Raw genomic sequence first — 56460 nt, 5'->3', positions numbered from 1 at the left:
TGGTGGAACCCGCGAAGGAATCATAAGTTCCATGGACATCCTGCCTACGGTGCTGGCAGCGGCCGGCGTTGAACCGGCGGTGCACGACGGCGTGGACGGCGTCGATCAGTTGGCATTCCTTCGTGGCGATGAGAAAAGTGCCCGCACCACTTTGCATTGGGATTGTGGCCGGCAGTGGGCAGTGCGTAAGGGGCCTTGGAAGGCCCGCTGGGCAGACGGTGAGTCGGGCTTCCGCGAGGCGCTGCGCGCGACCGAGAAAGCCGACATAGGAGAAGGGCTTTCCCTCATCAATCTTGCGGACGACTTGACGGAGTCGGATGATCTGTCCGAGCGGCATCCGGAAGTACTCCGGGACCTGGTCCAACTACACGAGGCGTGGCGCCTGGAAGTCGGCCTCGATAAGGAAGGCCGTTGAACACGAAACCGCAAGTCGTCCTGAGAGTGATCAGATTTGCGCGGAAACGTTCAAATACGGCCAAAGAGTTGCAGACGTGTTCCAAATCACTTATTCTGATTTGACTAATTAATCGTTTAACAAAGTCGACCGAGGAACAGGAGGCCGCCACATGCTCGGCTATACCGTTCGGCGAATACTCCAGATGATTCCGGTACTGCTCGGGGCCACGTTCATCATCTACGCGCTCTCATTCGCCATGCCAGGGGACCCTGTGTCAGCGCTCACGGGCGATCGGCCGCTACCGGAATCGACAGTCATTCAGATTCGTCAGGCTTACAACCTCGACGAGCCGTTCCTTGTGCAATATGGCACCTACATGGCCAATCTGCTTCAAGGCAACTTTGGAATCGACTTCTTCGGCAGGCCGGTATTGGGGCTGATCCTTCAAGCGGCGCCCGCCACCATCCAACTTGCCCTGACCGCGTGGGTTCTGAAACTCATCATCGGCATTTCGATCGGTGTTTACGCCGGCCTTCGCCACAATCGGGCGGCCGATCACTTCGCATTCGCCTTCACGGTTATCTTCCTCGGGATCCCCGGGTTTGTGCTTGCACTCGGTGCCCAACTTCTCTTCGGTGTCCAGCTCGGCTGGGTGCCACCCGCAGGGATCAGTGCGGGTTGGCCAATCGCCTTCATCCTCCCTGCACTGGTGATGGCCATTGAAGGGGCAGCAGGGCTTGCACGACTGACCCGCACCAGCCTCGTTGACGTTCTTCGTTCGGAATTCCTCGTTACAGCAAGGGCGAAAGGGCTTTCGCCCAAAAGAGTTGTCTGGGGCCACGCACTGCGCAACGCGATGATCCCGGTGGTTACCTACCTTGGGCTGAGCCTCGCGGGGATGCTGGGCGGGGCGATCATCATTGAAGCCATCTTCAACATCCCCGGAATTGGTGGACTGATGGTCACGGCAATCAACAATAAGGAGGGCACAGTAGTGGTCGGAATCGCTACCCTGTTGGTCCTTGCCTATCTCGCCTTCAACCTGATCGTCGACCTGCTGTACGGCGTGATAGATCCGAGGGTGCGGGTATGAGCCAGGTGATCGAAAGACCAGACCTTCATGCTGTGACAGGACCGGGAGAACGCAAAGTTTCTCACCGCTTCCGCAGTCTACTGCGACGTCCGAGATTCATGATCTCAGCTGTCCTCGTCCTGTTCTTCCTGCTCATGGCAGCCTTCCCGCAGCTCTTCGCAGGCTTCGGCAATGATCCGCAGGGCAACTGCGACATACTGCGGACCAACCAGGCACCCTCAGCAGACAATATCTTCGGCTTTGACCCACAGGGTTGCGATTACTATACGAATGTCATTCACGGCGCGCGTGCTTCCATCACAGTTGGTCTCGTAGTGACGGCCATCTCCTTCGTCATCTCTGCTGTTCTCGGGGCGTATGCCGGATACTTCGGACGCTTCGTCGACGCAGGTATTTCACGTCTGTGCGACATCGCCTTCGGGTTGCCATTTATTCTCGCGGCGATCGTAGTGTTGCAGCTCTTCGAACAGCGCACAGTCTGGACCGTTTGTCTCGCGTTGGCATTGTTCCATTGGCCCGGCGGTGTTCGATTCATGCGGTCGTCAGTGCTCAAGGTTTCCAACATGGAGTACGTGCAAGCAGCGCGGGTGCTCGGCGCCAGCGACACCCGGATCATCTTCCGGCATGTCATTCCGAACTCGTTGACTCCGTTGCTCGTCCTCAAGACTTTGGGCGTGGGAGGCCTGATTGCTGCTGAGGCGGGGCTGACCTTCATTGGAGTAGGCCTGTCGCCGCCCTCCGTCTCCTGGGGACTTCAGCTTGCCGCGGCCAAGGAATACATCTACGCCGCCCCACACCTACTGATTTTCCCCGCAGTCTTCCTGGGACTGACTGTCCTGGCCTTCGTGATGTTCGGCGAAGCGCTGCGAGACGAGTTCGATCCGAAGGACGGGTAACTGAGATGACATACACAAAATTGGCCTCAGGACTCCCCACCGAGTCCACCTCCGGCCCCCTGCTCACAATCAGTGACCTCAGTGTCGAGTTCGCAACGCCGGGAGGAAAGCTTCCCGCTGTCTCCGAGGTCAGTTTCAGCGTCGCACAGGGAACGGCGTTGGGAATACTCGGGGAATCGGGATCCGGCAAGTCGGTCACAGCGAAAGCAATCATGGGCATACTGCCCACGCCTCCGGCCCGCATAAAGTCCGGGTCGATCAACCTGTTGGGCGACGAGTTGGTCAATGCGGGCGGAGCGAAGCTGCGGACCGTTCTCGGCAGCAGGATGAGCATGGTCTTTCAGGACGCGTTGACAGCACTGAATCCTGTACACACGGTAGGCAAGCAAATCGGCGAGCTGTATCGGGTCCATCGAGGTCTGTCACGCAGGGAGTCCCGCCAGGCTGCTGTCCGGATGATGGAGCAGGTGAGCATTCCGGACCCAGCGGACCGGGCACAGAGCTATCCACACCAGTTCTCGGGCGGTATGCGTCAACGGATCGTCATTGCCATGGCTCTTGCTCTTGACCCAGCCCTGTTGATTGCGGACGAGCCGACCACGGCGCTGGACGTCACTGTGCAGGCACAAGTGCTGGCTTTGCTGAAGGAGCAGCAGAGGGCGCGCAACATGGGCATCATCCTGATCACGCATGACGTCAGCGTTGTACGCGAGACCACAGACCGGGTAATCGTGATGTACGCGGGACGGGTTGTCGAGACCGGGGCCACTGTTGATGTTCTGGGCAGCCCCGCCCACCCCTACAGCAAAGGTCTCGTTGAGTCCGTCGCAGATCCTGCATTGAAGGGCAAACGGCTCCCCGCCATCCCGGGTGCGCCACCGGACCTGCTGCACGCTACAACGGGTTGTGCCTTTGCACCACGTTGTCGGTTTGCCCGGGACAGGTGCAGGGAAGAACTTCCGCCGCTGATGGAGATCGCACCCGGCCGGAGAAGTGCATGTTTCTTCGCGGAGGAGGTAATGAGCAAATGACGCAGACCACGACGGACATTGGCAGACAGAATTCTTCAACGGAGCCTCCGCTCCTCGAATTGCGCGATGTAGTCCGCCACTATGCAGTCCCGCGGCATTTGCCCATCGGTCCGCGCCGACTTGTGCGGGCCGTTGATGGGGTAAGCCTGACAGTCGCAAAAGGCGAAACCCTCGGCGTGATCGGTGAGTCCGGCTGTGGCAAGTCGACTCTTGCCAGGGTCATCACCGGCCTTGAGAAGCCAACATCCGGAGCAGTTTTCTTCAGGGGGCAGGACGTGAGCTCCCTGAAGGGCGCCGAACGGAAGGAAATGCGGCGCAACATCCAGATGGTGTTCCAGGATCCGGTCAGTTCACTTAATCCGCGCAAGACTGTGCGGCAGTTGGTCGCCGAGCCTTACCTGATTCACCGGGGTGTTGTGTCCGGCGCGGCGATCAAGGGCAAGGTCGGGGAGCTGCTCGAACTTGTCGGGCTCAATCCCGATCATGCAGGCCGGTTTCCCCACCAATTCTCCGGTGGCCAGCAGCAGCGCATTGGCATAGCCCGCGCAATCGCCCTAAACCCGGCGCTCCTGGTGTGCGACGAGCCGGTATCTGCACTCGACGTTTCTGTCCGCGCCCAGGTGGTGAACCTACTGGATGGGCTCAAGCAGGAACTCGGATTGAGCTATCTCTTTGTGGCACACGATCTACAGATTGTTCGCCACATCTCGGATCGGGTCCTCACCATGTATCTCGGACGGGTAGTCGAACAGGGACCATATGGTCGCGTCTACGATCACACCGGTCACCCATATACCAAGGCGTTGCTCGCCGCTGCCCCCGAACTTCGGGGAGCCGACGGGTCGGGGCGGGCCCCGATTGTGCTGGTCGGAGATCCACCTTCGCCGATCAATCCCCCCAGCGGCTGCAGGTTTCGAACCAGGTGCTGGATGGCAGAGGACATCTGTTCGCAAGAAGAACCACCTCTATTCAACATCGGCGAGTACCACGAAGCGAGGTGCCACTTCGCTGAAGTTGTAACCCGCTCACCCGACGTTTTTTCCTCGGCGAAGAATTCACCAGTCCCAACGCGAACGAATCAGGAGTAAATAGAATGACGCATCGACAATTAGGCACAACGGGCGCAGCTGCTTTGGTGGCTGCGCTGGTGGTGAGCGGTTGCTCAGGCGGTGGAGCGCCGGCAGGTGGAGGCGGAGACGAGAACGCAGAGACAACTCTGTCGTTCTTCACCACCGAACCGACCTCGCTGCTGCCGCAGAAGAATGCCGGCAGTCAGGCGTCGATGGCGATGTGCGCGAATCTCATGGAGATGAATGTCGATTCCCAGGAATTCGAGCCGCTTGTCGCGGAATCCGTTGAGAGCGAAGATGCTCAGAACTGGACAATCAAGCTACGTGAAGGTTGGACGTTTCACGATGGGTCTCCTCTGAACGCTTCCGCATACGTCGACGCCTGGAACTACACGGCAACAGGTGCCAACGCCTGGCAGGGAAACGGGAACTTCGCTTCATTTGAGGGTTACAACGAGCTGAATCCCACTGACGGATCGATCCCCACTGTCGAAGGCCTGTCCGGCGTCGAGGCGGTTGACGGCCTGACAATCGAAGTTGCCCTGACTGCACCAAACTCCGATTTTCCGAAACTCCTGGCGACCAACCCGCTCTGTCCACTGCCGCCGCAGGCCCTTGAGGACCCGGACGCTTTTGAGGAGGCCTTCGTGGGAAGTGGTCCCTACAAATTTGTTCAGTGGGACCATAACCAGCAGATCGTCATGGAAAAGTGGGACGAATTCAAAGGTGATGAAGGCTTCACCGGCGGAGCGGACAAACTGGTCGCGAAGGTTTATACAGCCGTTGATGCCGCATATACAGACATGACCGCGGGAAACCTCGACATGATCAGGAACGTGCCGGCCGCCATGGTCACGCGTGCCAAGTCACAGTTGGGCGGGGAATCCCTGTATGAAGTCAAAACTCAGAGCAAGCAGTACACCCTGCAGTTCCCTGAGTACATCTCGGAGCTGAAGGATCCGACTCTCCGGAAAGCCATCTCGATGTCCATTGATCGGGAGGCCATCGCAACCTCGCTGCTCGAAGGCAACGCAGATCCTTCGGACTCGCTCGTGCCGCCGTCCCTCAACTCCTACCGTGAAGGTGCGTGCGAGGCTTGTACTTTCGACCCTGACGAGGCCAAGGCGCTCCTCGAAGAAGCCGGCGGCTTTGACGGCACCTTCAACATCGACTACTCGGGCGACAGTGATGCGCAACTGGTTCAGGCGATCGCCAAGCAGATTCAGGACAATTTGGGTATCAAGGTTCAGCTCAATCCCATGCTTAACACGGAGCTGCAGGAGAAGCGGAACAACCAAGGATTGAGTGGCGCCATTTTCGGTTTGTGGGGCTGGGCCTACAAGAGCCCAGATCAGTACCTGAGCCAGTACGAGACCAACGGTGATGGAAATTCTGCCACGGGCTACAGCAACCCTGAGGTGGACAAGGTACTCGTTGCAGCCCGAGGTAGCCAGGACGAGCAGGAGCGTGCAGATTTGTACGCTGAAGCCGAGGCGCTGATTCTCGAGGATCAGCCGGCTATTCCGCTGTTTATCCCCAAGGACTATGGGCTTCGCACAGAATGTGCTGGGATGAACGATGTACTCGGCGATCTTCAGTTCTACCGAGCTGATTACGTCTGCTAGCGGCACGGAATTAGCAAAGGAAGCCGACCGCGCGAGCGGTCGGCTTCCTGCTTACCGTGGAGGGGTGCACGGTAGGGCTTTAAAAAAGCCTTGACAGCCGACTCGCTGCAGCCCCTTGCGGGAAACTGGTTTGAGGGCCCCGTACAAGCTCGGTTCCGCCTTGATGATCAGCAACCTGGTTCAACTTCGCGCTGCCGCACGCGTTGGACGGCATTGAGCGGTTGATCGACCACGTATAACTGCTCGATGCAGCGAGCGCAGGCACGGTCTGGGTGCAACGGTGGTCACGTTCGATCACAGCGCGCATCCAGGTGACTTCCTCCTAATTCCCCGGAAACGGTGCCAACGGCGGTCTCCCACGGCACCAACAACACAATTTGATGAAGTTTCACCGCCGTACGGTAGACTAGAAATGATTGATACGGCAGACTAATAACCAGTTTCGATCACCCGATACGTTTCTTCAGGAGAACTTATGACTCAGCAGACTGCTCCACTCTCTGCAGTGCAGCCCGGCGCACACATGGAAGCTGAACTTCTATCTCAGCCGGATGTCTGGACGATCGCTGCCCGGCAGTCAGCCGAGGAGAACCTGCTGCCTGCTGACGGCGCACGCATCGCGGTCATTGGCTGCGGGACCTCCTGGTTCATGGCGCAGGCCTACGCCGTGGCGCGTGAGGCTGCGGGCAAGGGCGTGACTGATGCCTTTGCAGCGTCCGAAGCGCCGGACCTCGCAGCGCGCGGCTATGACGCGATAGTGGCGATCACCCGTTCGGGAACAACAACCGAGGTTCTGCACCTGCTTGAAAAGTATCGCGGCGCGATCCCGAGCGTTGCGATGATCGGCGACATCACCTCGCCCATCAACGAGCTTGCGGACCGCGTGATCGGCCTTCCCTACGCAGATGAGCAATCGGTGGTGCAGACACGCTTCGCAACCTCGGCACTGGTCTACCTGCTCGCCTCCCTCGGTGAGGACATCGATCGTGCGATCGTTGACGCCCAGGCCGTGCTCGCGGAAGAGACATCCAGTGAACTCCTGAACGCCGAGCAGTTCACCTTCCTCGGCACCGGCTGGACTGTGGGGCTGGCACATGAAGCCGGCCTGAAGATGCGGGAAGCCGTCCAGGGCTGGACCGAATCGTATCCGGCAATGGAGTACCGCCACGGGCCCATTTCCATTGCTTCGCCGGGACGGGTTGTCTGGTTGTTCGGCTCCGCCGTGGATGGCCTGGCGGCAGATGTGGTGGCCACCGGAGCGCAGTTCATCTCCTCCGCACGCCACCCGCTGGCCGAGCTCGCCCGCGTCCACAAGGTCACCCTTGACCGTGCGCTGGCCCGGGGCCTTGATCCCGACCAGCCCCGCAACCTCACCCGCTCGGTCATCCTGGATGGCTAAACTTGCCTGGGTGATCCCTTCTGAACCGACGAGTCCTGTTGAGGGGCCGGTGCTGGCACCAGACGAAGTCATTCTGGCCATCGATGTCGGGGGTACTGATACGAAGTCAGCCCTGCTTGATTCGGCCGATCAGCTCCAGGGCATCAAGCGCCGGCCAACGGTCCTGCGCTCCGGGGAAGCCGGTGACACCGTGGTGGAGAACGTCGTCGCGATCCTCGCCGAGTATCGTGCAGCCTGGCCACACAAGAGAGTCCGCGCTATTGGCCTCATTGCTCCGGGACTTGTCGATGAACGCAAGGGTGTCGGTATCTTCTCGGCGAACCTGGGCTGGCGCGACTACCCCTTCACGGAGCGCGTAGAAGCTGCCACGGGCCTGCCTGTGACCTTCGGGCACGACGTCGGTGCCGCCGGTGATGCCGAGATCAGGATCGGCGCGGCACAGGGGCTGGCCGACGTCGTTGTCATGATCATCGGTACAGGAGTCGCAGGCGCGGTCTTCTGCGGCGGTCAGCGGATCCTCGGAGGGGGATATGCCGGGGAGATCGGGCACGCGGAGGTGCCGGGCGGTGAACCATGCCGCTGCGGTGCGCATGGGTGCCTGGAAACCGTCGGTGCAGCAGGTGCGATAGCCCGCAGATACACGGAACGATCCGGGAGACAGGTCAATGGCGCGCGCGAGGTACTGCAGTTGCAGGCTGCCGGAGATGCGCACGCCCAGGCGATTGTTGACGACGCTGTGAATGCCCTCGCCTTCAGCATCTGCCAGCTTGCCGCGACACTGGGCACGGAGGCCGTGGTGATCGGCGGCGGACTGGCGCAGGCCGGTGAACAACTGTTCACCCCACTGCGGGCTGCCGTGGATGAGCGGCTCTCGTTCCATCGCCGGCCGCGCCTGTTGGCGGCGAGCATGGGTCAGGATGCCGGGTTGATCGGCGCAGGATTGCAGGCGCAGGACCTCCTCGGAGCGCGCCCATGAGCGAGGCCGTCAACCTCCGCCGGCCGGTAGTCACTGTTACACCCAATCCCGCGGTTGACCTCACCTATGGGGTAAATGGCATCAGCGCGGGCGCCTCACACCGCGTCAGCCGCCCCCTCAGCCGAGCCGGCGGTAAGGGCATCAACGTTGCGAGGGTCATCCATCAGGCCGGTCACCCCACCCTTGCCATTACGACGGCGGGCGGCAGCTCGGGTGCCGAATTCGCGGCCGAACTGGACGGCAGCGGCGTCCCGCACCGGCTGGTGCCGGTGAACGGGCCAACCCGGCGCTCGATGGCCTTCGTGGACTCCGCGGACGGCGAAACGAGTATCTTCAACGAGCAGGGTGCACCGCTCACGGAACCTGAGTGGAGCGCACTGCGCGCCGCTATCGAGGACGCGCTTCCCGCGGCCGGATGTATCGTCGGTTCCGGCAGCCTGCCGGAAGAGGCACCTGAGGACTTCTATCCGTGGCTGACCGCGCGCGCGGCGTCGTACTCCGTGCCCTGCATCATCGATACCTCCGGCAGTGCGGTTTTGGCAGCGGCGGACGCCGGGGCCGATGTGCTGAAGCCCAACAACCACGAACTGCTGGAAGCCACGGGGGTCGCGGATCTCGACACCGCCGCCGGCATGCTGCTGGGCCGCGGAGTGAAGATGCTCTTCGTCAGTTGCGGGGCCGACGGACTCCGGCTCTACACCGCGGAAGACCGCCGCACCATGTGGCACGCGAAGTTGCCGGAGCGACTGGCGGGCAACCCCACCGGAGCGGGCGATGCCGCGGTCGCCGCCATCGCCGTTCTCCTGGCTGCAAACATCACAGACCCGGAGGCCATGTTGAGGTACGCCACCTCCTGGTCCGCTGCGGCAGTCCTCATGCCTGCAGCCGGAGAAATCCACCCAAGCCACCCACAGCTTGCCGACCAGGTGGAGATCAGCAGGATCTCCGTCGCGAACGTCAGCGCGCAGGAAGAGACGGAGCACGCTACGTGACACTCACACCTACATTCGACCTCATGAAGGCGTCAAGCGCGGCCGGGACCGGCATCGGCGCGTTCAACGTCCTTCATCTGGAAACCGCTGAGGCAATTGTGGCCGGTGCCGAAGCCGCCGGCCTGCCGGTGATCCTGCAGGTCTCGGAAAACTGCGTGAAGTACCACGGCGGTCTTGAACCGGTGGGACTCGCCACGCTGGCAGTGGCACGCGCCGCCGTCGTGCCCGTGGCAGTACACCTTGACCACGCCGAAGATCCTGACCTGGCGATGGCCGCCGTGGATCTGGGATTCGGCTCGATCATGTACGACGGCGCCCACCTTGAGTTCGCGGAGAACGTCGCCACCACGGCGCGGGTGGCGGAGTACGCGCGGCAGAATTCGGTCTACGTCGAGGCTGAGCTCGGCAAGGTGGGCGGCAAGGACGGCGCGCACGCGCCCGGGGTCCGGACTGACCCGCGGGAAGCCGTGGATTTCGTGAGCGAGACGGGCGTGGATGCGCTGGCGGTCGCTGTCGGTTCCTCGCACGCCATGACGGAGCGCAGCGCTGAACTGGATCTTGAACTGATCGGCCGTCTCCGCGACGCACTGTCGGTGCCCCTGGTACTCCATGGCTCATCCGGAGTGGCGGATGCCAACATCGCTGCGGCTATCCGCGCGGGCATGACCAAGATCAACGTCTCGACCCATCTCAATGGATTTTTTACGCGGGCGGTTCGCGAAGCGCTCGCAAATGACCCGGGCATGGTTGACTCTAGGAAGTACCTCGGGGCGGGCCGTGCAGCCATGGTCTCCGAAGTATCTCGCTTACTGACCCTGTTCGCCGAGCCCGCACGGTGAATATTTGATGAAAGGCCCCGTCGATGAAGAGAGCCGAACGGCTCAGCGCCATTCTGGACCTGCTCGCTGAGTCGAACCAGGTTGAGGTTGAGGACATTGTGGAGAAGCTCGCTGTCTCTCCGGCCACGGCGCGGCGCGACCTCGACAGCCTTGCATCCCAACGCCTGCTGACGCGTACCCGAGGGGGCGCGACCATCGAGACGGTGGCCTATGATCTGCCGGTCCGTTACAACAAGGACAACCAGACCGAGCACAAGCGGGCCATCGCCCTGGCAGCCAGCGAACTGATCCCGCGCGGGGCGGTCATCGGGCTGTGCGGGGGAACCACCAGCACGGCGATCGCGTCGGTTCTCAGCACGCGCCGCGACCTCATGGAGCCCTCCAACAAGCCCACGCTCACCGTAGTCACGAACGCCATCAACATCGCCGCCCAGTTGGCCGTGCGTCCCAACATCAAGATCATGGTGACCGGGGGAATTGTCAACCCGAGATCCTACGAACTGGTGGGCCCGTACACGGACATCATCCTGCAGAATGTAGCCCTTGACTTCGCTTTCGTGGGCGTGAACGGCCTGGATCCGGAAGTGGGTCCGACGGTCAGCGACGAGGGTGAGGCTGCGGTGAACGCACTCGTGGCACGTCGCGCATTCGCTGCTTACGTGGTTGCGGACTCCTCGAAGATCGGCATCCGATCCTTTGCCACCATGAACGGGTATGTGTTCAGCAACCTGATCACCGACAGCGGCATCACCCAGGAGCAGATCAGCGCCTTCGAGGAGCGCGGAACGAACGTCATCGTGGCCCCGCCCGTCGAGGCCGAGTAAGCCGTTCCCGTCAAAACCCCTTGCCACTCGGCAAGGGTTTTTGGTTTAACCGCGGCCCTCGAGCGGAACGTCCTTGAATAAGTCTCTTGACCCCCACCTCAATGTAAGTGATTATTAATGAATCAATCGATTCCATATCGATCAGTAGTAATCATCATCATCCGTCCGCACTGAGAGTGAAAACTATGATCACCAGCACCAAAAGGGTCGCGACGAAGCGATCCCGTTGTGCCGGCGTCGTCGGACTGACAGCCTTGCTTGCCTTTGGCAGCATTCCTGCAGTCGGCATCGCGCCAGCCCTGGCCGAAGAACCACAACCGACGACGACGTCGGTCACCACCCCAATTGCCGTCAAGCCAGTCGTGCCGGAAGTAGTGGTCGACGACGGCGGCACCCCGATCGGCGCCATCACCGAGGTTGTGCACGAAGGCCCGGTTGTCACACTGACCGCCGAAAACGGCGCCATGCGTGTGACCTTCCTGGATAACCGGAACTTCCGCCTCGAAGCGGATCCCAGCGGTGAATTCACCGATCCGGCGAACACCCCGCAGAATGACCCGGCCCGCACGGCGAACATTGTGGTCGGCGCCGAGACGTTCGACGGCGCCGCGGTCAGCGTTGCCGACGGTGATGTCATCACGCTCAAGACCGCGGACATCACGCTGACCATCGAGAAGGCGACCGGCAAGGCCACGCTGAAGCGGGCAGACGGTTCGGTGGTCTGGGCCGAGGCAGCCCCCATCACCTTCGGCGGAAACTCCGCCACCCAGCACCTGGCCGACAGCGAGGGTGAGCAGTTCATCGGCGGCGGCATGCAGAACGGCCGCTCCGTCCACACGGATGCCACCATCAACATCGCGAAGAACTTCGACTGGGACGACGACGGCTACCCCAACGCGGTGCCGTACTACATGTCCTCCAACGGTTACGGCGTTCTCCGCAACACCTTTGCCCGCGGCAGCTACGACTTCAAGAACCACACCACCACCCACGAAGAGAAGCGCTTCGACGCGTACTACTTCGTAGGCGACTACAAGGAATCCCTCGAGTCCTACACCCAGCTGACCGGCCGCCCGGCTCTGCCTCCGATCTACGGCCTCGAGTACGGAGATGCTGACTGCTACAACCGAAGCAGCAGCACCTACACCGCGTCCAAGGACCCGGCCAAGCTGCGCACCCCGCAGGCGCTGAACTTCGCGAAGGAATTCGTGGAGCACGACATGCCTGCAGGTTGGATGCTCGTCAATGACGGCTACGGCTGCGAGTACGTCGAGCTGCCGGAGACTGTTGACGCCATCAAGGAAGAAACTGGTTTGGTAACCGGTCTGTGGACACAGCGTTCGCTGACCAACCAAGAGTTTGAGGTTGGCGAGGCGGGTATCCGCATGCGCAAGCTCGACGTCGCCTGGGTTGGTCAGGGCTACCGTCAGGCCCTCACCGGCTGTGAGTCCGCCTACAACGGGATCGAGCAGTACTCTGACGCCCGTGGCTACTCGCTGATGGTCGAAGGCTGGGCAGGGTCGCAGCGCTGCGGCATGCAGTGGACCGGTGACCACACCGGCAACCTCGACGCCGTCCGCTGGCAGATCTCTGCACTGACCGGCGCCGGTAACTCCGGCCTCGCTTTCACTACCGGCGATGTTGACGGCATCTTCGGAGGCTCCGCTGAGAGCTATGTCCGCGACCTGCAGTGGAAGGCCTTCGCGCCGGCCCTTTACTCGATGAGCGGCTGGGCCTCGACGGACAAGCGGCCGTACCTGTACGGCGAGGAAGCAACGGAGATCAACCGGAACTACCTGCAACTGCGTCAGCGCCTGATGCCGTACATCTACACCCTGGCGCAGGATTCCCACGCCACCGGTGTGCCGATGATGCGCTCCATGGCACTTGAGTATCCGCTGGATCCGAACTCCTACAGCGCCGAAGCCAACAACCAGTTCCTCCTTGGCGAGAACTACCTGGTGGCACCCGTGTTCAAGGATTCGGACGTCCGCAACGGTATTTACCTGCCTGCCGGGGAACAGTGGGTGGATTACTGGACCGGGAAGATCTACGAGGGCGGCCAGGTACTCAACGGTGTTGCTGCTCCGCTGGAGCAGCTGCCAATCTTTGTCCGCTCCGGCGCACTGGTTCCGCAGGGCATCACCGCCCGGAACTCGTCTTTGGTGCCAGAGGATTCCCCGATCACCCTTGCGGTGTACCCGGAGGGCGAGAGCAACTTCACCCTGTACGAGGATGAGAAGATCACCCGTGAGCACCGCGACGGCGAGTTTAGCAACCAGCAGTTCGATGTTAAAGCACCGAATGCGGGCAAACGCGGCACCGTGAGGATCACCATCGGTGAGCGCGAAGGCACCTACGACGGCATGGCCGAAGCCCGCCCATACCTGGTCAAGGCCCACACCGGGTCCGAGCCGCGTGGCGTTCAGGTAGGCAAGGGCAAGCTGGCGAAGGTCGCTTCCCAGGCCGAGTTGGATGCCGTCGAGTCCGGTTGGTTCTACGACGCCGAGACTGCCGGTGGGGTTGTCACCGTCAAGACTGCGCCGGTCGCCAACGGAGCAAGCGAGGTTATCAGCCTCCACAACGTCAGTGCAGTTGGCGGAGAGGACGCGGACTCCTTCGCAGCCCAGGTGAAAGTCGAGCTTGAGGAGCAGGTCTTCCAGGGCAACAACACCGAGATGACCGCGACGTTCGTCAACGCGGGCACCAAGCCCAAGTTCGACGTCGTAATCACTCCGGAGCTGCCCGAAGGCTGGGAAGTTATCGAGAGCTCCGGTACGGAAGCACGCAAGGTCGATCCCGGGAAGTCCGTGACCGCGGAGTTCGTGGTGCGGCCGACGCCAGAGGCTCCAGCCGGGCTGCAGACCCTTCGGGCGAACGCAGACTACAAGGACGTCAGCAAGACAGCGCGTTCCGTCTCGGGAGCCAACCAGCTCGACGTTGCGTACGGTTCACTGCAGGGTGCATTCAACGCGGTGTCCATCACCGATCTAAACACTGCGGCGAACGGCAATTTCGACGGCGGCGGGGCTACCTTCTCCGCTGATGCGCTCGCCGATGCGGGAGCCACTCCCGGCGCCACCATCACCGTTGGTGAGGGCGAATCCGCTGTCAACTACACGTGGCCGACGCCCGTCGGCGAACCGAACGCGGTGGAGCCTGCCGGTCAGACCATCGCGCTGCAGGGGAAGGGTACGCACCTTGCGATCCTCGGTACGGCTGCCAGCGGCTCGGGTGTGAACCCCGAACTGACCTTGACCTACACCGACGGCACGGTCCAGCAGGCCAACGTGTTCTTCCCGAACTGGCTTCCGCAGGGATCCCTTGGTGGAGCGCAGGTTGCCATCACGTCGATGGGCCGGAACAACTCGAACAACCCCGATGTGTACGAGTACCCGACGTACGGCTATCAGGTGTACTCGAACCTGGTCCGGCTCAACCCGGGCAAGGAGCTCGCGTCGGTGGATCTCCCGACCGAGAGCAGGGTGAAGTTCTTCGACTGGCAGGTTGTTGAGCAGCCCCTGCCGCCGGCACCGGAAGCCACGGCGTTCATCTCTGACCTGAACTGGATCAGCGCATCGAACGGCTACGGCGTCATCGGCAAGGATGTGGTGAACAAGGATTCGGCATCTTCACCTGACAAGCCGCTGAAGATCAACTACACCGATCCGGCAACGGGCACGCAGCCCACCTACGAGAAGGGCCTGGGCGTGCACGCACTGTCCAAGATCACCTACTACGTTGGCGGCAAGTGCTCCTCCTTCACCTCCGAGGTTGGCCTTGAAGCAGGATTCAACGGAAACGTGATCTTCAAGGTGGACACCGACGGTGCGAACCAGTACCAGTCACGGACCTTCACCCCGGGCTTTGCACCGGAATCCGTGAACGTTGACCTGACCGGCGTGCAGTACGTGGACCTGATCGTCCAGGCACCGGGCAGCATCAACGGAGCCCACGGCGTGTGGGGCGACGCGAAGTTCAACTGCGGATAACGCCCAACCCATAGACTCAGCGGCCGGTTGCCCGAAGAGGGTGGCCGGCCGCTGCAGTTAACGTATGGGCGCCCGTTGCACCCGAGGAACGGTTCCGTTGACTCTGCTCCGCGGAAGGTGCTTCGAAGCGGCGTCATTCGAGGTAAGGCAACGGATCCGTTGGTTAGGTGCACCGCCGCCAAGCGCGCCCCGGTCAGATGATGCGTTCGCGTATCCACGCCGAAAGCCAATCGACGAGGAAGACAATGGCGAAGATGATGAGGATGATGGCGCCGGCAACGTCGAAATTCAGTGTCCGGATGGATTCCGTGAGGAGGAAACCAACGCCGCCGGCCCCGACGATGCCGAGCACGGTCGACGTGCGGATATTCACGTCCAGCATGTACATCCACTGCCCTGCGAGCTGAGGGAGCGTCTGCGGGATCACCGCGGAGAAGAGCTGGTCCCACCAGCTGCCGCCCGTCGCGCGCACCGCTTCGAGCGGCCCCGGCGGGATCTCCTCGACGGCGTCGGCCACAAGTTTGCCGAGGAAACCGACGGTTCCCACCGCCAGGGCGAGTGCGCCTGCCATCGGTCCCAGGCCGATCGCTGACACGAAAACGACGGCGAGAATCAGCTCCGGAATGGCGCGCACCGCCAGCACCACGCTCCGCGCCGCGACGTAGACCGGCCGCGATGGCGACACGTTCTCCGCAGCGAGGATCCCGACCGGCACGGCGAGCAGTGCTCCGACCACGGTGGAGACCAGACCGATCGCGAGGGTCTCCAGCACAGCGGTGAAGAGGATCTCCTCAACGCCCTCGACCGATGGCGGCAGCAGTCCGCCGAATGCCGCGGCGAGTTCGCCCGCCGAGGTGAAGGGCGCAAGGGGGTCAATGCGCAGGTGGACCACAGACCAGACGACGGCGACCGCCGTCGTAATCGCCGCCACCCCGCGGATGGTGCGGCCGGGCGTCCAGGGCGGCCGGAGCGCCGAGGTGGGGGATGGCGCACCAGGTGCCCTGCCGCCGTCGGCCGCTGGGTTCAGGAGGGTACGGCGCAGGAAGATCGCGAGGAGCTCCATGGCGGCGATCGTCGCGAGGATGATCAGCACAATGCCCATGGCGCTTTCGTACAGAAGACCGCGGAGGGCGTCCTGCAGTGCGAAGCCGATGCCGCCTGCGCCCACGAATCCGAGCACCACGGAGGTGCGGAGGTTGATGTCGACGCGGTAGATGAACGTGCCGATCCATGCGGGCACAACCTGGGGGAGTACGCCGCTGACGAGCTCGGCGAGCCGTCCGGCGCCGGTGGCGCGCACAGCTTCGCGCGGGCCTTCGTCGATCTGTTCGATGGCGTCGGCGAAGAGCTTGCCCATCATGCCGATCGAGTGCAGGCCCAGGGCGAGGATGCCGGGCAGCACACCGATGCCCAGGCCGCGGACAAACAACACAGCGAACACCAGGTCCGGCATGGCGCGGCAGAACGTGATGATTCCGCGGGCTGCGCGGTGTACCAGCGGGTGCGGGGTGGTGTTCGCGGCGGCGAGGAAGGCCAGGGGGATGGAGAGGACGGTCGCGAGGACCGTGCCGAGCAGTGCCATCATGAGGGTTTCGAGGAGCAGTTCGAAGACCCTGGGCGGGTCATTCAGCTCGGGCGGCAGCATTCGTGCGATCAGGTTCGCGACATCCTCGAAGCCGCCGCCGAGGGCACGCAGGTCGAACTCGATGTACCGCGCACTCAGGGCCGTGAGGAGCACGATCGCGGCGAACGTGATCGAAAGCGCGAACTTTTCCCTGGTGAATGGCGGGCGGATCTCCCTTTGCGTTGGCGGAGGCGCGGTGGTCTTGCTGAGGGTCACTGGGCTGCACCGGTTTCGCCCGGTGCCGTGGGTGATCCCAGCTGGCGGTAGACATCCAGCACCCTGTCCCGGTCCAGGTTCGCGGTCAGCTCGTCCAGCACCTTCTCGCCGTTGCGGAGGCCGACTATCCGGTGGGCCCAGCCGAGCGCGAGATCCACCTGGTGCAGCGTGCAGACGACGGTGATTCGGTTCTCCAGGCACACCCGGAAGAGAAGGTCCATCACGTTGGCGGCGTTCTCCGGGTCCAGTGAGGCCACCGGCTCATCCGCGAGGATCAGTTCCGGCTTCTGCATCAGCGCACGGGCAATGGCCACTCGCTGCTGCTGACCGCCCGAGAGCGAGTCGGCGCGCTGGAAGGCCAGGTCGCCGAGGCCAACCCGTTCGAGGTGACTCAACGCTTCGCGGCGCTGCGCCTTGCTGTAGCTGAGGACACCGTAGCGGGGGCCGCGTAGCCGTCCGCTTGCGCCGATCAGCACGTTCTCGAGACAACTCAGCCGCCCAATGAGGTTGAACTGCTGGAAAATGAAGCCCACGCGTGTGCGCAGAACCCGCAGCTGCCGCCGTCGTGCCCTATGTACTGGTTCACCCAGGACGTCGGCAACGCCCGCGGTGAGCGGGTGGAGACCATTCAGGCACCGCAGCAGGGTGGATTTCCCAGAACCGGACAGGCCGAGCAGTACCACCAGCTCTCCAGCGCGGACTTCCAGGTCCACGCCTTTGAGCGCGGCGGTGTTGCCGAAGTTCTTTCGCAGTCCTTTCACGCTCACGACGGCGCTGCCCTGCGTTTGGGTATGCTGCTCCTTGCTCTCTGCGCTCACTGTCACTGTTCGCACTTCTCGGACTTCGTGGAGGAGCAGACGTTGCGGATGCCGTCGTAGTCCGCGTCCGTGGCAGGCCCTACACCCCAGGCGTACTCACCGGTGACCAGGCAGTCCTCACCCGAGCAGAAGCCCTGCGACTCGAAGTAGTCCGCGTTGGCCTTCTCCGTGAACAATTCGGTGAGCTTGGCGAGTGTCTCCTCGCCCAGACCGTTCCGGGCGGCGAAGACGGAGCCGGGGATCATCTCAGAGGTCCAGACCGACTTGAGGTCGCCGTCGGCCAGCTCACCCTTGCCCGGCAGGGTTTCCTCCACCATGGACTGCATTGCGAACCCGACCTCGCAGTCACCGCTCTTCACGGACAGCGCGGAGGCATCGTGGCTGCCGGCGTAGATGGGGTTCAGGGCTGCGCTGATGTCGGATTCCTTGCCGCTGGTTGCGACACCGGCTTCGATCATGCCCGCCGACGGGTAGAGGAAGCCCGAGGTGGACCCCGGATCCACAAAGCAGGTGTCCTTGCCGGCGAAATCTTCAATGCCGTCAACGTCGGTGTTGTCCCCCTGCGTGATGCCCAGGGAGTAGTAGCCGGACGGTTCACCCTTTGTCGCGACAAGGGACCCCAGCGGTGTGATGTCCGCTTCGTTCGTTGTCGCGATGACGTACGCGAAGGGGCCGAGGAATGCGATGTCCACGCGGTCCGCGATCATGCCTTCGACAACACCCGCGTAGTCGCTGGCCTGCTGCAGCTCAACCGTGGCTCCGGTCTCCTCCTCCAGCATCTGGATGAGCGGTTCATAGCTGCCGGTCAGGTCCGTGGAATTCTCATTGGGAATGACTCCCAGAACGATCTCCGCGGGGAACCCGGAATCTGTCTGTTCCGCTTCGGCCGGTGAGCAGGCGGAGAGGGCGAGGAGCCCCGCCGCAGCGAGTGCGGAGGTTCGGAGTGTGCGTGTCATGAAGGGGCGCCTTTCGGGCGAATTGGACTGCGACGTCGTCCAGCATGGCGGCTCGCTGAAGGATCTGTCTAGACAAATTCGGCCAGTTTGCCAGCTGTTCACCGAAGGTTCCGCCGCTCGTTTTCCGAAACGTTTTTCCCGGAACGGGCGCTACTATTGCGCCATGCGCCCGGAGCCTACTTACCTGAAGTTGTCCCATCAGATCCTGCAGGAATACGCGGATACACCCCTTTACCGGCCCCTGCCTTCCGAGCATGATCTTGGTGCTTCCTTCGGAGTGAACCGCCAAACCGTCCGTGCGGCGTTGGATGAGCTTGAACGGCGCTGGCTGATCCGGCGGGTCAAAGGTAGCGGGACCTTCCTGACGCAGCGGTACGAGTACCGGATCGGGCCGCACATCGCGCCGTCGTTCACGCGAACGGTCCAGGCCTCGGGCGGGAACCCGCGCACTGAGAACAAGCGCCCGGTCACCCGGCCCGCGTCCGCCCAGGAGCGGGAAATCCTCAGCCTCCCAACCGGAGCGCAGGTTACCGTCCTGGACAGGGTGCGTTTCATCGAAGGGATGCCGGTGAGTACCGCGACGTCGGTGCTGCCGTCCGCGCGCGTACCGCGGCTCGCGAGCGTGCTGCTTGCCGACAGCTCGCTCGATCAAGTGCTTCGGAAGCATTACTCCTACACACCGCACCGGCAGTGGAGCCAGAGCAGGCTCGTCTCGCCTCCTCCGGAAATCGCGGAGATTCTCGGGCTGCGCGGGCTGCCCCCGCAGATTCTGCTGCGTGGCCTGGTCTCCTGCTCTGACTCCGCGCAAAAGCTCGAGTATGTGGAGAGTTACCTGCGGCCGGACGTGTTCGACGTCGTCACCGAGGTGGGTGCGTGGTAGCCGGCTTCACACTGGGGCACGTTCGGGCGGTCACCCCTCGCGGTGTCCTGGAGGACCAGCTGATTTCGATCGCGGACGGGATCATCGAATCTGTCTCTTCGCATCCGGCGGGGGTGAGGGCCGACGACGACGGCGGCGGTGCGCTGTGCCTTCCCGGCTTGGTGGACCTGCACAGCGATGCGCTGGCGCGGGAATACCGACCGCGTCCCGGGGCGTCGCTGCCGGTGGACCTGGCCGTTCAATCCGCAGAGGGAAACCTGCTGGCCGCCGGGGTGACCACGGTGTTCCATGCGGTGGCCTTTCAGGCCAAGTCTGCGGTGGGGGTGCCCATCGGTTCGCCCTGGGCGCCAGCGGTGCATGCCGCCGTCGTCGATTATCAGGACCCGCGGATTGACCATCGGGTGCTGCACCGTCTCGACGTCCGTTGCGAAGACGGTGTCCGGATGTTCCGGGAGCAGCTTTCCGGGGTGCCGCTGGTTTCGTATGAGGATCACACGCCGGGCCAGGGCCAGTACCGCGACCGTCAGGTTATGGAGCGCTGGCTGCAGGAGGCTCACCACATGAGCCCGAGGCAGGCGGTGACGCACGTGGATGAGCTGATCGACTCGCGGGATTCGAGTCTGCCGTTCCGGGACGAGGTGCTGGGCTGGCTCGGCTCGTTGGCTGGGGCGGGCGCGATTCGGCTCATGGCGCACGACGCCGTCACGCCGGCTGAGATTGACGAGCTCATCTCCCGGAACGCCACCATCGCTGAGTTCCCGACGACGCTTGAGGCTGCGCGGTACGCCGTTGACCGCGGCATTGCGACGGTAGCGGGGGCGCCGAACGTACTGCTTGGCGGTTCGCATTCAGGCAACGTTTCGGCGCTTGAGCTGGCACGGGCCGGGGCTTTGACTGTGCTTGCGTCCGATTACCTGCCGTCCACGCTGCTCGCTGGTGCGTTCGAAGTGGCATCGTTGGGTCATGCCACACTGCCCGAGGCTGTGGCGATGGTGTCCGCGAATCCGGCTGCCGCCGTCGGGCTTTCCGACCGCGGTTCCCTTGAAGCCGGGCAGCGGGCGGATCTGGTGTTGTGTTCGGATGCCGGGGCTCGGCCGAGGGTGCTGCGGACGTTTACCGCGCTTGGGTAGCCTGCCGCCTGCGCCCCCTGCCGCCCTGCACCCGCCTGCCTGCCTGCTGCCCCGCCTGCCTCGCCTCCGACCGGCCGCCGATTCCGTGCAGGTCTGGGCGGCTTCAGCGGCGTGTCCGTCGCGACACGCCGCTGAATGTGCCCCTCCGGCCGGCAGACCTGCACGGAATCATCTCGGCCGCTACCGGATCACACGCCCCGACAACACCGTTCGGACTCGTTCAACCACGTAATCCCGGTTGAACATGACATCCTCATAGCTGAAGCGGAGGGGCAGGTAGCCGCGTGCGATCAGCTCATTGTTCCGCCGCCGGTCCCGGTTTCGAGCCTTCCGATCGGAGTGGAATTCATCGCCGTCGACCTCCACGACCAGGAACCCTTCAAGCAGGAAGTCCACCCTGCCGACGCCGTCGATCCGGATCTGCGTCTCCACATGGAAGCCCGCCTGTCGGAATAGAATGCGCGCGACGACTTCGATCGCAGATTCCGCGCATCCCGTAACCAGACCGAGTGAGGCCCGGGCTTTGCCGTTCCGATTGCCTTGCAGGCGCTGTTCGATGAAGGACTTCACCGTATCGCCGCGCCTGAGCGAACTTTCGACGACGACGGCGGCATTGATCGGGGGCAGGCATTGCAGGGCGTGGACCAGGGTATCGACGACACCCAGCAAGGGAAGGAATGGGTGCGTTTTGACTGTGCGGAACTGGTGGTTCACGTTGCCGCCCGAGCTTCGTCCGATTCCGCTTATGTGCAACTTTGGAGGTGGTGTGAGTAGCCACAGACCGTGGTGTTTCGCTGCTGAAGCGCACGTAAGGAGGGCATTCATCTTCAAGGCTGTGATGAATTCCGGTGGAGCGTCGGGCAGCGCATAGAGTCCCTTCCGGATGCGCAGCAGGCCGCCGGAGTCAACTGCAGCCCGAAGCTGCGCGGGTGTAACACCCCAGCCGAGGAAGTCCCTGGTGCGTGCAACCGAGCCCGAATGGCGTAGCTGGTTAAGTACATGCATGCAGCCATTTCATCGAGTGGTTGGTCTCCGCGATGCCCGTTGCGGCGTTTTGTGGATAAGTTCAACGATGTGCAGGAGTGGTGCCGGGTCTCGATCAGCCGATTACGGAACCCATTCCGTGCAGGTCTGAGCCCGCCCAACAGCGTGTCTGCCGAGACGCGCCGAGTAGAGCGGTGTTCCGAGCGGCATACCTGCACGGAATGAGAGCGCAACCGTACTTGTCATATAACTTTGCTAGCTATACGATAAGTTATCCGTTCCGTCCTCTTGAAGGTGCCTGTGATGACTTACTCGCCCGATGCGATCCGCCACGTCAAACTCTCCACGGCAACGCTGCCGCTCGCGACCCCGATCTCCGACGCCAAGGTTTTTACCGGCCGGCAGAAGCCCATGACCGAGGTGGTTTTCCTCTTTGCCGAGATCACCACCGAGCAGGGTCACTCCGGCCTCGGGTTCTCCTACTCGAAGCGTGCCGGCGGACCCGCACAGTACGCCCATGCCCGTGAAGTGGCCGACGGCATGATCGGCGAGGACCCCAACGACATCGCGAAGCTGTATAACAAGTTGCTCTGGGCCGGTGCTTCGGTGGGCCGTTCCGGGGTTGCGACACAGGCGCTCGCGGCTCTCGACGTCTCGCTCTATGACCTCAAGTCCAAGCGGGCCGGGCTGCCGCTCGCGAAGTTCCTCGGTGCCTACCGGGATTCGGTGCGTACCTACAACACTTCCGGCGGCTTCCTCAATGCCTCCGTTGACGAGGTCAAAGCACGTGCCACGCAATCGATTGAGGAGGGGATCGGCGGCATCAAGATCAAGGTCGGGCTGCCGGATTCCGCCGAGGACCTGCGCCGCGTCGCCGCGGTCCGCGAGCACATTGGCCCGGATGTCCCGCTGATGGTGGACGCGAACCAGCAGTGGGACCGTGCCACGGCACTGCGGATGGGCCGCAAGCTTGAGCAGTTTGACCTCGTCTGGATTGAGGAGCCATTGGACGCTTACGACGCTGAGGGTCACGCCGCGCTCGCAGCCGCACTTGATACGCCCATTGCGACGGGTGAAATGCTGGCCTCCGTGGCTGAGCATGAGCGACTGATCGCAACCCGCGCGTGCGACATCATCCAGCCAGATGCACCGCGCGTCGGGGGGATCACTCAGTTCCTGCGGCTGGCGACCTTGGCTGACCAGGCCGGCCTGGACCTGGCGCCGCACTTCGCGATGGAGATCCATCTGCACCTCGCAGCGGCCTACCCGCGTGAGCCGTGGGTGGAGCACTTCGACTGGTTGGACCCGCTGTTCAATGAGCGACTGGAGACCCGCGACGGCCGGATGGTTGTGCCGGACCGTCCGGGCCTGGGCATCACGTTCAGCGACCAGGCTCGTGCCTGGACCACCGATACCGTTGAGTTCGGCGTGCGCTGAGCCGTGCCAGCATTGAGACCATGAAACAGACCCTGGCCGCCTCCCTGGTGGAAAGCCTGCGCCGTCGCATCGTCGACGGAACCATTCCTTCGGGCGAGAAGCTGCCGAGCGAAAGTTCGCTGATCGCCGAGTTTGGGGTGAGCCGGACGGTCGCGCGTGAGGCGATCTCCCGGCTGCACGCTGAGGGGCTGGTCTATACGCGGCGGGGCAGCGGCAGTTTTGCGCTGACACCGCCGGCGTCCGACGAGTCGGCCGGCGGCATGCGGCGTCCGCGCACGCTGGAGGAGCGCCGGGCTTTGCTGGCGTTCCGGATCGGGTTCGAGTCTGAAGCGGCTGCGCTTGCCGCGGTGCATTGCACGCCGGAGCGCATTGCCGCCATGGATGACGCACTTGCTGCGTTCAATGCCGCGGGCAATCATGCGGCTACGGCGGTGTCCTGCGATTTCGCGTTCCACCGGGCGGTGGCGGAGGCGAGTTCGAACGCGTACTTCGTTGACGCCGTCGTCTCCCTTGGCCCGGCGATGATTGCCATGCCGCCGCAACGGCTCGAGGCAGCGCCCGACGGCGGGCAGTCCGAACGGCTGCAGCGGGTTGCCGCGGAGCATGGCGCCGTCCGGAATGCGATTGCCGCAGGGGATGCGCTGGCTGCCGCCGCTGCCATGCGCCTGCACCTCACTCAGTCGCGGCACCGGTTGGACGCGGAGTCCGGGCAGGGAGTGTAGCCCGCTTCCCCTTGTCGATTCCGTGCAGGTACGAGCCGCGTCTCCGGCGTGTCCACGGCGACACGCCGCGGTTTCGCCTCTTTCACCCGGCAGACCTGCACCGAATCGACGACGACGGCGGTTCCCTCCTCGAGCGGTAGGCTCGGCATCATGGCTGATTACGACGAACGGCTCATCGAACTGTACGACGTCGACAATCCGGATGGACCGGATCACGAGCTCTATCGGGCCCTGGCTGACGAAGTCGATGCTCGCTCGATCGTTGACCTCGGCTGTGGGACCGGCCTGCTGACTGTGAGCCTGGCTGGACGGGAGCGACACGTACTCGGGGTGGATCCTTCGGTGACAATGCTCAATTACGCCCGATCCCGTGCGGGAGCTGCTTCTATTCGCTGGGTACAGGGTGATTCCGGCGGAATCGACGTACGGGACGCTGACTACGCCGTCATGACCGGGAACGTGGCGCAGCATATCCTCGGCGACGCCTGGCCGCGCACCTTGGCGGACCTGCATCAGGCACTGCGCCCCGGAGGTGTTCTCGCTTTCGAGAGTCGCAACCCGGAGGCACGCGCGTGGGAGTCTTGGAAGTCGGACGATCGCACGGTCAGGGACACCCCTCACGGTCCGCTCACTGAGTGGGCGGAGGTTTCCGACCTCAACGGGAACGGCGAAGTCACGTTTGCGTTCCATAATGTCTTTGAAGACACCGGCGATCATGTGGTCGAGAACCTGACTCTCGCCTTCCGGGACAGAGAATCCCTTACGAAAGATCTGGTCGCCGCCGGTTTCGACGTCGAAATTGTGTGGGGGAGCTGCTCCAGGAAGCCATTTCAGGAGGATGACCCGGTGATGATCTTCAAAGCCCGGCGGCAATAAGTGAAGTCTCGTAGGTTGGCCGTCACGCACACAGCTCTTCCAGCGATCGGGGTGTTTGATTCATGATTCTTCCGAGTGTCCGGGACCCGCGATTCGTCACGATCCGCCGCGGCGGGAGCCTTACGGATGCAGATCACCGGCTGCTTGCTCTGTGGGCTGCGACGTGTGCGGAGCATGTTCTCCATCTTTTTGAGTCCGCGCAGCCCGGGGATCCACGGCCACGCGAAGCCATTGAGCACGTTCGGGCTTGGACGCGTGGCGAGGTTGGCATGATGCAATCGCGTGCGGCGGGTGGTCATGCAATGGGGGCAGCCAGAGACTTGCGTGGCCGGGCACGTCACGCCGCATATGCGGCTGGTCAGGCTGGTGCGGTTGCCCACGTTGCCGCGCATGAGTTGGGCGCCGCTGCCTACGCGATCAAGGCTGTACGCGCTGATGTGCCGGAAAAGTTCAGCACGGCAGCGGGCGAACGTGAGTGCCAATGGCAGCGGCGCCAGCTTCCGGATGAGATACGGGAGCTGGTTCTGGATGATCAGAGGTTGCGCAACGATATCTGCTGGTCGGTGTTCAACTAAGGCGATGTCTACGGAGCTGGGCTACAGTCGGCATCGTGGCGCGCTTATTGCTAACTGGGATGTCAGGAACCGGCAAGAGCACAGTCCTGGAGGAACTTCGTCAGCGAGGTCATTTCACGGTGGACACGGATTACGACGGTTGGGAGCTGCCCAATGGCACGTGGGACGAAGCCCGGATGGACCAGTTGCTCGCCGAATACGCGAACGTCGTCGTCAGCGGCACCGTCGACAATCAAGGGCAATTTTATGACCGTTTCGATCACATCGTCCTGCTGAGCGCACCGCTGGAAGTATTGCTCGAGCGGGTGAAGAACCGCACCAACAATCCCTATGGCAAGACCGTTGAACAGCAGGCGGAAATCGCTGCCTACCTCGAAACGGTCGAACCACTGCTACGACGAGGAGCCACCGTTGAGCTGGACGGCAGGCGGCCGGTCGGTCAACTCGCAGATGTGATTGAGGAACTGATCGACGGCGGTTCCTGACCTCTCGCTCTCGATTCTTATACCGTGTCTGGGCTTATAGCACCGACCGCGACACGCGCTTGGGACGATGTTCAGCCCTCCGGCTAGAACGCCCACCGTTTCAGGCAGGAACGGAGCGGTTCGGAGTGCGGATCCGAAGCCAAGGCATAGCGTTAATGCATGAACTTTTCGATGCGCGCCGTGCGGCGTGTGGGTGCGATTCTCCTTGGTGCGATGTTCTTCTTGGTGTGGTGTTCGGGAGCAATTCCCACCTACACCGGGTTTGGACAGGGAGTGCCGGGCGTCCTGTCAGCCCTGCTCCTCGCCGCCGCGATTGCGCTTTCTGAACGGTTCCCCTTGCAGGCCCTAATGGCCGCCGGGCTGCTCTTGGTGTCACAGTTCTTTTGGCCGTTCATTTTCACAGCGGCAGATGACACGTACACCTACGGTGGATTCGGTCTCGTGTTCTTCTTTATGGGAAACAGTTCGTGCTCCCGCGTGCGGATGATCGGGCTTGCGGGAGCCACCCTCTTTGCTGGCCTGGCATCCGGCCTGTATATCTCGCGCTAGGTCATCAATCTCTGGTGGAGTCCCACATTCCTGGAACTCTTGGATGGGTGGCTCGCGGGTTTCATCCAGTGCTCGATCGTGATGCTGGGTATCTGGCTCGCGGGTTTTCTGCTGCGGATGCTGGCCGACCGAAAGCGCTTTCTCGCCGACCGGGTCAGGGCGGACCAGGAACTTCGGGCAGCTGAGGTAGAACTGAGTCTTGAAAGGGAACGCGGCCGTATTTCCCAGGAACTGCACGACGTGCTGGCACACTCGCTCGCTGTCATTTCCATGCAGGCGGATGGTGCGCGGTACGCCAGCGAGGGACTGACCTCGCCGGTGGGGGTGTCCCTGGAGGAGATCGCCAAGGCAGCGAGACATGCGCTGGTCGAAGCACAGTTTGTCATCGATGGAGTCGGTGATGATCTCCCGCGGCGTAAGCAACAAGGAGTGGCCGATATTTCTGACCTTGTGGAAAGGATGTGCGCTGGTGGGCTCAGGGTGGACTTCACCGACGACGGTCCACATCGCGAACTCACGGGTACGCAGGAACTGTCGATCTACCGCATCATCCAGGAGAGCCTTACCAACACCATCAGGCATGCTCCTGGAGCAGATGTCACGATAGGCATGGACTGGAGCGGGCCGGGCCTGTCGGTTCAAATCATCACCGCGGGCACATCCAATCGCGAAACCGGAACAATCGCGCCGCTTGGCGAAGGACGCGGCATAGCGGGAATGAAGGACCGGGCACGCACGGCAGGTGGCTGGCTCACTGCCGAACCCGACTCCACTGGCTTCCGCGTCACCGTGTTCATTCCGTACAGAGGTATGAGCGATGCCGCCCCTGAGCTGATGGCATCTTCGGTGGATCACGCATGACGGGGGAAGCAGAGCCAATCCGGGTAGCCGTCGTTGATGATCAGCCGGTGTTCCTTGCCGGCCTGCAGATGCTCATCGATTCACAGCAAGACATGGTCGTGTGCGCAACCGCGGGTGACGGTGAGGCAGCTGTTGCCCTTGCTGCTACACGCAGCCCGGACATCATTCTGATGGACCTGCGAATGCCATTGATGAATGGAATAGTCGCGACATCGGCGATCACCGCCGGGCAAGAAGCGGACCATGAGGGGCCGAAGATCATTGCTTTGACCACGTTCAATCGGGATCGGGCAGCAATTGATGCTATCCGGTCGGGCGCTAGCGGGTACGTGCTCAAGAGTGCCGAGCCGGAGTTCCTGCTCGCAGCAATCCGTACCGTGAATTCAGGTTTCGCAGTCATAGCACCGGAAGCAACCCACGATCTGTTCACCCATGCGCAGGACACTGGGCCCGCTCGGGAACCAGCTCCACAGCTCGAGGCAATAGCCGCGCTGACTCCTCGGGAGAAGGACATTTTTCTTCTCGCAGCCAAAGGATTGAGCAACTCGGATATCGCGAAAAGAGTGTACGTCTCAGCGGCCACGGTGAAGTCGGATGTCCGGTCGATCCTGAACAAGTTATCGCTCCTGAACCGCATTCAGATCGTGGCGTATGCCTACGAGCATCATCTGATCCCAAGAGCAGTTTCGACGTGAGATCGAGCTGCCCCGCGGAACGATCCCGCGCAGGTTTGAGACCGGATGTCGGCGTGTCGCTCAAGACACGCCGCGGATTCAGCAGCGATGCCCCTCAGACCTGCACGAAATCGGCGCAGGAGGGGACAAAGGCGGGAGGGGGCGCGAGAGACACGGAGACGGACGGGAAGAACCGGAACGACGACGACGACGACGGCGACAGCGCGCCTCAGTCCCGCCCGTCCGGCTTCACGGCGAGGACCGGCCGGTCCGCCTGCAGCAGGATCCGCTGGGCGTGCGAACCCATGATGAACTTGCCGACCTGGGTCCGCTGGCGCAGGCCGATGACGATCAGTGAGACATCGTGCTCGACGGCGAGTTCCAGGATTTCGTCCGCAAGGTCATCCCTGTGGGAGGGCCGCAAAATGCACGCGGTGATGCCGGCGTCGTCGGCCGATGCCCGTAAACGCGCGAGGTCATCCTCGCTGGCAACCGACTTGTCCACCCGCGAGCCTTCACGCACGGAGTTCACGATCAAGAGTTCCTCGTCGCGGAGCTTCGCTTCGCTGATGGCCGAGGCCACTGCAGCTTCGCCGACGGGAGTGGGCACGTAGCCAACCATGATGCTCATCGATATCTCCTAGGAATCTGCGCTGATGTGGGCGGGTTTGCGGTCGCGGCGCTTGGCTGTGGCCGACTTGATGATCGGAAGCACGGCAACCAGGACGAAGACCACCAGCAACACTGCCGAGATGGGGCGGCCCAGGAAACCTGACACGTCGCCGTCAAGGACCAGCAGCGATCGCCGGAGGTTGTCCTCGAGCAGGGCGCCGAGGACAAAAGCCAGTACCAGCGGGCCCGGTTCGAAGCCGAACTTCTTCATGAGGTAGCCGAGGGCTCCGAAGAGGACCACAAGCAGCACATCGAACATGGAGTTGCGGATGGTGTAGGCGCCCAGGATCGTGATGAGGGCAGTGATTGGGGCGAGAATCGCGCCGCGGACCCGAAGGATCTTCACGAACAGGCCCACCAACGGAATGGACAGGATCAGCAGCAGGATGTTGCCGATGTACATCGAGTTCACTACGCCCCAGAACAGCTCAGGGTCCTCGGAGATCAGCTGCGGGCCGGGCGTGACGCCCTGGATGAGGAGCGCTCCAAAGATTATTGCCATGGTGGCGTTGGCGGGGATGCCGAGGGTGAGCAACGGTATGAACGAGCTGGTGGCAGCGGCGTTGTTGGCGGTCTCCGGACCGGCAACGCCCTCAATCGCTCCCTTGCCGAAGCGGGAAGGGTCCTTTGCCCGCTTCTTCTCGACGGCGTAGGCCGCCATTGAGGAGATGGTCGCGCCGCCACCGGGCAGGATGCCGAGGAAGAAGCCAAGGACAGACCCGCGGCCAATAGCACCGGAGGACTGCCGGAGGTCCGCCCGTGACGGCCACACGTTGGCGACCTTCGCCGGCGCACTCGCGGCACGGTGACGCTCCTCCAGGTTGTAGAGGATCTCGCCGACGCCGAACAGGCCCATCGCAACAGGAACGAAGTCAATGCCGTCCGCCAGGCTGAGGTTGCCGAACGTGAAGCGCTCCGCGCCGGTGAACGCGTCCCGGCCAACCGTCGCGAGCAGAAGCCCGATCGAGGCCGCGATCAATGCCTTGATGCGGGTTCCGCCACTGATGGTTGAGACCAGCAGGATGCCCACCAGTGCGAGCGCCGTATACTCGGGCGGCCCGAAATCGAGGGCGAAGCTTGCAACCAGCGGCGCCAGGAACGTGAGGCCGATAATCGAAACAGTGCCGCCGATGAACGAACCGATCGCCGCGATCCCCAGTGCGGTACCAGCGCGGCCCTGCTTCGCGAGCACGTAGCCGTCGAACACAGTCACTACGGAACTGGCCTCGCCGGGAAGCCGCAGCAGGACGGAGGTGATCGTTCCGCCGTACTGGGCGCCGTAGAAGATGCCGGCGAGCATGATGATCGCGGTGACCGGTTCGACGCCGTAGGTCAGGGGGAGCAGGATGGCGATCGTCGCCGCTGGGCCAAGTCCGGGAAGGACGCCGATCAGCATTCCGATCACTACGCCCATCAGGCAGTAGAGCAGGTTCATCGGGTCGACGACGACGCCGAAGCCGTCAATGACCGGGTTCAGGAAGTCCATTGCAGATCCTTTGGTCCGGAAGACTTAGAACAGGTGGGGGATCGAAGTCCCCAGGGCGAGGATGAAAATCGCGTAGAAGGCCGCGACGACCACCACCGAGTAGATGGTCGCCGACCGCCACGTTTCACCGCCAAGGAATTTCATCCAGACGAAGCACAGCAGCAGGGACGGAATTTCGAAGCCGATGACGGGCATCAGCGCGACCATGGCCAGCAGGGTGACGAACCCGAATCCTGCCATCCGGGACAGAGGGGAAAACTTCTCCCCGTCCACGCCTCCGCGCCGGCCGACCAGCAGCTGCGCGAACGCGAGGACGGTGATGACGAGGCCGATGATGAACGGCCACGTCCCGGGGCTGGGGTAGCCCGGTGTGCCCAGGCTGAGACCGACGGCGATGACCATGCCTGTAACGCCGACGCCGGCCGCCACCAGTGAGGCGGCGAGGTTGGCTACCGGCCCGGCCGGCGGCGGGGACTCCGCCGCCCATTCGGCAGCGAGTTCTTCAGGCGTCAGGTCCGGTGCGTCAATGACGTCATCCTTGGCGCCGGCTTCGTCGTCGCGCTTCCGTTTCATGGTGATGCTCATTTCAGCTGATGGTCTCGGCTGGGACAAAGGGTGGCGTGCTACTCGCCGGAGAGCGAGATGTCGTATTCCTCGACAAGCGCCTGGTACTGCTCAGCGAGGGTTTCCCACTCCTCGACAACCTCTTCGCCGGATACTTCCCACGGGGTAAGGATGTTTTCCTGGTTGAAGGTCTGGTAGGCCTCCGTGGCCTGGACGGTCTCGACAGACTCCACGAGGCGTGCCTTCACATCTTCCGGCAAGCCTTTCGGTGCCGCGAGGGCTCGGTACTGCGAAACGGGAACCTCGTACCCCTCTTCGATGGCGGTCGGTACGTCGGGAAGGAATTCGCTGCGCTCTTCGGCGAACGTGACGATCGGGGTGACGGTGCCGGCCTCGATCTGGGGGAGCGCTTCGCCGAGCTGGATCGTGGACACGTCAACCTGGTCGCCCATGACGGCGGTCAGTGCCGGTGAGCCGGAATCGAACGGGACAGCTGTCCCGTCGATCTCAGCCTGGGCGAACAACACCGCCTGTGCCAGCTGCGAACCGGTGCCCACGCCGGTGGTGCCGAAGTTCAGCTCGCCGCTGCTTGCCTGGATGTCAGCGAGGGTTTCGAAGCCGGACTCCGGGCTGGCGACCAGTACGTAGTCGTCCTGGGAGAGACCTGCGATGACATCGAGGTTGTCGAGATTGACTGCCTCGTCTTCGCCGACGGCCAGCGGAGTGATGGTGATGAGCGAGGCGTTGAGGAGAATGAGATTGTGCCCGTCCGCCTCCATGCCGGCAACTTCCTTGGTGGCCAGGGCTCCGTTCGCTCCGGCCTTGTTGACTACGGGCACTGCAACGCCGAGGTCTTCGGCCATTCCTTCACCGATCGCGCGGGCGATGCGGTCCGTTGATCCACCGGCATCCTGCCCAACCGTGATGGTGACCGGGCCGCTCGGGTATTCCTCGGTGTTCGCTGAGCCGCCACCTACGTTGCCGCCGCAGGCTGAAAGCGCCAGCACGGCGGCGGAAGCGGTTGTGGCTATCAGGGTGCGGCGGGTAGGTGATGCTTTCACGGCTTGTACTCCTCGTTCGGGAACGGCGTTGTTCTTACTATGAATCTTTGCTGGGTTATGCGGACGTTCTGTGATGGCACTCACTTGCGACCCTAAGCTCGAGCTTAGGGACGGGCTATGATGCATGTCCAAGCCCATATATGCATGGAGTGATACCCGGAGGGCATTATGTTTACGCTCGACCAAGCCCGCAGCTTCGTCGCAGTCGCCGAAGAACTTCACTTCGGACGCGCGGCTGAGCGGCTCAACATGACCCAGCCGCCGCTCAGCCGGCAAATCCAGAAACTGGAGCGCAGCATCGGCGTCGAACTCTTGGAGCGGGACAACCGAAAGGTTTCCCTCACGGCTGCCGGCCGCGCCTTCCTCGCCGAAGCGCGGAAGCTGGTCGTGGCAGCGGAACGGGCGCCGACGACGGCGCGTCGCATCGCCGCGGGCAAGTCCGGCCAGCTTCGGATCGGCTTTACGGCGGCCTCCGGATTCAGCCTCCTGGGACCACTGCTCACCGAGATCGCAACGGAACTGCCCGACGTCGACGTCGAACTTCAGGAACTTGTCACCGGTGAGCAGGTGGCGGCGATCAACGACGGCGACCTCGATCTCGGGCTCGCGCGGCCGGCCTTCGACGTTGACACCTTCGAGTCGCACCTCCTCTTCACCGAGGACCTGCAGCTCGCTGTGCCGACCGGTCATGAACTCGACCGGTTGAACAGGTCACTGACCGTTGCGGACCTGAAGGGTGTACCGCTGATCATGCATTCGCCCACGCACGCCCGGTACTTTTATGACCTCGTGGTGCGGAACATTCCGGTGGAACACTCCAATGTGGTTCACACGGTCAGCCAGATTCTCACGATGGTTGCGCTGGTGGCAGCAGGCAGGGGCGTGGCGTTCGTTCCCGAATCATCCAGCCTTCTCGGCGTGGAGGGCGTCTCCTACCTGAGGCTGGCAGACATCGAGCCCGACGCCGTCGAGCTTTATGCCATCTGGAACCGGGAAATTCGGAATCCGGCGCTGGGAAGGCTGCTTGAAGTCATCAGTTGGACGGATGTGTGATGCTCGGAGTGCATCAATCCATTCAAAAATGGGCTTAGACAGGCATCATGTTCGCTTCCTAGGCTGAGAGCAGCCCCATAAACGCCGCCCGGCGATTGCCCGAAGGAAGATGCACAGTGGCCAAATACACGCCCTCCGAACTCGCCGACACCCTCAAGAACGGGCTGCTGTCCTTCCCGGTCACCGCGTTTGCGCCGGACTTGACGCTGGATGAGGACGCCTACCGGCGCCACCTGGCATGGCAGGCGAGCTTCGACGTCGCAGGCCTCTTTGCTGCCGGCGGCACCGGTGAAGGTTTCAGCTTGACCCCCGCCGAGGCATCCCGGGTGGTCCGGATCGCGGTCGAGGAAGTCGGCGACAAGGTTCCGGTCCTGGCATCCGCCGGAGGGTCAACGGCGCAAGCCGTACAGAACGCCCAGGATGCCGATGCCGCCGGCGCTGAGGGCTTGCTCCTCCTTCCGCCTTACCTCACGGAGTGCGACCAGCACGGGCTTTTCACGCACGTCAGCGCGGTGTGCTCAGCTACGTCGGTCGGTGTGATCGTCTACAACCGTGCCAATGCCATCTACTCAGCGGAGACGGTCGCGCGGCTGGCCGAGAGGCACCCGAACTTTATCGGCTTCAAGGACGCCATCGGTGATATCGAGCACCTCACCAAGGTCTACGTACGCAACGGTGACCGGCTCTTCTACCTGGGCGGTCTTCCCACCGCGGAGACGTTCGCTCTCCCGCTGTTACAGCTGGGCATGAGCACCTATTCCTCCGCGCTGTACAACTTCGCACCAGAGTTTGCACTTGAGTTCTACCGGGACGTCCGCAGGCAGGACCGCGCCGCAGTCACCGAGAAGCTCGACCGCTTCGTGCTTCCGTACCTGGAGATCCGCGACCGCGTTAAAGGTTATGGGGTTTCCATCGTCAAGGGCGGACTCAAGGCGATCGGCCGCGACGCCGGGGGAGTGCGGCCACCCCTGCAGGACCTCACCGAAGCTGACCTCGCCGACCTGTCCGCGCTCATCGACGCCGCCGGTGTCCGACCGGCCGACACCACCGGTGTCCGACCGGCCGAGGCCGCCCTGCCCGCCGTCTGAAAAACGCCGTTCGACGAACGTCTGATTCATCCCCATAAAGGAGCTCCCATGCCAACCAAGCACGCAACCCTTCAGGGCCACTCGATCATCGCCGGGCAGACTACGGCAGGCAACGGCAAGACCGTCCACGGCTTCGATCCGTCGACCAATGAAACCCTCGAACCCGCCTATTCCCTGATCGACGAAGCGCAGCTGAGGGCCGCCACCGCAGCTGCCGATGAGGCTTTCGACTCCTTCGGCAGTCTCGATCCGGAGAGCCATGCCGCCTTCCTGGACAGCATCGCAGAAAAGATCGAAGCCACCGGCGAGGAACTCGTGGCCCGCGCGATGACCGAGACCGGCCTCCCCGAGCCACGCCTCCGCGGAGAGCTTGCCCGCACCACAGGCCAGCTGCGGCTCTTCGCCTCCGTTGTCCGGCAGGGTGACCACCGCGGCGTCCGCATCGACCCGGCGCAGCCCGACCGGACTCCGCTGCCGCGTGCGGACATCCGCCAGCGCAAGGTGGCTATCGGACCCGTAGCCGTGTTCGGTGCCAGCAACTTCCCGCTCGCCTTCTCCACGGCCGGCGGGGACACCGCGTCCGCGCTCGCGGCAGGCTGCCCCGTGGTCTTCAAGGCGCACAACGCGCACCCGGGCACGAGCGAGATTGTTGGCCGCGCCATCACAGAAGCAGTGCACGACGCCGGCCTCCACCCGGGCGTCTTCTCCCTCATCTACGGTCCCGGTGCCAGTATTGGCCAGGCCCTCGTCGCTGACCCGGCGATCAAGGCGGTCGGGTTCACCGGTTCGCGGTCCGGCGGAACAGCGCTGGTCGCCACCGCTGCTGCCCGGCCCGAGCCCATCCCGGTGTACGCGGAAATGAGCTCGATCAACCCGGTGCTGTTCTTCGAAGGCGCACTGCAGGGTGACCTCGAAGACCTCGCCACGGCTTACGTCACCTCCGTCACCGGCTCAAGCGGGCAACTCTGCACCGCGCCCGGGCTGGTGTTCGTACCGTCGGGCGACGCCGGCGACAACTTCCTCGCCGCCGTCAACCGTGCGATGACGCCTGCGGCGGGACAGACCATGCTGACCCGCGGAATCGCCGATTCCTGGAATTCGGGTGTTGAAGCACTCGGTGCGCAGGACGGCGTCGAACTCGTGGCCCAGGGAGCACGCGGCAGCACCGAGAACGCACCGGCTCCCGTTGTCTACGGAACGAGTGCACCGACGTTCCTCAACAACCCGGTCCTGCACGAGGAAATCTTCGGCGCGGCGTCACTGGTGGTCCGCTACTCCTCGACGGAGGAACTGATCGCCGCAGCCAAGCGCCTCGAGGGGCAGTTGACGGCCACTCTGCACTTGACGGAATCGGATCACGCAACCGTTGCAGGCGTCCTTCCCGTCCTGGAGCGTAAGGTTGGGCGGATCCTCGCCAACGGCTGGCCAACCGGCGTCGAAGTGGGCCACGCGATGGTGCACGGCGGTCCGTTCCCCGCGACGTCTGACACCCGGACGACGTCGGTGGGTACCCTCGCTATCGAGCGGTTCCTGCGTCCGGTTGCCTACCAGAACATTCCGGAGGCGCTGCTCCCATCGCCGGTGAAGCAGGCAAACCCCTGGAAGCTCAACCGCCGGATCGACGGCACGCTCAAGCTTGCCGACGACGGCGGCGCCACCTCCGCGGTGGAAGCCACCGGGGAGGATGCGTGAGCGCCCAGCCGACTGTCGCCGTCGTCGAGGTGGTGCCCGTCGCCGGGCACGATTCGATGCTGCTGAACCTCTCGGGCGCGCACGGCCCGTACTTCACGCGCAACGTGGTGATCGTGACGGATTCCGACGGCCGCACTGGCCTGGGCGAGGTGCCCGGCGGTGAGGCGATCCGTTCCACGATCGAGGAGGCCGGCCGGATTCTCGCGGGCAAGCCGGTTGCCCAGTTCCGCAGTCTGCCGCGCTTTATCGCGTCGACGTTCGCCGACCGAGACACCGGCGGCCGCGGCCTGCAGACCTTTGACCTCCGCACTACCGTCCATGCGGTCACGGCGCTTGAATCGGCACTGCTGGATGTGCACGGGCAGTTCCTCGGCGTGCCGGTTGCCGAACTGCTGGGTGACGGGCAGCAGCGCGATGCCGTGCCGATGCTCGGGTACCTCTTCTATGTAGGCAACCCGGATTCAACCGACCTGCCGTATCTGCGCGAGCAGGATTCCGCGGATGGGTGGGAGCGCGTGCGGCGCGAGGGAGCGATGACGCCTGACGCCGTCGTACGTCTCGCCGAAGCCGCCCAGGCCAGGTACGGATTCGCTGATTTCAAGCTCAAGGGCGGAGTGCTGGCGGGAGATGAGGAGGTTGACGCCGTCGTCGCGCTGAAACAGCGGTTCCCGGACGCGCGGATCACGCTCGACCCGAACGGCGGCTGGCTGCTCGAAGACGCGATCCGGCTGGGCAAGCGCATGCAGGGCGTCGTGGCGTATGCCGAGGATCCGTGCGGTGCTGAGGGCCGGTTCTCCGGGCGCGAGGTCATGGCCGAATTCCGCCGGGCTACCGGGCTGCAGACCGCAACGAACATGATTGCCACCGACTGGCGCGAGATGGCGCACACCGTGCGGGTCAACGCCGTCGACATTCCGCTGGCTGATCCGCATTTCTGGACGATGGCCGGCTCGGTCCGCGTGGCGCAGCTGTGCAACGAGTTCGGGCTGACGTGGGGTTCGCACTCGAACAACCACTTCGATATTTCGCTGGCCATGTTCACGCACGTCGGTGCGGCGGCGCCGGGTGAGATTACGGCGCTGGACACACACTGGATCTGGCAGGACGGGCAAGGACTCACCAGGGATCCGTTGCAGATCCAGGGCGGCGAAATCCGGGTTCCTTCCGCGCCTGGTCTCGGAATCGAGCTGGACCGAGCCCGGCTTGACGAAGCACACGCACTGTACCTGGAGCACGGGCTCGGCGCCCGCGACGACGCCGCCTCGATGCAGTACCTGATTCCCGAGTGGACGTTCGATCCGAAGAGGCCCTGCCTGGTCCGCTAGCCCGTTCTGTTTCTCATCGACTCTCCAATAGGTGACCTTTTGGGACGTCAAACGGTCACCTATTAGAGAGTCGATGCAGGGTTTGAACATGTGAGGAGTGTTCGTGGAGGGGGTGCTCCTCGGTTTCGGGATTGTGCTGACGCTTGTGGTCGTGGGCGTCCTCGCGTCGATCCTCCTGCCAACGCACACTCCCGCCATGGAGCGCGGCCTCACCCCGGTGATCTTCTACATCACCAACCCGGCCCTGATGTTCGTCCTGCTCGCCGAAACCGAACTCGGCGAAGTTCTCAGCATCTACACACCCATTGCGCTGATCGTCGCCGCCGCTGCCAGCGGACTTTACGCGCTCGCGAGCCGATTCCTCCTGAAGCGCGGCGCAGCCCAGACCGCATCCGGCGCGATGGCAAGCTGTTACGTCAACGCCGGCAACATCGGCATCCCGATCGCGCTCTACGCCGTGGGCACCTCCACCCCGGTGGTCTCCGTCCTGCTGGCCCAGTTGCTGGTCATTGCCCCGGTTTTCCTCACCGTTTTCGCGTGGTGCGGCAGGAAAACGACGACGACGGCGGCAGCCCGCTCCGGGGCACCCGCACCGACGCTTGGGCGGACCGTCCTTCGCTCAGTAGCGAATCCGGTCACTATCGGCGCGGCTGTCGGCGCGCTGTTTTCGGTGACCTCACTGACGCTGCCCGAGGTGCTCTGGACACCCATCGAGATGCTGGGCCAGGCGTCCATCCCGCTGCTCCTGGTGGTTTTCGGTATGAGCCTGCGCGGGCAAAGGCCGCTGGCGCAGCGGAGCCTGCGGGCCGACGTCGTACTTGGAACGGTTGTGAAGCTTGCCGTGATGCCGGTCATCGCGTGGTTGGTGGCGTACTACCTGTTCGCGGTTGAGGGAACGGCGCTACTGGGCGTGGTGGCAATGGCTGCGCTGCCGACCGCCCAGAACGTGTTCCTGTTTTCGTCCCAGTTCGGGCTGAAAGTGACGCTGGTCCGCGACATCATCCTGGTCAGTTCACTGCTGGCCTTGCCCGCGGTGCTGCTGGTCGCGCTGTTGCTGGGCTGAGGCTCGCGCTGGGGCCGCGTCCGGCTCGCCATCGTCGTTGATTCCGCTTAGGTTTGAGCCGGTTCTGCGGCGTGTCTCCCGCGACACGCCGCTGATTCGGCTCTCGCGTCGTCGAACCTGCACGGAATGGGTGACGACGACGGAGCGTCAGTCCGCTTCGCCCGCGAGCGGCGTGCTGAACCCGCCCGTACGATGGAGCCATGACGGCAGACAAAGTTATTCGCATGTACGGAGCCGATTGGTGCCGCGACTGCATCCGCACCAAGAAGCAGCTCGATGGACTCGGGATCAGCAACGAGTACATCAATCTCGTGGAAACGCCGGACGCCGCCGAAGAGGCGCGGAACATCTCCGGCCGCACCAACATTCCGGTAGTGGTGTATCCCGACGGCACACACCAGGTTGAGCCGTTGAACGCCGAGGTCGAGGCGAAATTGAGCGAACTGCAGCTGCTCTAACTGTCGAGGGTTTTCTCCCAGCCGCCCTCAGAGCCCACGGCACGAAAGCCGAGCGCTTCGTTGACGCGGAGCATGGGCCGGTTGTCCTCGGCGTTGAAGGTGTAAACGATCTTCGTTTGCGGCCCTAACCGTTGCAGGTTCGCGGCCTTGAGCAGCATGCCGAGGGAGAATCCCCGGTGCTCGGAGATCACCAGGGTGTCCTCCTGTGCAGCCGCGCCCCCGACGTCGGCCGGCAATGAGATCTCTGTGAACCCGACTAGGCTGCCTGATGGCACATGCAAAACCGCAGCGGTGAGCAGTTCGCGCCCGCTTGAGGTTTGGTCCTGATCCCGCCTGATAATGCGGGTCTCGTCCCAGGCGTCGACCGTCCGCTTCAGCCCGGCGGACGGGTCATCGAGGCTCATCGCGGTTTTCAGGCGGGCGAAATCCGTCAGGAATTCGGAAGGCGTCGCTCCAGTCCATAGTTTCAGCTCATAGTCCGGCCCCGCGATCCGCTCCGCGTTGTGCTGGTGTGCCGTGAGCTCGCGCGAATCTTGCCCTGCCTCGAGGAAACTGACCCGTTTGATTTGCTTCAGCCTGTATCCCCGGATGATCAGGAAACGCACTCCGGGATCGGTCGCCGGCACACTGCCGAATCCACTTGAGGCTGCTACCGACGGTCCGCTTGTGTGGGCGGTATGCAGTACGGCGCTTTGGATGATCGGGCGGCCCGCCTGACGGGAAATGTCCTCAAGTTGATCCAGCATCGCGGATCCGATTCCCTGACGTCGGTAGGCGCCGTCTACTTCCACATTCACTGAGCTGGTGCTACTCCCGACCGCGGCCACCCACGACAGGATTGCGCGGGCAACAATGGTGCCGCCGTCGTGCGCCACGAAGAGGCGGCGGGGCTTGTACGGGTTCTGGAATCCGGGCAGGAGTTCGGCGGCTGAGTAGGAGAGGATGCCGCTGCCGAGTATCCCGGTTTCTACCCGGTTGCGCACTTCAACCATCGCCTCGAAAGCGGAAGCTTCGGGGCTCCCCATGCTCGAAGGGATCGTCAGTTCGGATATGGAGAAGCTGCTGCGCGCGTTCATTCGGCAACTCTAACAAGCCATTGGGACATCTCAATCGGAGGATCTTGATATGCAAGCAATGACTTGCCTATTATGTAACCATGGCCGACATTTTCCGGGCGCTCGACGACGAGACGAGACGCGTCATCCTCGATGAGCTGTCCGCACGGGATGGCCGAACCCTGTTCGAAATCTGCTCCGTACTTGCCATGCGATACGGCCTGAGCCTGACGCGCCAGGCTATTTCGCAGCACCTCGCCGTACTCGAATCGGCGGACCTGGTCACGTCCGAAAAACGCGGACGTTCCAAGTTTCACTACTTCAACCCCGAGCCCCTCGCTCAAATCACCGGCCGGTGGCCCGTCAGAAAGAAGACCGAATCATGAAAATTGCACTGACAAGCCTGTTCGTCGACGATCAACGGGCTGCCCTCGCCTTCTATACCGACGTCCTGGGCTTCATGAAGCACCACGACATCCCGCTTGGGGAGGACTATTGGCTCACAGTGGTCTCGGCGGAGTCGCCGGATGGTCCAGAATTGCTGCTCGAGCCTGCGAAGCACCCCGCCGTGAAGCCCTACAGGGACGCCCTGGCAGAGGACGGCATCCCGCTGGCCCAGTTCGAGGTGAAGGACATCCATAGCGAATACGCCCGGCTCACCAGCGCGGGCGTCGTCTTCACGCAGCCGCCGGTGGACATCGGCACCGCCGTCGTCGCTGTCTTCGATGACACCTGCGGCAACCTGATCCAACTTCTCGAAGCGAAGCCCAACAAGCACGACGACGACGACGGCCGCTGAGTTGGGCGCGGCCGTGGAGTCCTTCGACATCAAGAAAGATCGGAAGGACCTCTACGCGCCTAGGCGCAACGTTTTCGACACGGTTGATGTGCCGGAGATGGCGTTTCTCATGGTCGACGGGCATGGTGATCCCAATACAGCCGGCAGCTACCGGGAGGCGATCGAGGCGTTGTATACCGTCTCCTACGCAGTTCGCGCCGTCGCGAAGAAGAGCCTCGAACGGGTGCATACCGTCGCGCCGCTTGAAGGGCTGTGGTCCGCGGAAGATCTGGAGGTCTTCCGCACCCGCGAGAAGAGTGCGTGGGACTGGACCATGATGATCGCCCAGCCTGACTGGATCACCCGCGAAATGGTTGACGAGGGGCTGTCCACCGCGCAGAAGAAGCAGTTACCGGCGCTGAACCTGGTTCGCTTCGAGCGCTTCGCGGAAGGTCGCAGCGTGCAGACTCTGCATGTGGGCGCTTACGACGACGAAGGGCCGGTGCTCCAGCGCCTGCACGAGGAATTCCTGCCTGCACAGGGTCTTGTACAGACCGGGCGTCACCACGAGATCTACCTGTCGGACGCACGCAAGGTCCCGCCGGAGAAGCTGAAGACCATCCTGCGCCAGCCGGTCGGGCCAGCTCGGTAGAGGTGATCAAGTACGGTATCTGGTGTGACCGTGAACAGTAAGCCGCCGTCGTCGTCGGGTGCACAAGCGGGCCAGCGCGCACGCGCGGCGAACATCCGCGACGTCGCGCGGGCCGCAGGCGTCTCCCACCAGACGGTCTCGCGGGTGATTAACGGCCACCACAGCCTGCGGGACGAAACACGGCAGCGCGTGCTTGACGCCATGGAAGCGTTGCAGTTCCGGCCCAACCGCGCGGCGCGATCGCTGGTGACGAGCCGCTCCCGCATCATCGGCGTCCTGATGACCAACGGCGCGTACTTCGGGCCATCCTCAACCCAGGCGGCGATCGAATCGGCGGCAGCCAGCGCCGGCTACCTTGTGGACACGGCAACGCTCACGTCGCTCGACGAAGCCGCGTTCAGTGAGGCGTTGAGCCGGCTGGTGGATCACGCGGTCGAGGGCCTGATCATCCTGGCACCGCAGGAAACCACACTGCAGCAGCTACAGCATTTCTCGATCAACCTGCCGATGGTGACAGTCCATTCCACTTCCCCGGCTGATGATCATGGGCTCTCCGTTGACCAGGTCGCGGGTGCGCGGCTCGCCACCCGACACCTGCTGGAGCTCGGGCACCGGGACATCGCGCACATTGCCGGACCGGACGGGTGGGTTGAATCAAGGGAAAGGATCCGCGGCTTCAAGACCGAAATGGCTGACTGGGGGCTGACGCCGTCGCAGATCCTGACCGGCGACTGGACTTCGGACAGCGGGTACCGGATCGGCAAGAATCTGGTTGCGGGCAACCCGCCGAGCGCCGTCTTCTCCTCCAATGACCAGATGTCGCTCGGCCTGATCCACGCCTTCCGCGAGGCGGGATTGCGGGTTCCGGAGGATGTCAGCATCGTCGGTTTCGATGATGTGCCCGACGCCGCCCACTTCGCCCCGCCGCTGACAACCGTTCGCCAGGACTTCCCCGAGCTCGGCCGCCGCTGCGTGGCGCATCTACTGGCGCAACTGGGCGCGCCGGCCCAGGAAGAACCACGCACTGTGGTGCCGGAGCTGATCGTCCGGCAGTCCACCGCCTCGCACTAGCCGACGTTACGAGGCCGAAATACTCCGCGCCTACGATGCTGCCCGTAGCCACCTGAGCCAGGAGCCGACGTCGTGATCACCATCGAAATTGACAGCACTGTGCAAGGCGATGTCCAGCAGTTGCTCAATGAGCACCTGACGGACATGTTCGCCACCTCTCCCGCCGAGAGCGTCCACGCGCTGGACCACTCCGCGCTCAGGCACCCGGACATCACCTTCTGGTCCGCCCGGGAAGATTTGCTGCTGCTTGGCTGCGGTGCGTTGAAGCGCCTCCCGCATGGCGCCGGCGAGATTAAGTCCATGCGCACGGCGGAAGCTGCGCGGGGCCGCGGCGTGGCAACCCTCATCCTCAAGCGGATCATTGCCGAAGCGCACGAGCGAGGCTATGAGCGATTGTTCCTCGAAACCGGTACCAGGACTTCTTCGCGCCGGCCAGACGCCTGTATGCGCGGCACGGCTTCGTGCCGTGCCTGCCCTTCGCCGGCTACACCGAGGACCCGCACAGCACCTTCATGAGCCTTGAGCTGGGCGGACGCTGATCGTGTGATGGGCTATCCCATCGAAACGGCCGGTTCAGTGGGCATGTCTAGACATACCCACTGAACCGCCGAGTTCGCTGGGATATCCCGACCGGCAACGCGGTAAAGACGCCGAAACCTTGACAGTATCCCAGCACCAAGTCCTATGATGTGAACGGTCACATTCGCAATGACAGAACAAGACAATGAGGTCCCGTGAGCACACTCCCACCCAGCGACGCGCAGTATGCCATCGGCGTCGACTTTGGCACCCTGTCTGGCCGCGCCGTCGTCGTCCGCGTTTCTGACGGCACGGAACTGGGTTCCGCCGTCTTCGACTATCCCCACGCCGTCATGGACAACACGCTCGCCGCCACCGGTGAGAAGCTGCCGCCGGAGTGGGCGCTGCAGGTGCCCTCGGACTACGTTGACGTGCTGCGCAATGCCGTTCCGGAAGCGGTAAGGGAAGCGGGCATTGACCCCGCGCAGGTCATCGGCATCGGCACGGACTTCACGGCCTGCACCATGGTCCCGACCACGGCGGACGGCACCCCGCTCAACGAACTTCCCGGATTCGAGACCAGGCCGCACGCCTATGTGAAGCTCTGGAAGCATCACGCCGCGCAGGGCCAGGCGGACCGCATCAACGCCCTCGCCGCGGAACGCAAGGAAAAGTGGCTGGCACGCTATGGCGGACTGATTTCCAGCGAGTGGGAGTTCGCCAAGGGACTCCAGCTCCTCGAAGAGGATCCCGAGCTGTACGAGCGGATGGACCACTGGGTTGAAGCTGCCGACTGGATCATCTGGCAGCTCACCGGTCAGTACACACGCAACGCCTGCACCGCCGGCTACAAGGGCATCTACCAGGACGTGCAGTATCCCGGCCGCGAGTTCCTCGGCGCACTCAACCCGGACTTCGCGGGGTTCGCGGAGGAGAAGGTCGAGCACGCTATCGGCGCTCTCGGCTCCAGCGCCGGAACCCTGAGCTCAGAAGCCGCCGCGTGGACGGGACTGCCGGAGGGCATCGCCGTCGCCGTCGGGAACGTGGACGCGCACGTAGCCGCACCCGCAGCGAAGGCGACGACGCCGGGACAGATGGTCGCGATCATGGGCACCTCCACGTGCCACGTCATGAACTCGGACAGGCTGGCTGAGGTGGCGGGCATGTGCGGAGTTGTCGACGGCGGCATTGTCGACGGTCTCTACGGTTACGAAGCCGGACAATCCGGGGTGGGCGATATCTTCGCGTGGTTCGTGGACAACCAGGTTCCGGCGTCGGACGTTGAAGCCGCCGCGGAGGCCGGCGTTTCGGCGCACGAGCACCTCACCGCACAGGCCGAGAAGGAGCCCGTGGGTGGGCACGGATTGATCGCCCTGGACTGGCATTCAGGCAACCGCTCGGTGCTGGTGGACCACCAGCTTTCTGGAACCGTCGTCGGCTTGACGCTGTCCACCAAAGCCCATGAGGTGTACAGGGCTCTGCTGGAAGCTACGGCGTTCGGCGCGCGCAAGATCGTCGAGACGTTCAACGCGTCCGGCGTACCGGTGACCGAATTCGTGGCGGCCGGCGGCCTGCTCAGGAACAGGTTCCTGATGCAGACCTACAGCGATGTGCTGCGGATGCCTATTTCCACGATCGGCAGCGACCAGGGGCCCGCGTTGGGGTCGGCCATCCACGCCGCCGTCGCTGCAGGCGCCTACCCGGATGTCCGGGCTGCCAGCGAAGCGATGGGGAGCGTGAACCGCGCCGCGTACACCCCGGACCCGGACCGGGCGGATGCCTACGACCTGCTCTACGCCGAATACGAACAACTTCACGACTACTTTGGTCGCGGCTCCAACCAGGTCATGCGCAGGCTCAAGGAGCTCCGCCGGGCCGCCTATTCACAAGCGACGGTCAACGCATGAGTTCTTTCAGCCCACGCGAAACAGACGCCATCAACGCCGTCCGCCGCGACGTAGCGAAGCTGCACGCAGAACTGGTCAAGTACAACCTCGTGGTGTGGACCGGCGGCAACGTCTCCGGCCGCGTTCCCGGCATGGACCTGTTCGTGATCAAACCCAGCGGCGTGCTTTACGAGGACCTCACCGCCGAGAACCAGATCCTGTGCGATCTGGACGGCAACGTCATGGCAGGTACCCCTGGCTCGGAACGCTCGCCGTCCAGTGACACAGCCGCGCACGCCTACGTTTACCGGAACATGCCGCGCGTCGGGGGAGTGGTGCACACGCACTCGACCTATGCGACGGCGTGGGCTGCCCGCGGTGAAGCCATCCCGTGCGTCATCACCGCAATGGCGGATGAGTTCGGCGGCGCAATCCCGGTTGGCCCGTTTGCGATCATCGGGGATGATTCCATCGGCCGCGGGATCGTCGATACCCTCACTGGGCACCGTTCACGGGCGGTGCTGATGCAGAACCACGGTCCCTTCACCATCGGCAAGGACGCGCGCGACGCCGTGAAGGCCGCCGTCATGCTTGAGGACGTAGCCCGCACCATCCACATCTCGCGCCAGCTCGGGGACCCGCTGCCCATAGAGCAGCGCCACATCGAATCCCTCTTTGACCGCTACCAAAATGTGTACGGGCAACCGTCGCCCGCCAGAACCGGAGTACCCTCATGAGCCTGCAGACCACCTTGGACCGCTACGAGATCTGGTTCCTCACCGGCAGCCAGGACCTCTACGGCGAGGAAACCCTGCGGCAGGTCGCTGACCAGTCCCGGCAGATTGTGAAGCAGCTCGACGGGCTTCCTGTGAAGGTGGTCTGGAAGCCCACCTTGAAGGACTCGGCGTCCATCCGCCGCATGGCGCTCGAGGCGAATGCGAGCGACAACACCATCGGCGTCATCGCCTGGATGCACACGTTCAGCCCTGCGAAGATGTGGATCGCGGGCCTCGATACGCTCCGCAAACCGCTGCTGCACCTGCACACCCAGATCAACGTCGCGCTGCCGTGGGCGGACATCGACTTCGACTTCATGAACCTGAACCAGGCCGCCCACGGCGACCGCGAGTTCGGTTACATCCAGACGCGGCTGTCCGTTGCGCGGAAGACCGTTGTCGGGCACGTCTCCAACCCGGCTGTGCGGGAGCAGATCGGCACCTGGTCGCGGGCCGCCGCCGGCTGGGCTGCAGTCCATGAGCTGAAGGTTGCACGCTTTGGCGACAACATGCGCAACGTCGCGGTCACCGAAGGGGACAAGACCGAGGCCGAGCTCCGCTTCGGCGTCTCCATCAACACGTGGGGCGTCAACGACCTGGTCGAGGTTGTGGAGAGCCAGTCCAACGCCGACATTGACGCCCTCGTTGCGGAGTATGAGGAAACGTACGACGTCGTCCCCGAGCTTCGGCGCGGCGGGAACCGGCATGAGTCCCTCCGCTATGGCGCGCGCCAGGAGCTGGCGTTGAAGTCCTTCCTCGAGGGCGGCTCCTTTGGCGCGTTCACGACGACGTTCGAGGACCTGGGCGCGCTCCGCCAGCTTCCCGGACTCGCGGTGCAGCGCCTCATGGCGGCCGGTTACGGGTTCGGTGCCGAGGGCGACTGGAAGACCGCCGTCCTGGTCCGTGCCGCGAAGGTGATGGGTGCCGGCCTGCCCGGCGGCGCCTCGTTGATGGAGGACTATACGTACCACCTGGTGCCTGGGGAGGAGAAGATCCTCGGCGCGCACATGCTGGAAATCTGCCCTACGCTGACAACTTCGAAACCGACGCTCGAGGTGCATCCGCTGGGGATCGGCGGCAAGGAGGACCCCGTCCGGCTGGTGTTCGACACGGACCCGGGGGACGCGGTCGTCGTCGCCATGTCCGACATGCGCGACCGCTTCCGCCTGACTGCCAACGCCGTCGAGGTGGTGCCGCCGGATGCGCCGCTGCCCAACCTGCCCGTTGCGCGGGCGGTGTGGAAACCGGAGCCGGACCTCGCGACGTCGGCCGCCGCCTGGCTCAGCGCAGGCGCAGCACATCACACCGTGATAAGCACCGCCGTCGGGCTCGATGTTTTCGAGGACTTCGCCGACATCGCCGGCACCGAACTCCTGCGAATCGACAGTACGACGACGGTGCGGGAGTTCCAGCGTGAGCTGCGGTGGAACGCGGCGTACTACCGGCTGGCGCAAAAACTGTAGATCAAGAGGAACAGAGGGAGAACCGCATGGCGTACGACGCCGGCACCAACTGGGCGGGAAATCTCGCCTACGGCGCGTCCAGAGTCCATGAGCCGACGTCGGTGGATGAAGTCCGGCGGATCGTCGCCGCGGCCAGGTCCATCCGGGCGCTCGGCTCACGGCACTCCTTCAACGCCATCGCCGACGGAACAGATGAACTGCTCTCGACGGCGGCGCTCACCGGCCCGGTACGCATCAATCGGGAATCCTCCACCGTGACGGTGGGTGCCGGAATCCGGTACGGCGAGCTCGCAACCGAACTGGACCGGGCCGGTTTCGCGCTCGCCAACCTGGCTTCGCTGCCGCACATCTCCGTGGGTGGCGCCGTCGCCACCGGCACCCACGGCTCGGGGAACAGGAACCGCAGTCTGGCGGCCGCCGTCGTCGGGCTGGAACTGGTCACCGCCGATGGTGACCTGGTGAAGTACGACGCCGGTGATCCCGACTTCGCGGGCGCAGTGATCAACCTCGGCTCCCTGGGAGTGGTGACGAGCCTTGAGTTGGAGATCGAGCCGGCGTTCGAGGTGGAGCAGACGGTCTTCGAGCGTCTCCCGCTGGAGGCCCTGCTCGGCAATTTCGACGGCGTTACCGGCGCCGCGTACAGCGTCAGCGTGTTTACGACCTGGTGGGATGCCGACGTCGTCGACTCCGTCTGGGTGAAGCGCCGCCCGGACCGCGATGAACCGCTGGCGGAAACGCTGTTCGGCGCTGTCCGGGCAGAGGACGAGAGGCACCCGCTGCCCGGCATCCCGCCGGTCGGGTGTACACCGCAACTGGGCGTTGCGGGCCCCTGGTACAACCGGCTACCGCACTTCCAGCTCGATTTCACGCCCAGCAACGGGGTGGAACTGCAGTCGGAGTACCTGGTGCCGCGCAAACATGCCGTGGACGCGATCCGGACTCTGCGCGGGTTGAGCGCGGAGATCGCGCCGCTTCTGCAGGTGAACGAAATTCGTACCGTGGCCGCTGATGACCTGTGGCTGAGCTCGAGTTACGGGACCGAGGCCGTGGGCCTGCACTTCACGTGGGTCCAGGACCAGCCCGCAGTGGAGGCGCTGCTGCCGAAGATCGAGGCGGCGCTGCAGCCGTTCGCCGCGCGGCCGCACTGGGGCAAGCTCTTCACCCCTGGCGCGCACGATCTGGACAGGCTCTACCCGAAACTCGAGGACTTCCGGCTACTCACGAAGCGGATTGACCCGGACGGTGTCTTCGCTAACCCGTTCAGCACTGAAGTGGCAGGCTCATAACAACGCCTCCATCGCGCCCGCCAGGAGACCTAACGAGAACGGGATGCACACAAGTCCGGGAAGGAGAAGGACCAGGGCGCACACGCTGTTCGCAGTTACCGATACGGTTCCAAGCCGTCGCCTCGGCTCTCCCTGTGTGCTCGCGGCACAGGCTAATCCGGTGAATGCGATGATGGCAGCCGGACTGATGATCAAAATCGCGTAGACCAGCGTGACATCGAACGCGCCCATCTCGTCCGGCGTGTTTGTCCAGATGTAGACCAGCAAACCGCACAGAATCACAACTAACACGGGAAAGACGTATCCCACGATTCGCCGAATCATCCAGAAGTCGGTCCGTACCGGCGGGACACCACCAAGCTCAATGGTTTCGCTATCAGTGCTCATGATGATCCGTTCTCCAGGGGGTGGAGAATAGAGAGTATCGAAGAGACGCCTCAGGCGGATTCAGTTATCCACAGGCACCGCTCAGCGCTTCAGCACCGCCGCCTTGTCAACGCCTTGCCGGGGTACCTCATGAATGCCGAGGACGGTGCTCACATCTTCGGCGGTAGAGCGGCCCAGCACCACAACTCGGTCCGCAAGACGGAGGGCCTCATCCATGCTGTTGGTCGCCAGCAGCACCGTGGTGGGAAGTGCGCGGTGAAGGGTCTGCAACACGCTGTGCAGGACCGTGCGGGCGGCGCCTTCGACGGCAGCGAACGGGTTGTCGAGCAGCATCACCCCTGGACCCCCCGCGAGGGCGCGGGCCAGGGCGGCACGGCGGACGATTTCCGCGGTGACATCTGTTGGCAGCAGCTTCGCGAACCGGCGAAGCCCGGCCAGGTCAAGAAGTTCAGCGATCTTCGCCTTGGCCTCACTGGCGCTGGAGCTCTTCCGAAGCCCGAGAGCAAGGTTGGCCTGCAGCGAATGAGTCGGTTGGAGATCAGCGTCGCGGGGAGTCCACGAGCACCGGTCATCCACGCGGCGGACAGGTTCTCCACCAAGGAGAACCGAACCCGACTCCGGGTGGTCCAGCCCGGCGGCCGCGCGCAAGAGGGTGGCGGCGTCGTCGTCGTCGTTCCCCACGAAGGCGAGGACTTCGCCGGCTTTCACATCGAGGCTGAGGTTCCGCACGCGGCCGGCGTGGAGGTTCACGAAGGACACCTCCAGCGGCGAGGTGGCACGGCGGAGGTGGAGATGATGGGGTGGAACCGGGCTGGAACTCATCGGTTACTCCGTAGCGTCTGGGTTCGGGCATCCCCAGCGGCCCGAAGTGATCAGCACCAATTTACCGACACAACGCAGGATCCCCGCCATGGCGGGGATCGAAGCGCGTAACAAAGTGACTTAGCGGTAGCAGCGGAACATGTCCTCCATCGTCCGGTCCAGAGGAGTGTCGACTGCGCACACCACGAGGCCCAGCCATACGTTCCGGACCAGACCACGCAGGCCCCAGGAGCGGAGCGGCATCCGCTCGCGCGGCGGAACGGCATTGCGGCCGATGAACGCGAACAGCGCAACCGTTACACCAAGAATGATCAGCAGAGCCATGGCCTACGCCCCCTCTGCCGTCGGATCGGAATACGAGCGGCTCGGCAGGGCACTGCTGCCCCAACCCGAGTGCGATTCAATCGGGGCGGTATGCCCCACCCCGTCCCTGTTGATTGAGCGGAGAACAACCGCTGCGAGGGCGGCTACAACAACCAGTACGACGACGATTTCCATACCTCGATAGTGCTCTCACCTTCAGGCCGGCAACAGTGGCAGAAAAGACCACTATCGATAAATTACTGCCATGCGCTCTTGCGGGTGCATCGACTCTCCTCAAATGGTCCTTCTCAGCTCGAAGTGCGCTCTCATAAGGACCATTTGGGGAGAGTCGATTGGCTACTTCATGCCCATGTGGCGGTCACGCCAGGCGGGATACAGTGCCCATGCCAGCATCCCGACGATAAGGACTGCGGCGACGGCGATGATCCAATTCGTGGGCAGGCCGACAACGGAGAACGGCGTCGAGTAGCACTCATTGCCGGACGCGCAGCCCCCACGTGAGCCGGCCGGCGCGAGGAGCAGGCCGGCCAACAGGCCCGCCGCGATGGCGACCAGAGTCCGCTTCATGGCCTTGAGATTACGTCGCGGTGGTTCGCGAAGATAGACCGCGCGGACGATTCCGTGCGGGTTTGACGGGCCGGTTGACGCGAAAGGTCTGTGGAACCGGGGTTGGGCTGGTACAAATCCTGGTACACGGAGCTCAAACCTGCACGGAACCGTCCGGCAGGAAGGCCGGAGCCTGCACGGAATCGTCCGAGAGGAAGCCCCGAACATGCACGGAGTCGCCAATCAAGCCCGCCGGATACGCCGGAACCTACAGCGGCGCAACCTCCGTGTGCATCAGATCCAGCGCGAGCGCCGCCGTCCAACTGAAGTTGCGGGTGCCGTGCGGGGCGCCCGTGATCGGGTCGACGTACTCGGGGAAGTCGTGCGCGAGCGCCAGGGACTGGAGGTTCGTCGCCAGCCGGTGGGCTTCGTCGCCGTGGGCGCCGTGGACGCGCAGGCCAAGGATCACCAGCCAGGTCATGTTGAACCAGGCCGGCCCGCGCCAGTACTGAGCCGGTTCGAAGTCAGCCGCCAGCATGTCATAGCTCGGCACCATGTGCGGACTGCTGCCGAGGAAGCCGGGACCCATGAGCGTTTCAAGCACCGCGGGCGCGTGCGCCAGGTCGGGCAGGATGAGCGGGATGATCCCGGAAATGGTGGCCTTCCGCACCAGGGATCCCGTCGTAACATCCCGGGCTACGTAAAGCCCCAGGTCGGCGTCGTACAGGCTCTCAAGGGCGGCCGTAAGTTCCTGGGCACGCTGTTCGTGCCCGGCCGCATCAACGCCGATCGAACGCGCAATGTCCGCCAGCGCCAGCTCGGACCGCGCCCACAGCGCATTGAACGTTGGGTCCTCAAGGACAAAGCTGTCCTCGCCCTCGAGGTCGTTGCAACCGTGGTCGCGGTACTGTTCCGCGAGCCAGAAGTAGCGTCCGTACTCCTTGGTGCTCGGGCGCTCGCCGGCCCCTGCATGAGCCAGGTCCGGCCTGCGGATCTCGTGCTGCGGGGTGTCCGGGATCCTGGCCAGTGCCTCATCCCAGAGCGGCGAGTTGTCCATGCCCGATTCCCACGGATGCACCACGCTCGCCAGCCCGTTGCCGCCGCGGTTCCGGCGGACCAGCAGGTATTCGTGCCAGGTGACCAGCCGGGGGTAAACCCGTGCCAGGAACCCGTTTCGCTCCGAAGCCTCGGGGTTGGTCCGGTGCACCTCCCACGCAGCCCAGGCATGGTTGGGCGGCTGGATGAGCCCGGTGGTCGGAACCAGGGGTGCTGCCGGGAGATCGTTGGACCGCCAGAAGGACGCGCCGGGGGAGTAGTCATCGTCACGGGTGACGTCGTAGATGATCTGCGGCAGGCGCCCGTCCTCCCACTGCCCATTCAGGATCGATTCCAGTTCCTGCTGCGCCCGGTCAGCGTCGACGTGACGCAGCCCGAGGGCGATGAAGCCGGAGTCCCAGCTCCACTGATGGGGATAGAGACCGCTGGCAGGCAGCGTGTGCGAACCCGCCCAGTTCCGTTTGAGCACCGAAACCGCGGCACTGGTGAGCGCGGCCGGATCAGGCAAGGCGGTCATGACACTCCATTCAGGGGTTGGGAGAAGGCGGGGAACGGGGTGGCCGGAGGAACGTTGCCAAGGACGCGGCGGGTGGTTTCCAGCCCCCAGTCATCCAGTTCCGAGATCCGGTCCGACGCCGAGCGGAGCCCGCCGAACTGCTCGACGACGGCGGCCCACGGCTCGCGCAGCGCGAAGCCCGGCCGCGCAACGAGGCAGTCCGGGTCATTCGCCCAGAACCGCCCGTGCTGCCAGGCCCTTGCAGTGGTACCCATGGCGCCGCGCAGTTCGCCGTTGGCATCCTGGGCGTGCTCGTGGAAGGTGTCCGGGGAGACGCGCATCCCGTCGATCAGGCCCACGCTGGGGAGGATCGGCGCACCGCAGCCCACCAGGTAGGTCTCTGGTCCCACGGCGTCGCGGATCAGTTCGAGGCCGGAACGGTAGGCTTCGATAGCGCTGACGTCGTCGTCGTACCTGGTACCGGGAAGCGCGCCGCTGTAGAGGAAATCCAACTTGAAGTAGTCGAACCCGGCCTGGTGCAGGGTGCGGAAGGTGTGCCACAGGTAGTCCCGCAGGTCCGGGTGCGTCAGGTCCAGGCCGAGGAGGTCCTGGCCCCAGTTTCCTCCCGCCTCGTCCATGAGCCAGTCCGGATGCTGTGCGGCCAGCTCTGTCCCGGAGCCGGCCATGAAGGGGGCGAGCCAGATTCCGGCACGCCGCCCCGACTCCCGGATGCGCTCCGTCAGCTTCGGCAGCGTGGGGAACTTGGGTTCCAGCGGAGTCCAGTCACCGACGCCGGCCTCCCACCCGTCGTCGAGCTGGATGACATCGACGGGTAGCTCAAGCTCATCGATAGCCGCGAGGTTCTCCAGGATGTCCTGCTCGGTGACGGCCTCGAAGTAGCGGTACCAACTGCACCACACAGAAGGCGGAGTCTTCAGCGGCGCTACTTCCGCCGCGGCCGCGTACCGGTCGCCGAACCGGGCGAGGCCGGAGGCCAAATCGGGTGCCTCGAATGACACGAGAGGGCCGTCGGCGCTGATCCGCAGGGTTTCACCGTCGAGCTCGGCCCGGATCGAAGGCACCTCGCCGACGGCGGGCGCCCCGTAGACCCGGACCGGGCCCCCGTCGCCTGGCGAAACGGCCAGCAGCCCCTCGGCATGGAAGCCCGACGCCGGCTGCTCCACCCCGGGGCGGAACCGCATCCGGTGCCGCAGCATCGACTCGGGGCGGCGCGAGGTTTCAGTGACCCCATAGGTAGTGGTGGGGCTCCAGCTCTGCCACCCCTCCTCGTAAACACGTCCGCGCTCCGGCGAGACGGTTAGCTCCTCAACGGTTTGATACGTCATTGATGCTTCTTCCGATCAGAGTTTCAGGGACGCAGGCTGCGGTTCGCCGCCATTGCCGGCGGAGTCGAACGCGGCAAGCATCAGTTCAAGCGAGCCGATGTTGTGCGCGGCGCTGTTATAGGGCTGCCGATCTTCGGCGAGGGCACTCATGAGCTCTCCCATGGCGCCCGCGAAACCGTCGACAAACCACTGGCCCTCGAGCGCGTACTGCGTGGTGACCGAGTCCCGTTCCAGTTCCAACCGGTCCGGGCCGCCGAGCACGCTGCCGCGGATGGTGCCCTCCGTTCCGTGGATCCAGAAGGGGCAGGACGGCTTCTTCGTCTTCACATTCCCAATGACGCGCAACAACGCGTGCGCACCGTCCGCACACCCAACCCGGATGGAAGCGGACCACGGGTTCTTCGCTGTTGTCGGCTGCCCCGGCACACGCGAATCGACTGCCTGCACGGAGCGCACCTTCTTGCCCTCAAGCCAGCACCGGGTGATGTCGATCCAGTGCACCAGGTAGTCCGAGATGAGCATGTGCGGCACGTCGTCGAAGTGCGTCCCGGCGATCGGCGGCAGCGGCTTGTCGTGCAGGTGGGTCACGCCGACAACGTCACCAATGGCGCCGTCCTCGACCAGCAGCGTCGCAAGACGCCAGGCCGGGGCCCAGCGTGCGTTCTGGTTCACGGCGACCCGGACCCCGCGCCGCTCAGCCTCAGCAAGGATGGGCGCCAGTCCGTCAAGGTCGGTGGTGAGCGGCTTCTGCGCGAGGACGTGCTTGCCGGCCGATACGGCGGCGGAGAGCCACTTGAGACGGTCCTCCGGCGGCATCGCCAGGTCCACAATGCCTACGTCGGGGTCGGACAGCAGCTCCTCGGGCGAACTGTAGATGCGCTTGACCGAGCCGAAGCGCTCCGTGATGCCCGCCGTCGTCGTCGGCGTCCTGCTCCAGACTCCGGCGATGTCCAGGCCGTACTTCTCGTACGAAGGCAGGTGCGCGGTCTGGGCGATGGCACCGCAGCCGAGGATTCCGATGGCGGGTTTCGGCCCGTCCGGGAACTGTGGGCGGTAGTCGGGGATCAACGTGCTGACCTGTCCATGGCGAGGACGAGGCCGGTCCAGGACTGCGGGATGGCGCCCAGCCCTTCGCCGGTTTCCGGGTTCCAGTACTCGGCCCAGCCGCTTGTCCGGGCGGCGCGCAGGGTGCGTTCGGCGAGGCGGTCGGCGGCATCAGAACGTTCCCACCGGAGCTCCGCGAGCCAGAAGAGGTAGCTCAGCGGCGGCCAGGCGGTGCCGCGCCAGTACGTCCCGGGATCGTAGGACGGGTGGGTGCGCGCCACGTTGGTTGGCCCGTAGTCGCTGCCGAACCGGGCTGGATCCTCCAGCTGGTTCAGCGCGGCTTCGGCCTTGGCGCGGTCCGCTGTGACGAGGGCGCCCATGACGCCGTCGCTGGTCGGGATCCGCGTGGACGGTCCACCCCCGACGACGGCGCGATCCGACCACAGTTGCTCCTCCTCGTCCCACAGGAGCTCGTCCATGGTGGCGCCCAGAAGCCGTGCGCGCTCCGTCAGCTGCCCGTCGCCGAGGGCGGTTCCGAGCTCGGCCAGGTTGAACGCGACGTAGGCGTTGAAGCTCGCCGGGCAGGTGACGAACGTCGAGGACCAGCGCGCGGCGCCGTCGTCGGCAAAGGAGAGGTCCCGCATCCGGTCCTTGTTCCAGGCGGTTCGCGCGGGCCGGCTGTAGTTTTCGGGCGTCCGCCCGGGCGCCCCCCAGTCATCCCAGCGCGGCGAGTGGTCATTGCCGCCCTCCCAAGGGTGGACGATGTAGATCAGGCCGTCCTCGGTGCGGCGGTGGTCCCACAGCCAGTCAAGGCCCTTGCGTGCCCGGGCGAGAATGTCCGACGACGGCGCCAGCCCGCGTTCCAGCAGCACCTTCACCGCGTGCCCGAACATCGGCGGTTGGGTGAGGGACGACGACGCCGGCAACGGTCCCAGCCACGTATCGGCAGGTTCGCCGCCGTAGCGCATGTGCGGAATCATGCCCCCGGGCAGTTGGGCGTCCAGCACTGCATTCAATTCAACGAGGGCGCGTTCGTCTCCGAGCGTGCCCCAGATAACCGCGTGGAAGCACGAATCCCAGAGCCAGAGATGCGGATAGATGTTGGGGTTGGGAACGGACCACCCGCGTCCCTTATCCCAGTGCGCTTCGAGCAGGGTGCGGACCTGGTCTGTCAGGTGCCCGCTCACAGTGCCGGCGCTCCCTCGAAGCGCAGCACGGTCTGCAGCGTCTCCGGTGCGCCCTCGTCCAGCCGGCGGAACGCCTCGCCCACCTGGTGGGCATCCACGATGTCGGAAATTAACGGCCCGACGTCGACGGCGCCCGCCGCCAGTTGCCCCATGAACACCGTGACCAGCCGGGCCGGCGTCCAGCGGGTACCGAGGCCCGCCGGGGTCCCGCCGATCTGGCTTGCGATGATCTGGACCCGGTTGTGGTGGAATTCCTCGCCCAGGGAAAGGTGTTCCCCGCCGCCCTGGTAGAAACCGGCGGCGATCACGCGGCCGTCCGCACCCACGGACCGCACTGCCTCGTGCAGAGCGCGGTAGTTCCCACTGAGTTCAATGGCGACGTCGACGCCTCGATGCTCCGTCAGCTCGCGGATCCGCTGGCCGGCGCCGCCCGGCACCGTGGCGGCAACGGCGTCGTGCGCTCCCATCTTCAGCGCCAGGTTGCGGCGCGCCTCGAAACCGTCGACGGCGATAACGCGCGCACCGCTGAGATCCGCCAGGCGGGTTGCAAGCAGGCCGATCACGCCCTGCCCGAACACCGCGACGTCCTCACCGAGGTGGAGGTTGGCGCCCAGCACGGCGTTCAGCGCGATGGCACCAACCCGGGCGAAAATTCCGTGCAGCGGGTCGGTGCCCTCCGGCACCTGCTTGCCGGCAACCGCCTCCGCGGGGAGGACGGCCTCACTGTGGTGACCCCAGATCCCGTAGACGACATCGCCGACAGCCAGCCCGACGACGTCGTCCGCCACCTCGATCACCTCGCCGACCTCCGAATACCCCCATCCGACCACCGGATAGCTGAACGCGGGCGAACCCTCGGTGAACAGTCGCTGGGCAACGTCCCAGCTCTTGGACAGGTAGGGGTTGGAGCCGCGGTAGGCGGTCAGCTCGGTCCCGGCGGAAATGCCGGAGTACCAGGTGCGGATGCGCACCGACCCGTCAGTGAGCGGCTGCTGGTCGCACTGGACCAGCTCAACCGATCGGGGCGCGGAGAACTGCACGATGTGGGGCATGTCTTCTTTCTGGATTAGCCCTTCTCCGCGCCCGCCGTGAGCCCCTCGGTGAGAAGGCGTTCGGCCGCGAAGAAGATGATGATGATGGGCAGTGTGAGGATCACTGAACCGGCCATCAGGATGGTGGTGGGTATTTCGATGCTTCCGGCAAGCTGCGAGAGTCCCAGCGAAACAGTCCAGTTCTCCCGCGATTCGACGAGGAACAGCAGGGCGAACAGGAACTCGTTCCACGCGATCATGAAGATGTAGAGCGCGTTGGAAATGATCGCGGGCATGGCCAGCGGCAGGCTGATGCGGCGCATGATCGTCAGACGGCTTGCGCCGTCAATAG

The 56460-nt window shown here is 64.0% G+C and carries 56 protein-coding genes and 1 pseudogene (2 of these 57 only partly in view); 37 read left to right on the top strand and 20 right to left on the bottom strand.

Features of this window, described 5'->3' with window-relative positions; genetic code table 11:
• The 12 genes from ACX80C_RS11835 to ACX80C_RS11780 all read left to right on the top strand — a co-directional run.
• On the top strand, nt 1–415 hold the 3' end of the coding sequence (locus ACX80C_RS11835; protein ID WP_459326671.1) for a sulfatase family protein. 995 nt of this gene lie to the left of the window's left edge; the window shows 415 of its 1410 coding nt (coding positions 996–1410); its start codon lies beyond the left edge, outside the window; its stop codon occupies nt 413–415.
• A gap of 151 nt (nt 416–566) precedes the next feature.
• On the top strand, nt 567–1490 hold the full coding sequence (locus ACX80C_RS11830) for an ABC transporter permease (protein ID WP_459326670.1): 924 nt from the start codon (nt 567–569) through the stop codon (nt 1488–1490).
• A gap of 98 nt (nt 1491–1588) precedes the next feature.
• Nucleotides 1589–2386 (top strand): ABC transporter permease, encoded by a 798-nt coding sequence (locus ACX80C_RS11825; RefSeq protein WP_459326669.1) that lies wholly within the window; start codon nt 1589–1591, stop codon nt 2384–2386.
• Nucleotides 2387–2391: 5 nt separating this feature from the next.
• Complete coding sequence (locus ACX80C_RS11820) at nt 2392–3417, top strand: ABC transporter ATP-binding protein (protein ID WP_459326668.1); 1026 nt, start codon at nt 2392–2394, stop codon at nt 3415–3417.
• A complete protein-coding gene (locus tag ACX80C_RS11815; RefSeq protein ID WP_459326667.1) occupies nt 3414–4505 on the top strand; it encodes an ABC transporter ATP-binding protein in 1092 nt (363 codons plus the stop codon). The genes ACX80C_RS11820 and ACX80C_RS11815 overlap by 4 nt, the downstream gene beginning before the upstream one ends.
• Before the next feature lie 5 nt (nt 4506–4510).
• Nucleotides 4511–6112, top strand: coding sequence for a peptide ABC transporter substrate-binding protein (locus ACX80C_RS11810; RefSeq protein ID WP_459326666.1), 1602 nt, complete (start codon nt 4511–4513; stop codon nt 6110–6112).
• A 475-nt stretch (nt 6113–6587) separates the two neighbouring features.
• Nucleotides 6588–7511 (top strand): SIS domain-containing protein, encoded by a 924-nt coding sequence (locus ACX80C_RS11805; protein WP_459326665.1) that lies wholly within the window; start codon nt 6588–6590, stop codon nt 7509–7511.
• A gap of 10 nt (nt 7512–7521) precedes the next feature.
• Nucleotides 7522–8487 (top strand): ROK family protein, encoded by a 966-nt coding sequence (locus ACX80C_RS11800; protein WP_459326664.1) that lies wholly within the window; start codon nt 7522–7524, stop codon nt 8485–8487.
• Nucleotides 8484–9479: a 1-phosphofructokinase family hexose kinase gene (locus ACX80C_RS11795; protein WP_459326663.1), complete on the top strand. Its 996-nt coding sequence runs from the start codon at nt 8484–8486 to the stop codon at nt 9477–9479. Before ACX80C_RS11800 ends, ACX80C_RS11795 begins: the two co-directional genes overlap by 4 nt.
• The gene (locus ACX80C_RS11790; RefSeq protein ID WP_459326662.1) at nt 9476–10318 is read left to right on the top strand and encodes a class II fructose-bisphosphate aldolase; all 843 of its coding nucleotides are present in this window, start codon (nt 9476–9478) and stop codon (nt 10316–10318) included. The genes ACX80C_RS11795 and ACX80C_RS11790 overlap by 4 nt, the downstream gene beginning before the upstream one ends.
• Nucleotides 10319–10341: 23 nt before the next feature.
• Nucleotides 10342–11142 carry a DeoR/GlpR family DNA-binding transcription regulator gene (locus ACX80C_RS11785; RefSeq protein ID WP_459326661.1) on the top strand — a complete coding sequence of 267 codons (801 nt, stop codon included), beginning with the start codon at nt 10342–10344 and terminating at the stop codon, nt 11140–11142.
• Nucleotides 11143–11327: 185 nt separating this feature from the next.
• Nucleotides 11328–15134, top strand: coding sequence for an NPCBM/NEW2 domain-containing protein (locus ACX80C_RS11780; RefSeq protein ID WP_459326660.1), 3807 nt, complete (start codon nt 11328–11330; stop codon nt 15132–15134).
• 193 nt (nt 15135–15327) lie between these two features.
• Here the strand turns inward: ACX80C_RS11780 and phnE are convergent, their stop codons facing one another.
• The 3 genes from phnE to ACX80C_RS11765 are packed head-to-tail and all read right to left on the bottom strand — an operon-like array spanning nt 15328 to nt 18748.
• Nucleotides 15328–16974, bottom strand: coding sequence for a phosphonate ABC transporter, permease protein PhnE (gene phnE, locus ACX80C_RS11775; RefSeq protein ID WP_459326659.1), 1647 nt, complete (start codon nt 16972–16974; stop codon nt 15328–15330).
• Nucleotides 16971–17798: a phosphonate ABC transporter ATP-binding protein gene (phnC, locus tag ACX80C_RS11770; protein WP_459326658.1), complete on the bottom strand. Its 828-nt coding sequence runs from the start codon at nt 17796–17798 to the stop codon at nt 16971–16973. The genes phnE and phnC overlap by 4 nt, the downstream gene beginning before the upstream one ends.
• Nucleotides 17795–18748 (bottom strand): phosphate/phosphite/phosphonate ABC transporter substrate-binding protein, encoded by a 954-nt coding sequence (locus tag ACX80C_RS11765; protein ID WP_459326657.1) that lies wholly within the window; start codon nt 18746–18748, stop codon nt 17795–17797. The genes phnC and ACX80C_RS11765 overlap by 4 nt, the downstream gene beginning before the upstream one ends.
• A 163-nt stretch (nt 18749–18911) precedes the next feature.
• Between ACX80C_RS11765 and ACX80C_RS11760 the strand changes: the two genes are divergently transcribed.
• On the top strand, nt 18912–19628 hold the full coding sequence (locus tag ACX80C_RS11760; protein WP_459326656.1) for a GntR family transcriptional regulator: 717 nt from the start codon (nt 18912–18914) through the stop codon (nt 19626–19628).
• Nucleotides 19622–20758, top strand: a complete 1137-nt coding sequence (locus ACX80C_RS11755) for an alpha-D-ribose 1-methylphosphonate 5-triphosphate diphosphatase (RefSeq protein WP_459326655.1) — start codon at nt 19622–19624, stop codon at nt 20756–20758. The genes ACX80C_RS11760 and ACX80C_RS11755 overlap by 7 nt, the downstream gene beginning before the upstream one ends.
• A 180-nt stretch (nt 20759–20938) precedes the next feature.
• Here ACX80C_RS11755 and ACX80C_RS11750 read toward each other — a convergent pair whose 3' ends face one another.
• Nucleotides 20939–21763 carry a DUF559 domain-containing protein gene (locus ACX80C_RS11750; RefSeq protein WP_459326654.1) on the bottom strand — a complete coding sequence of 275 codons (825 nt, stop codon included), beginning with the start codon at nt 21761–21763 and terminating at the stop codon, nt 20939–20941.
• Between the two features lie 282 nt (nt 21764–22045).
• Here ACX80C_RS11750 and ACX80C_RS11745 point away from each other — a divergent pair, with 282 nt between their 5' ends.
• The 8 genes from ACX80C_RS11745 to ACX80C_RS11710 all read left to right on the top strand — a co-directional run bounded on the left by ACX80C_RS11745 (nt 22046) and on the right by ACX80C_RS11710 (nt 27942).
• Nucleotides 22046–23179, top strand: coding sequence for an L-talarate/galactarate dehydratase (locus ACX80C_RS11745; RefSeq protein WP_459326653.1), 1134 nt, complete (start codon nt 22046–22048; stop codon nt 23177–23179).
• A 20-nt stretch (nt 23180–23199) separates the two neighbouring features.
• Entirely contained in the window at nt 23200–23901 is a 702-nt protein-coding gene (locus ACX80C_RS11740; RefSeq protein ID WP_459326652.1) for a FadR/GntR family transcriptional regulator, read from the top strand.
• Nucleotides 23902–24051: 150 nt separating this feature from the next.
• Nucleotides 24052–24777 (top strand): class I SAM-dependent methyltransferase, encoded by a 726-nt coding sequence (locus ACX80C_RS11735; RefSeq protein WP_459326651.1) that lies wholly within the window; start codon nt 24052–24054, stop codon nt 24775–24777.
• A 62-nt stretch (nt 24778–24839) separates the two neighbouring features.
• Nucleotides 24840–25352 carry a putative immunity protein gene (locus ACX80C_RS11730; RefSeq protein ID WP_459326650.1) on the top strand — a complete coding sequence of 171 codons (513 nt, stop codon included), beginning with the start codon at nt 24840–24842 and terminating at the stop codon, nt 25350–25352.
• A gap of 35 nt (nt 25353–25387) precedes the next feature.
• Nucleotides 25388–25837, top strand: a complete 450-nt coding sequence (locus tag ACX80C_RS11725; RefSeq protein ID WP_459326649.1) for an AAA family ATPase — start codon at nt 25388–25390, stop codon at nt 25835–25837.
• A gap of 159 nt (nt 25838–25996) precedes the next feature.
• On the top strand, nt 25997–26386 hold the full coding sequence (locus ACX80C_RS11720) for a hypothetical protein (RefSeq protein WP_459326648.1): 390 nt from the start codon (nt 25997–25999) through the stop codon (nt 26384–26386).
• An 81-nt stretch (nt 26387–26467) separates the two neighbouring features.
• Entirely contained in the window at nt 26468–27247 is a 780-nt protein-coding gene (locus ACX80C_RS11715) for a sensor histidine kinase (protein ID WP_459326690.1), read from the top strand.
• Nucleotides 27244–27942 (top strand): response regulator, encoded by a 699-nt coding sequence (locus ACX80C_RS11710; protein ID WP_459326647.1) that lies wholly within the window; start codon nt 27244–27246, stop codon nt 27940–27942. Before ACX80C_RS11715 ends, ACX80C_RS11710 begins: the two co-directional genes overlap by 4 nt.
• A 208-nt stretch (nt 27943–28150) precedes the next feature.
• Here ACX80C_RS11710 and ACX80C_RS11705 read toward each other — a convergent pair whose 3' ends face one another.
• Genes ACX80C_RS11705 through ACX80C_RS11690 form a run of 4 tightly spaced genes read right to left on the bottom strand, consistent with a single transcriptional unit; the run spans nt 28151 to nt 31704 of the window.
• A complete protein-coding gene (locus tag ACX80C_RS11705; RefSeq protein ID WP_459326646.1) occupies nt 28151–28552 on the bottom strand; it encodes a universal stress protein in 402 nt (133 codons plus the stop codon).
• A 9-nt stretch (nt 28553–28561) separates the two neighbouring features.
• Nucleotides 28562–30079 (bottom strand): tripartite tricarboxylate transporter permease, encoded by a 1518-nt coding sequence (locus tag ACX80C_RS11700; RefSeq protein ID WP_459326645.1) that lies wholly within the window; start codon nt 30077–30079, stop codon nt 28562–28564.
• Nucleotides 30080–30103: 24 nt separating this feature from the next.
• Nucleotides 30104–30664: a tripartite tricarboxylate transporter TctB family protein gene (locus ACX80C_RS11695; protein ID WP_459326644.1), complete on the bottom strand. Its 561-nt coding sequence runs from the start codon at nt 30662–30664 to the stop codon at nt 30104–30106.
• A gap of 38 nt (nt 30665–30702) precedes the next feature.
• Nucleotides 30703–31704: a tripartite tricarboxylate transporter substrate binding protein gene (locus ACX80C_RS11690; protein ID WP_459326643.1), complete on the bottom strand. Its 1002-nt coding sequence runs from the start codon at nt 31702–31704 to the stop codon at nt 30703–30705.
• A 168-nt stretch (nt 31705–31872) separates the two neighbouring features.
• Between ACX80C_RS11690 and ACX80C_RS11685 the strand changes: the two genes are divergently transcribed.
• The 6 genes from ACX80C_RS11685 to ACX80C_RS11660 all read left to right on the top strand — a co-directional run bounded on the left by ACX80C_RS11685 (nt 31873) and on the right by ACX80C_RS11660 (nt 38383).
• Nucleotides 31873–32757, top strand: a complete 885-nt coding sequence (locus ACX80C_RS11685; RefSeq protein WP_459326642.1) for a LysR family transcriptional regulator — start codon at nt 31873–31875, stop codon at nt 32755–32757.
• A 116-nt stretch (nt 32758–32873) separates the two neighbouring features.
• Nucleotides 32874–33845, top strand: coding sequence for a 5-dehydro-4-deoxyglucarate dehydratase (gene kdgD / locus ACX80C_RS11680; protein WP_459326641.1), 972 nt, complete (start codon nt 32874–32876; stop codon nt 33843–33845).
• Between the two features lie 48 nt (nt 33846–33893).
• Nucleotides 33894–35537: an aldehyde dehydrogenase (NADP(+)) gene (locus ACX80C_RS11675; protein ID WP_459326640.1), complete on the top strand. Its 1644-nt coding sequence runs from the start codon at nt 33894–33896 to the stop codon at nt 35535–35537.
• Nucleotides 35534–36862, top strand: coding sequence for an enolase C-terminal domain-like protein (locus ACX80C_RS11670; RefSeq protein WP_459326639.1), 1329 nt, complete (start codon nt 35534–35536; stop codon nt 36860–36862). Before ACX80C_RS11675 ends, ACX80C_RS11670 begins: the two co-directional genes overlap by 4 nt.
• Before the next feature lie 103 nt (nt 36863–36965).
• Nucleotides 36966–37925 carry an AEC family transporter gene (locus ACX80C_RS11665; RefSeq protein ID WP_459326638.1) on the top strand — a complete coding sequence of 320 codons (960 nt, stop codon included), beginning with the start codon at nt 36966–36968 and terminating at the stop codon, nt 37923–37925.
• A gap of 200 nt (nt 37926–38125) precedes the next feature.
• Nucleotides 38126–38383: a glutaredoxin family protein gene (locus tag ACX80C_RS11660; protein ID WP_459326637.1), complete on the top strand. Its 258-nt coding sequence runs from the start codon at nt 38126–38128 to the stop codon at nt 38381–38383.
• Here the strand turns inward: ACX80C_RS11660 and ACX80C_RS11655 are convergent.
• The gene (locus ACX80C_RS11655; protein ID WP_459326636.1) at nt 38380–39459 is read right to left on the bottom strand and encodes a GNAT family N-acetyltransferase; all 1080 of its coding nucleotides are present in this window, start codon (nt 39457–39459) and stop codon (nt 38380–38382) included. The two genes, ACX80C_RS11660 and ACX80C_RS11655, sit on opposite strands and share 4 nt — an antisense overlap.
• Nucleotides 39460–39539: 80 nt before the next feature.
• On the opposite strand from ACX80C_RS11655, the gene ACX80C_RS11650 reads away from it, so the two are divergent.
• The 9 genes and pseudogenes from ACX80C_RS11650 to ACX80C_RS11610 all read left to right on the top strand — a co-directional run bounded on the left by ACX80C_RS11650 (nt 39540) and on the right by ACX80C_RS11610 (nt 47869).
• On the top strand, nt 39540–39824 hold the full coding sequence (locus ACX80C_RS11650) for an ArsR/SmtB family transcription factor (protein WP_459326635.1): 285 nt from the start codon (nt 39540–39542) through the stop codon (nt 39822–39824).
• Nucleotides 39821–40237 carry a VOC family protein gene (locus ACX80C_RS11645; RefSeq protein ID WP_459326634.1) on the top strand — a complete coding sequence of 139 codons (417 nt, stop codon included), beginning with the start codon at nt 39821–39823 and terminating at the stop codon, nt 40235–40237. Before ACX80C_RS11650 ends, ACX80C_RS11645 begins: the two co-directional genes overlap by 4 nt.
• A 13-nt stretch (nt 40238–40250) precedes the next feature.
• Nucleotides 40251–40868: a GyrI-like domain-containing protein gene (locus ACX80C_RS11640; protein WP_459326633.1), complete on the top strand. Its 618-nt coding sequence runs from the start codon at nt 40251–40253 to the stop codon at nt 40866–40868.
• A gap of 24 nt (nt 40869–40892) precedes the next feature.
• Nucleotides 40893–41939 carry a LacI family DNA-binding transcriptional regulator gene (locus ACX80C_RS11635; protein WP_459326632.1) on the top strand — a complete coding sequence of 349 codons (1047 nt, stop codon included), beginning with the start codon at nt 40893–40895 and terminating at the stop codon, nt 41937–41939.
• A gap of 72 nt (nt 41940–42011) precedes the next feature.
• A pseudogene (locus ACX80C_RS11630) lies at nt 42012–42478 on the top strand (GNAT family N-acetyltransferase).
• Between the two features lie 195 nt (nt 42479–42673).
• Entirely contained in the window at nt 42674–44365 is a 1692-nt protein-coding gene (locus tag ACX80C_RS11625; protein ID WP_459326631.1) for a ribulokinase, read from the top strand.
• Nucleotides 44362–45081 carry an L-ribulose-5-phosphate 4-epimerase gene (locus tag ACX80C_RS11620; protein ID WP_459326630.1) on the top strand — a complete coding sequence of 240 codons (720 nt, stop codon included), beginning with the start codon at nt 44362–44364 and terminating at the stop codon, nt 45079–45081. The genes ACX80C_RS11625 and ACX80C_RS11620 overlap by 4 nt, the downstream gene beginning before the upstream one ends.
• Nucleotides 45078–46583, top strand: a complete 1506-nt coding sequence (gene araA, locus ACX80C_RS11615) for an L-arabinose isomerase (protein WP_459326629.1) — start codon at nt 45078–45080, stop codon at nt 46581–46583. Before ACX80C_RS11620 ends, araA begins: the two co-directional genes overlap by 4 nt.
• Before the next feature lie 26 nt (nt 46584–46609).
• Nucleotides 46610–47869 (top strand): FAD-binding protein, encoded by a 1260-nt coding sequence (locus ACX80C_RS11610; RefSeq protein ID WP_459326628.1) that lies wholly within the window; start codon nt 46610–46612, stop codon nt 47867–47869.
• On the opposite strand, the gene ACX80C_RS11605 is transcribed toward ACX80C_RS11610, so the two are convergent.
• From ACX80C_RS11605 to ACX80C_RS11555, 11 genes are all read right to left on the bottom strand, one after another.
• Complete coding sequence (locus ACX80C_RS11605; protein ID WP_459326627.1) at nt 47864–48256, bottom strand: hypothetical protein; 393 nt, start codon at nt 48254–48256, stop codon at nt 47864–47866. The two genes, ACX80C_RS11610 and ACX80C_RS11605, sit on opposite strands and share 6 nt — an antisense overlap.
• Nucleotides 48257–48337: 81 nt before the next feature.
• Nucleotides 48338–49078: an ATP-binding cassette domain-containing protein gene (locus ACX80C_RS11600; RefSeq protein WP_459326626.1), complete on the bottom strand. Its 741-nt coding sequence runs from the start codon at nt 49076–49078 to the stop codon at nt 48338–48340.
• Nucleotides 49079–49198: 120 nt separating this feature from the next.
• Nucleotides 49199–49402: a hypothetical protein gene (locus tag ACX80C_RS11595; RefSeq protein WP_459326625.1), complete on the bottom strand. Its 204-nt coding sequence runs from the start codon at nt 49400–49402 to the stop codon at nt 49199–49201.
• A gap of 3 nt (nt 49403–49405) precedes the next feature.
• Nucleotides 49406–49576 (bottom strand): hypothetical protein, encoded by a 171-nt coding sequence (locus ACX80C_RS11590; protein WP_459326624.1) that lies wholly within the window; start codon nt 49574–49576, stop codon nt 49406–49408.
• A 162-nt stretch (nt 49577–49738) separates the two neighbouring features.
• Nucleotides 49739–49969 (bottom strand): hypothetical protein, encoded by a 231-nt coding sequence (locus ACX80C_RS11585; RefSeq protein WP_459326623.1) that lies wholly within the window; start codon nt 49967–49969, stop codon nt 49739–49741.
• Between the two features lie 247 nt (nt 49970–50216).
• Nucleotides 50217–51521, bottom strand: coding sequence for an MGH1-like glycoside hydrolase domain-containing protein (locus ACX80C_RS11580; protein WP_459326622.1), 1305 nt, complete (start codon nt 51519–51521; stop codon nt 50217–50219).
• Complete coding sequence (locus ACX80C_RS11575) at nt 51518–52846, bottom strand: glycoside hydrolase family 36 protein (protein WP_459326621.1); 1329 nt, start codon at nt 52844–52846, stop codon at nt 51518–51520. The genes ACX80C_RS11580 and ACX80C_RS11575 overlap by 4 nt, the downstream gene beginning before the upstream one ends.
• A 15-nt stretch (nt 52847–52861) precedes the next feature.
• Nucleotides 52862–53914, bottom strand: a complete 1053-nt coding sequence (locus ACX80C_RS11570) for a Gfo/Idh/MocA family protein (RefSeq protein ID WP_459326620.1) — start codon at nt 53912–53914, stop codon at nt 52862–52864.
• Nucleotides 53911–55077: an MGH1-like glycoside hydrolase domain-containing protein gene (locus ACX80C_RS11565; RefSeq protein WP_459326619.1), complete on the bottom strand. Its 1167-nt coding sequence runs from the start codon at nt 55075–55077 to the stop codon at nt 53911–53913. The genes ACX80C_RS11570 and ACX80C_RS11565 overlap by 4 nt, the downstream gene beginning before the upstream one ends.
• Complete coding sequence (locus ACX80C_RS11560; RefSeq protein ID WP_459326618.1) at nt 55074–56129, bottom strand: zinc-dependent alcohol dehydrogenase; 1056 nt, start codon at nt 56127–56129, stop codon at nt 55074–55076. Before ACX80C_RS11560 ends, ACX80C_RS11565 begins: the two co-directional genes overlap by 4 nt.
• A 14-nt stretch (nt 56130–56143) precedes the next feature.
• On the bottom strand, nt 56144–56460 hold the 3' portion of the coding sequence (locus tag ACX80C_RS11555; protein WP_459326617.1) for a carbohydrate ABC transporter permease. 607 nt of this gene lie beyond the right edge of the window; only the last 317 of its 924 coding nucleotides appear in the window; its start codon lies off the right edge, out of view; it ends in the stop codon at nt 56144–56146.

The sequence above is a fragment of the Arthrobacter tecti genome (genome assembly GCF_054511355.1).
The sequence above is the reverse complement of the archived record's forward strand: the minus strand, read 5'-3'. Positions and strand labels throughout refer to the sequence as shown.

What these genes read in the sequence shown, in the direction of transcription:
- ACX80C_RS11830 (WP_459326670.1), top strand. Translation starts at nt 567, where the DNA reads ATGCTCGGCTATACCGTTCGGCGAATACTCCAGATGATTCCGGTACTG.
- ACX80C_RS11825 (WP_459326669.1), top strand. Translation starts at nt 1,589, where the DNA reads ATGATCTCAGCTGTCCTCGTCCTGTTCTTCCTGCTCATGGCAGCCTTC.
- ACX80C_RS11820 (WP_459326668.1), top strand. Translation starts at nt 2,392, where the DNA reads ATGACATACACAAAATTGGCCTCAGGACTCCCCACCGAGTCCACCTCC.
- ACX80C_RS11815 (WP_459326667.1), top strand. Translation starts at nt 3,414, where the DNA reads ATGACGCAGACCACGACGGACATTGGCAGACAGAATTCTTCAACGGAG.
- ACX80C_RS11810 (WP_459326666.1), top strand. Translation starts at nt 4,511, where the DNA reads ATGACGCATCGACAATTAGGCACAACGGGCGCAGCTGCTTTGGTGGCT.
- ACX80C_RS11805 (WP_459326665.1), top strand. Translation starts at nt 6,588, where the DNA reads ATGACTCAGCAGACTGCTCCACTCTCTGCAGTGCAGCCCGGCGCACAC.
- ACX80C_RS11795 (WP_459326663.1), top strand. Translation starts at nt 8,484, where the DNA reads ATGAGCGAGGCCGTCAACCTCCGCCGGCCGGTAGTCACTGTTACACCC.
- ACX80C_RS11785 (WP_459326661.1), top strand. Translation starts at nt 10,342, where the DNA reads ATGAAGAGAGCCGAACGGCTCAGCGCCATTCTGGACCTGCTCGCTGAG.
- ACX80C_RS11780 (WP_459326660.1), top strand. Translation starts at nt 11,328, where the DNA reads ATGATCACCAGCACCAAAAGGGTCGCGACGAAGCGATCCCGTTGTGCC.
- ACX80C_RS11765 (WP_459326657.1), bottom strand. Translation starts at nt 18,748, where the DNA reads ATGACACGCACACTCCGAACCTCCGCACTCGCTGCGGCGGGGCTCCTC.
- ACX80C_RS11760 (WP_459326656.1), top strand. Translation starts at nt 18,912, where the DNA reads ATGCGCCCGGAGCCTACTTACCTGAAGTTGTCCCATCAGATCCTGCAG.
- ACX80C_RS11750 (WP_459326654.1), bottom strand. Translation starts at nt 21,763, where the DNA reads ATGCATGTACTTAACCAGCTACGCCATTCGGGCTCGGTTGCACGCACC.
- ACX80C_RS11745 (WP_459326653.1), top strand. Translation starts at nt 22,046, where the DNA reads ATGACTTACTCGCCCGATGCGATCCGCCACGTCAAACTCTCCACGGCA.
- ACX80C_RS11740 (WP_459326652.1), top strand. Translation starts at nt 23,200, where the DNA reads ATGAAACAGACCCTGGCCGCCTCCCTGGTGGAAAGCCTGCGCCGTCGC.
- ACX80C_RS11735 (WP_459326651.1), top strand. Translation starts at nt 24,052, where the DNA reads ATGGCTGATTACGACGAACGGCTCATCGAACTGTACGACGTCGACAAT.
- ACX80C_RS11730 (WP_459326650.1), top strand. Translation starts at nt 24,840, where the DNA reads ATGATTCTTCCGAGTGTCCGGGACCCGCGATTCGTCACGATCCGCCGC.
- ACX80C_RS11720 (WP_459326648.1), top strand. Translation starts at nt 25,997, where the DNA reads ATGAACTTTTCGATGCGCGCCGTGCGGCGTGTGGGTGCGATTCTCCTT.
- ACX80C_RS11715 (WP_459326690.1), top strand. Translation starts at nt 26,468, where the DNA reads ATGCTGGGTATCTGGCTCGCGGGTTTTCTGCTGCGGATGCTGGCCGAC.
- ACX80C_RS11710 (WP_459326647.1), top strand. Translation starts at nt 27,244, where the DNA reads ATGACGGGGGAAGCAGAGCCAATCCGGGTAGCCGTCGTTGATGATCAG.
- ACX80C_RS11705 (WP_459326646.1), bottom strand. Translation starts at nt 28,552, where the DNA reads ATGAGCATCATGGTTGGCTACGTGCCCACTCCCGTCGGCGAAGCTGCA.
- ACX80C_RS11700 (WP_459326645.1), bottom strand. Translation starts at nt 30,079, where the DNA reads ATGGACTTCCTGAACCCGGTCATTGACGGCTTCGGCGTCGTCGTCGAC.
- ACX80C_RS11695 (WP_459326644.1), bottom strand. Translation starts at nt 30,664, where the DNA reads ATGAGCATCACCATGAAACGGAAGCGCGACGACGAAGCCGGCGCCAAG.
- ACX80C_RS11685 (WP_459326642.1), top strand. Translation starts at nt 31,873, where the DNA reads ATGTTTACGCTCGACCAAGCCCGCAGCTTCGTCGCAGTCGCCGAAGAA.
- ACX80C_RS11675 (WP_459326640.1), top strand. Translation starts at nt 33,894, where the DNA reads ATGCCAACCAAGCACGCAACCCTTCAGGGCCACTCGATCATCGCCGGG.
- ACX80C_RS11660 (WP_459326637.1), top strand. Translation starts at nt 38,126, where the DNA reads ATGACGGCAGACAAAGTTATTCGCATGTACGGAGCCGATTGGTGCCGC.
- ACX80C_RS11655 (WP_459326636.1), bottom strand. Translation starts at nt 39,459, where the DNA reads ATGAACGCGCGCAGCAGCTTCTCCATATCCGAACTGACGATCCCTTCG.
- ACX80C_RS11650 (WP_459326635.1), top strand. Translation starts at nt 39,540, where the DNA reads ATGGCCGACATTTTCCGGGCGCTCGACGACGAGACGAGACGCGTCATC.
- ACX80C_RS11645 (WP_459326634.1), top strand. Translation starts at nt 39,821, where the DNA reads ATGAAAATTGCACTGACAAGCCTGTTCGTCGACGATCAACGGGCTGCC.
- ACX80C_RS11620 (WP_459326630.1), top strand. Translation starts at nt 44,362, where the DNA reads ATGAGTTCTTTCAGCCCACGCGAAACAGACGCCATCAACGCCGTCCGC.
- araA (WP_459326629.1), top strand. Translation starts at nt 45,078, where the DNA reads ATGAGCCTGCAGACCACCTTGGACCGCTACGAGATCTGGTTCCTCACC.
- ACX80C_RS11610 (WP_459326628.1), top strand. Translation starts at nt 46,610, where the DNA reads ATGGCGTACGACGCCGGCACCAACTGGGCGGGAAATCTCGCCTACGGC.
- ACX80C_RS11605 (WP_459326627.1), bottom strand. Translation starts at nt 48,256, where the DNA reads ATGAGCACTGATAGCGAAACCATTGAGCTTGGTGGTGTCCCGCCGGTA.
- ACX80C_RS11600 (WP_459326626.1), bottom strand. Translation starts at nt 49,078, where the DNA reads ATGAGTTCCAGCCCGGTTCCACCCCATCATCTCCACCTCCGCCGTGCC.
- ACX80C_RS11595 (WP_459326625.1), bottom strand. Translation starts at nt 49,402, where the DNA reads ATGGCTCTGCTGATCATTCTTGGTGTAACGGTTGCGCTGTTCGCGTTC.
- ACX80C_RS11590 (WP_459326624.1), bottom strand. Translation starts at nt 49,576, where the DNA reads ATGGAAATCGTCGTCGTACTGGTTGTTGTAGCCGCCCTCGCAGCGGTT.
- ACX80C_RS11585 (WP_459326623.1), bottom strand. Translation starts at nt 49,969, where the DNA reads ATGAAGCGGACTCTGGTCGCCATCGCGGCGGGCCTGTTGGCCGGCCTG.
- ACX80C_RS11580 (WP_459326622.1), bottom strand. Translation starts at nt 51,521, where the DNA reads ATGACCGCCTTGCCTGATCCGGCCGCGCTCACCAGTGCCGCGGTTTCG.
- ACX80C_RS11575 (WP_459326621.1), bottom strand. Translation starts at nt 52,846, where the DNA reads ATGACGTATCAAACCGTTGAGGAGCTAACCGTCTCGCCGGAGCGCGGA.
- ACX80C_RS11560 (WP_459326618.1), bottom strand. Translation starts at nt 56,129, where the DNA reads ATGCCCCACATCGTGCAGTTCTCCGCGCCCCGATCGGTTGAGCTGGTC.